The following is a 57671-nucleotide window of genomic DNA, read 5'->3' on the forward strand; positions in this document are numbered from 1 at the left end:
GTTAGCTGCTACAATTACTGTGTACTCTAAGGCTCCTTTGTCTTCTAAGGTTTTAGCAATGTTTGCAGCAGTAGAGGCTTTTTGTCCTACAGCAACATATATACAGAATACAGGCTCACCTGCATCGTAAAATTCTTTTTGGTTTAAGATAGTATCAATACAAACTGTCGTTTTACCAGTCTGACGGTCACCAATTACAAGCTCACGCTGACCTCTACCGATGGGGATCATGGCATCAATTGACTTAATTCCGGTTTGCATTGGCTCATCCACTGGCTGACGGAAAATAACCCCAGGAGCTTTACGCTCTAAAGGCATCTCATAAAGGTCACCACCAATGGGTCCCTTACCGTCTATTGGGTTACCAAGCGTATCAACAACACGTCCAACCATTTCTTCTCCTACTTTAATAGAAGCAATTCTTTCGGTACGCTTAACAGTGGCCCCTTCTTTAATTTCTTTTGAAGGGCCTAACAGTACTACACCTACATTGTCTTCTTCAAGGTTTAATACAATACCTTCAAGACCGTTTTCAAACTCTACTAACTCGCCATATTGCGCATTAGATAATCCATAAACACGTGCAATACCATCACCAACAGTTAACACCGTTCCCACTTCTTCTAATGAAGCGGATGCTTCAAATCCTGCTAGTTGTTGCTTTAAGATTGCTGATACTTCAGCTGGTTTTACTTCTGCCATCTTTTTTATATTTAGATAAAACTATCTTAGTTTAATGAAAATTCTCTTTTTAATCTGTTTAATTTATTAAGGACACTGGCATTGTATTGCTTGTCTCCTATACGTAGAATAAAGCCTCCTATAATATCTTCGTCTACAATATTTTCAACATCTACAGCTTTACTTGTAAGCTCCTTTATTTTAGCCAATACTTTAATCTCAAGATCTTTGGTCATTGGTACCGCGGTAGTAACCTTTGCTACTTCTTTACCATTAAGCTCATCAAATAATACTGTGTATTTCTGAGCAACACTCCCTAAAATATCTATTCTTTTATTAGCTATTAATACGTCAAACAACCCTGTGCTAATTTTATTTAGTTTCGGGAAAATTTTAGATAAAGCTGCACTTTTAACTTCAGTTTTAATTACAGAGCTTTTAAGTACCTGGTCTAATTCCTGGTTCTCGGAAATGGTTTTTGCAATAGCGACCATATCTTTATTTACAGCCTCTGCTGCTTTCTGATCGCTAGCTAAACTAAGTGCTGCTTTTGCGTAACGTATTGCTGCTCTAGTTCCTGCCATATTTTTGTTTTCTACTTAAAAGGAAACCCTTTCGTTTAAATTTGTTTTTAACCTTTACAAAGAAGACACTTCGACAAGCTCAGTGTGACACTATGTGTCAATTTAAAGTTGCTTCACCTAACATAGACTCTACCAACTTCACTTGCTTAGCTTTGTTAGATAATTCATCGCGAACCACTTTTTCTGCAATCTCTATGGACAAGTTTGCTACCTGAGATTTCAATTCGGAAATAGCTGCTTTCTTTTCAGTTTCAATAGTCGCCTGAGCTTGTGCCATTAATTTAGCAGCGGCTTCATTAGCTTCTTCCTTAGCGTCTTCAATCATCTTATTTTTGATGTCTCTGGCTTCTTTTAACATAGCTTCGCGCTCTGCTCTGGCTTCTTTCAATAACTTTTCGTTATCTGCCTGAAGATTTTCCATCTCTTTTTTAGCATTTTCTGCTGCTTCAAGAGCATCTTTAATACCTTCTTCTCTACTGCTTACAGAATCTAAAATTGGTTTCCAGGCAAACTTTCTCAACAAAAAAACCAGTGCTAAAAAAAGTACCGCTTGCCAAAAAAACAATCCTAAAGAAAAGCCTCCAAATAATTCTTCCATGATAATTTATATTTCTACCCTTTGACTCTGCTCAGGGCAAGTTTTTGCTTAATTTTAAAAAGAACAGCTATAACCAACCGTTATAGCTGTTTCTCTGTTTGTTTTACACTGCAAATAAAGCAGCAAATCCAATACCTTCAATTAACGCCGCTGCAATAAGCATAGCCGTTTGAATTTTACCCGTCGCTTCTGGTTGACGTGCAATTGCTTCCATAGCTGAACCACCAATCTTACCGATCCCGATCCCTGCTCCAATTACTACTAAACCTGCTCCTACGATAGCTGGAATTTCCATAATATATATATTTAAAAATTAAACATTCAATTTATAAAAGCCCTTAGTGATGGTCATGGTCTTCAACAGCCATTCCAAAATAAAGTGCCGATAATACTGTAAAAATATATGCTTGTAAAGCTGCAACTAACAACTCCAATATTCCTAAAACAAATGCTAATAAAAATGATAACGAACTACCCAACCAGTTGTTGAAAATAAACATCATACCGATAATACTCATTAACACTACGTGACCCGCAGTAATATTGGCGTACAAACGAATCATTAATGCAAACGGCTTAATGAATGTTCCTAATAACTCAATTGGTGCTAAGATAATTTTCATAGGCACCGGCACCCCAGGCATCCAGAAAATGTGCTTCCAGTAATTTTTATTTCCTGAGAAGGTAGTTATCAAATAGGTGATAAGCGCCAAACATAAAGTTACGGCTATATTATTGGTTACGTTCATTCCTATTGGAGTTAACCCAAACAGGTTTACAATCCAAACAAAGAAAAACACAGTTAACAAATAGCTCATGTATTTTTTGTATTTCTTTTCACCAATATTAGGAATGGCTATTTCATCACGTACATAAAGCACTATAGGCTCCAGAAAACGCCCCATGCCTTTTGGCATACCATTGTTCTTTTTATAAGATTTAGCCATTCTGCTGAACATAAAGAACATGATAGCAAAAACCATAGCGATCAACACTACGTTCTTGGTAATTGAAAAATCTAATGGTTTTTCGTTTGTTGCATGGTGATGGTCGTCTTCAATGATTGCTCCATTAGGTCCGTCAACTTTATAGATCTTTCCGTGATGTTGTTTGTAATAACTCCCGCCAGCTTCAGCAACAGTTTCTCCATGATGGAATTTAGACGAAGAGAACACTTTTAATCCATTATCCCAAAGAATTACCGGCAATGGAAATCCAACATATTTATGTTCACCGGCCTCCGTGGTATATGAATACAATCCGAAGTCGTAAGAATCCAGTAAGTGATGTTGAATATATTCTTTGATTTCACCTCTTAAATCGCCCTCAGGCTCTCCATGTTGTTTGTCTTCTTTTCCGAAAGACACAAAGGTTATTAAAAGCAGTAATAATGTAATTGGCTTAAAAGCTATTTTTTTTCGCATATCACTTTAAATAATAGTGGCTTAAAAATCGGTGCAAAGGTATGCTTTTATATCAAAAACAAAAACTATTTTGCTTTTTATTTCAACAGATGTTTTTCAGGGGGTTAGGAAGTGGTTTCGTCTAATTTATTTAACCATTTGCTAAGGCTAATAGTTTCTATAATTAAGCCTAATAGATAGGGGATAAAAAACGATGCAAATTCCAGCTTTGAAATAACACCATCTTGCTTAAAAAGTGGTTGAAAAACAATAAAGAAAACAGCAAATTTTACAACACTTCCGGCTAAAAACAAAAAACCTAACTGACTTTTGTACTTTTTTCTTAACAAATAAAGTAAGCCAAATACCAAAATTACAAGTACAAGATTTAAACTATATGCCAGTATAATATGGCTTTCAAATAATGGAAGGGTTAATAAATAAAGTATCCCTATGTGTAATCCAAAAGCCATGGTGAATAGAACCAAAGCTTTAATTATAAAACTGAAAAACGGGTTAGTCATTATTTAATCGGTTAAGCTGTTTAACCACAGCATACAGAGAAACAGCAACTCCGGCAAGTGTTGTAATTATTATAAAAAGTTTATCACCATTATTGTATTTAGAGTCTAACCATTTGCCTAAAAGCACAAACAAATAAATAGTAACTCCCATTTGAATGGCCACTCCGGTAAGTACGGCTGCGTTTTTAAGCTGTTTTTTCGGTTTCCGGTTTTCGTTGTTGTCCGCCATTTTTCATTTCTTTAACCGTTCCTTTCATAACACAAGTTACGTTAAAAGTAGCTCCGGGTTCCACAGCCAATTTACCTGCAACCACTTCACCTTCAATATGCGCTGATGATTTTAAGGTTAAAGTACCTGATAAGGCTAATTTACCAGAAAATTTACCTTCAAAATAAGCATCGGTGCCTTGTAAAGTGCCTTTAATTAAACCTGCTTTGCCTACCACCACTTTTCCCGTGGTTTTAACATTACCCTCAACGGTACCGTCTATTCTAAAATCGCCTTCACTGTTAAAATCGCCTACAAATTTAGTGCCTTGAGCAATAAGATTTTGGCTTGATGTATTTTCTACCATTTTATTCTTTTTATTTTCGGAAAACATAAAACGTTATTTAATTATTATATACGTTTAAAAAAGCATCTAAGTTTTTATGTATTTGAATTATTTGATAGTTTGCCGATGCCATGGCAAAATACGGTTCTTTTATTTTTTTCTTGTTTTCTTTAGTTAATAGCTGGTCGAAGGTTTTGGCAACCTGGCCATTTTTAAAACCATGAACAACCACAAATGTAGTGCTTTCATTATACACATCAATTGACGAGGTTAACTCATAATATTTGATACTTTCAAGCACTTCATCCAGAGTTTTTTGAAACTCCGCAATGGCTTCCGCATTTGAAGTTTCAAACTTAAAAATGACTTTATGATACCCTGAAATATCACTGTTTTCATCTTCAAACTCTTTATTTGCTAATTTTGGTAATACGTTGGTCTCTATATTTTGAGCTTGTATGCCTTCATCTGTGTTCGCATAGGTTACCGCAATATAATTTATCGCCTTTTGGTACGCCTCATAACCATGTAATCTACCGGTTGCCGTAGCCTTTAAAAGTTCAAATTTTGGCACCATTGGTTCCCCATCATACAAATTAATATATTCCTCGCATTTTGAAATCACCTCGGCATATTCCTGGTTTTCATGTTGCACATAAAGCCTTTCATATAAATTCTCAGGGCTATTTTCATCTTGCTTTGAAGCTAATTCCGGATTGCTTAAAATTGTAGCATATCTGGATTCCGGGTAGTTCTTAATGATTTCTTCTTTGGCAATGGAAGCCTCATCACGTGCTCCCAACGCTTCATAAATCTTGTATAGATTATATTTTGAAGGGAGTATCAGCCTTTCCTCCGGATTACTATTTAATAAATCCTCAAATTTTTCTTTAGCCAGAGCAAACTCCTTAAACTTCTCCTTATAAATAAGCCCTAATTGATAATAAGCATAGTTTCTTTCTTTAGAAATGCTGTCAATCTCTTTTTCTTCTGTCGGGATTTTTGATATGTAAAATTCCGGATCATACAATTCATCTTCTGATGCTGATGCTAAAATATCAATGGCTCCTGTAGTATCGGTACCTCCAACACTACTTTTATTAGACCATCGCCAGTTATCTTCTAAAGCTCTGTTACCCCAAATTTTCACAAATTCATTTTTACCATAGGCCACCGTGGTGGGGTTATAGAAATAGAACAAGGATGCCTGCCCCGGTAAACCACCCTGTGTGGTTGGTCTGGATAAATTATTATTTACTGTAACTAAACCGCTGTTACGTTCTAAAGCCTCTTGTTTTTCCTTAGCTTCTTTTTCTGCTTCAGCTTTTTGTTTTAGTTTTTCAATAAATGATTCAAAATAAGTAACTCTATCAGGTTCAGGTAAATTAACCAAATGCAAAATACTGTCATTTACCTGAGCTGTCCCTTCATAATAAATGACATCATCCAGATTGTCACGTTTTCGTTTTATAATTCTATAGGGTTTAGAATTTAAAACCAGGCTTGTCATGGTACTGTCATAATATAATCCGGCATCTCTGTAAAGTGACTTATCAAAATTCATGTCACCGAGAATTTCATAATTTCTGGCATTAAGCGTTTTGTCCCTGGATCTTTCACGTAGAGATTTATTAAAATAAGCAGTGGCTAAAGAATCCGATTTATTGTTTAAATAATAAGCCCCTATTTGATGATAGATTTTATCTAAGAATGGTCTGTTCTCCCTGTTTTCTTCAAGTTCCGCAAGTAATTCGGTTACTTCCAACTTATTGCCGTTCTCATGATCGAAATTTTTAACTTTTGCCAGATGTGCGCTAATCATATAAATCCTGGGCGTTTTCCTGTTGAGCTCAATAACTTTATCAAACACCATATTCGCACTGTCTTTGTACCCAAGCTCATTATACAATTGCCCTTGAATAAACCTGTAACGTCCCCGTTCCTCATTACTTTTTGTAGAAGTAGCAGCTATTTCCAATTGTGTAATAGCACTATCTATGGATTTGGTATTAATATAAGCTTGCGCCAGCATAGATGTGGCATCCGCCAAATCCTGATCTCTTAAGTCTTCCTGAAACAATAGGCGTTTTAGATTTTTTATGGCGAGTTCATTATTATCTAAACGAATATTGGTTTTTTCTCTCCAAACCTTCGCCTGATTAATTTTATCACTAGCCGGATATTTATAAAGTATGTAGTTAAAAGCTTCTAAGGCAGGAATAAAACGCTGGTCAAAATATCTTGCTTTACCTAAAAGTAAATAGGCCTCGTCCATTTGAGGATTCTTTTCTTTCTCCTCAAAGTTCATACTGTGTTTTTGGATGGCTTTTACAGCTTTCTCTTCCGCCCTGGTAAAATCTTCATTTTTAGATTGCCCGGGAAATACAATCTCATCTGTTATCTGCATGCGCTCAATGGGCAGGATGTTCCAATAATCATCAAAATAACTTTGATTAAGATTATTTCTGCCTTGTTCCAAAGCATTGTATCCGTTATAAAGTGCATTAAACTCTGCCGTAACGGCGTGATAATTTCTACTGACAAAGTTGTCTTTTTTTCTAGAGCAGCTTACTATTAAAAAAACAGAAAAAATTGAGGCAAATATGGCTTTAATAGATGTGTTCACCGTTGGTATTTTTAGTCTATTAAATAACTATAAACTCCAGTTATTATTATATAGCGTGGTAAAAATACACATCTTTTTTAATTTACTAGTTAAGTGAGAATTAAAAAGCTTGGTGCCTGTAACAAATTAAGACCACTGATCTTATCCCGCGAAGTGTGCTTCAAGCTCTTTCAGTGTAGCTTCGCTGGTAACCATATCTTTAACAATTTCGCCTTTTTCCAATACTACAATACGTTCGCAGACATCTGTTACATGCATCAGATCATGACTGGAGATTAGAACTGTTACGCCCTGTTTTTCGGCTAAATCTTTAACAATTCCTTTTAATCTAATCTGTGTTGTCGGGTCTAAATTGGCAAAGGGTTCATCTAAAATGATCACTTCAGGATTTCCAATTAATGCCGCCACAATACCTGCCTTTTTCTGGTTTCCTTTACTTAAATCTCTCAAGTACTTTTTCTGGCCTAAAATTTCACCATGAAAAAAGTCTTCAAACTGGGATACTAAAGCATCAACATCTGCCTTATTTTGACCGCGTAATTCGCCAATAAAATAAAAATATTCCTCGGCTGTTAAGTAACCTACCAGGAAACTTTCATCAATAAAGGCCGATGTAAATGGTTTCCAGGCTTCACTTTTATTCACCTGGATATCGTTATTTGTTATATACCCCGTTGTAGGTTGTATTAAATCCAGCAACAAACTAAAATAAGTGGTTTTTCCCGCACCATTATTCCCAACAAGACCGAAACTTTGACCTTTTGGGATCTCTAAAGATTCAATATTCAACACTATATTGTCTTTATATTTCTTTGAAAGATTTGACGTGATTATCATGATTTATCTGTATTAATTGTCCTGATTGAAGGCATCAATCATTTTATATTTTGATTCTAAATATTTTGAGGTGATCGCTTTCATTAACCTTTGATGAAAAACAATACCGGATACTCCTAACAGCCCTAAAATAACGCAGGCAATTTCAAAATTGGTTAGGAAGTAAAACAAGGCAAACAAACCCATAGGCAAAAGCATAAGAGGTATTCCAATAAGCCATTGTACGGCACCCGTGCCCTGATAATTAAATGCTGCCTTTTGGTTTAAATCTATTTTCTTCCGGTTAAAAGAACCTCCCCACATAATGACATGTGTATTAACCCCAATATTATAAATGGCTGCTACAAAATGAGCAAGTAGCACTTTCCATCCAAAGTACACATAGGGTATTCCCAATACAAAAAGCACCACTACGCTAAAGGCCATTAAAGTAAACTTCGATTTTAAATATTGTTCGTACTTAATGTTTTGGCTCATCAATAATTTATAATAGCCACTATCCCAGGCCGGAATAAACTGGCCAAAGCTAATTAAGAATATGCCCGTTGAAAAAATGCCGATTAAGGTGAAAAACCAGGGTAAATTTTGATAGGTTGGTTGCGGGTAAAAAAACAAGCCGTAAAGCAAGCCCATTAATAAAATCCAGACGGATGATTTTGTTCGTTTATTTCGCCAAAGCAACTTTAAATCCAATTGCAAAAAAGGCGCGATATCTCCAAAACTTTTAGTCCATTCCAAATTGGCAGTGTTAACCTCTTTTACTTTTTCTTTTAAACCGCTATCCAGGAACAGTTTTTTACGAAGTAGCTTAAAATTGAAACCATACAACAAAGCCAGAATTGCTATTGGAATAATCAAAAATATCGGAGTTTCCGCAATGGCAGAAACTGCATTTGAAAATAGCTCAGACAGGTTAACAATATTAAAATGATTTATTCCAAAAAGGGCACCGGTAAAAATTATTATGGGCAAAAAAGACAATTCTGTTTCTGCCGACAGGCTTTCGATAATAAAATTAAGGAAGTTGTTAATTAAAATAAGTAGTATTAAAGTAAGCCACCAAACCAAAACAGTTGACGTGTTATGATATTCTTTCGTTATTAAAATTATCCCAAAAGGAATAATGGTGAGCAGGGGCAAAAGATTAACAAAAGAAAGTGCCGATTTACCCAATACGTAATTAACTATCTTACTTCTTTTAACCGGAAGCGTGAGCAAAGGTTTTACAGTCATAACCGGTAGCTTTTGAAAGAAAAACCTAAACAGAAGGTCACCGATAACCCAAAAGAATATTAAACTGTTAAAGAATACAAACGGATCTGTATCCGGGCGCTCTTTTTCTAAAATGAAAATCATTGAGATTCCAACAGCTGTAAAAATAGAAGCCAAATACAATAGGAAAAAGCCCATAAGTATTTTAATGGCAATACTTTTTCCCAGTGATGCTGATCTGAAAAAAGATTTCCATTCTAAATTTATAAAGTGCTTAAACATAATGTTGCCTAGTTATATTTTTGAGCAATGGACTGTACCTCCATGCCCCAGGTCTGCCCCAACATCATAGATTTTTGGGCTAAGCCTAATTGTTTTTCAGCTAATTTTTTACCAAGATCCGTATTGTAAAAAGCTTTTAATTCTTTAATCTCATCCCGGGTAAACTCCTGCATATAAAGCTCAGCTATTTTATCATAAATACCTCCTAAAGTAGCTTTGGCTTCTTTCATATAAGCCTCCTTGTTTGATTCAGAAACCATCATGCCTATTTGATCAATAGCGTTTTCAAAAGCGGCACCGGAACCTGTTAGTTTTATAAATTCAATTGTTTCATTTTTAAAATCCTGATTCTCTTGGGCTTGAACAAATAGGGTAAATACAAGGGCAAGTGCCAGTAATAATCTTTTCATAATTCTGTTGGGTTATCGTTAATCAATATAAATAAGTACAAAGGTTAGTAAAGCTTTTATAGTAATTGTTACAATAAAATTAAAATTACAAGTCACTTCATTATTTTTGTCAAAAACATTCGCATGTCATCATTTCATAAACTAAGCATTAAAAATATAAAAAGAGAAACAGATAAAGCTGTTAGTATTAGTTTTAATTTACCTGAAAACCTAAAAGACATTTTCGCTTTTAAAGCGGGGCAGTATATTACACTAAAAGCCAAAGTTAACGGCAATGACTTAAGGCGTGATTATTCATTGTGTGTGTCTCCCAAAAGTGGCGCGTTAAAAGTAGCTGTTAAAGAAGTTATTGACGGGACATTTTCGGCCTATGCCAATAAACAATTACAGGCCGGGGATACTTTGGAAGTAGCGCCACCCAAGGGGCGTTTTATTTTTGAACCCAACGATAACAAAACAAAGAACATTGCGCTTTTTGCTGCCGGAAGTGGCATTACACCCATTTTAAGTATCATTAAATGTGCTTTAGAAGAGGAAGTTTATAGCAAAGTAATTCTTGTTTATGGCAACAAGACTACCGATGACACCATGTTCTTAAACGAGCTTTTGGAATTACAGCATGCCTACAAAGACCGTTTTTCCATTCAATTTGTGTTTAGCCAAAAAGATGAAGAAAATGCTTTGTTTGGTCGCATTGAAAAAAGCACGGTCAACTATGTGATGAAAAACAAGCACAAACATATTGAAGTGGATGCTTTTTATCTTTGTGGCCCCGAAGCTATGATCCATACCGTAAAAGATGTTTTAACCGCTAATGGTATTGCAGAAGATCGCATTCATTTTGAACTTTTCAAAGCTGCTAACCCGTCTGAAATAAATGAGGAGGTTACTACCAGTGGTAAAACAAAAATCACAGTTATAGTTGATGACGAAGAAACGTCATTCGAAATGTCTCAAAAGCAAACCATTCTTGAAGCGGCTCTTGATGAAGATTTGGATGCTCCTTATTCTTGCCAGGGAGGTATTTGCAGTAGTTGTTTGGCCCGAATAAAAGAAGGAGATGCTACCATGAGACAAAACAATATTTTAACTGATAATGAGATAGCCGAAGGCTTAATTCTTACCTGCCAGGCACACCCAACAACTCCAACATTGGTGGTTGATTATGATGATGTTTAGTTTTTCGGAAACGTTTTCGGTTGTTTTAGACTAAATTTCACTTGTTCACTGTATAAGTAGCTATCAGCAACAGCATTCTACTTCAATATTTTATACCGCAATTCTAACAACTGCAAGTATATTAATTGATTTGAAGGTTTTTGTGTAAAAAAACAACAGGATTCTATTCAGCAAATAATTTTAGATGTATAGTTTTTGTATAGTTTGAGCATAGTTTTTGAATAATTCCTACATGATTTATGTCAGGTTTCTGACAAGAATTTTTATTTACTTTCACCCACATTAACAACTCAACTAAAACTAAACAGATGGCAAAAAAACTACAATTCTCTCTTGGAGTTAACCTTTTAGGCAGGTCAGGTCCTTTTTTTCGTAAACACCTCAATTTTTAAATTCAAACGAAGTTTTTGACTGTTAAATCACCTAAACCAAAATAAGGTGAAAGATCAACGTATCACATTTTTAAAATTTTCAGTGCTTTATTCAGTAAAGTGTTGACCATTTATATACATTTTTTAAAACTAAAACTAAACTATTATGAAAAAACAAATTCTCAAGTTTTTTAGGGCTAGTCTATTATTTAGTCTGGTTCTGACATTAATGAGCTTTCAGGAGATTTCGGCTCAAACCATTAGCGGTAACGTTATGGATGAGTCCGGAGTAGGGATTCCTGGAGCCAATGTTGTAGTAAAAGGCACCAATAGGGGTGCTGTTACTGACTTTGATGGAAATTTCAGTATTTCCGCTTCATCAGGCGATATACTAGAAATCTCTTTTTTAGGATATGTAACCCAATCGGTTTCTGTAGGTAATCTAACGTCTATTACCGTAACCTTAGCAGAAGATGCTGCCCAACTGGATGAAGTTGTGGTTATTGGTTATGGTACTGCCAGAAAAAAGGATTTAACAGGGGCTGTTGGTTTAATTTCATCTAAAGATTTGCTTAAGGCTCCCATTACTAAAATTGGGGCAGGTTTACAGGGTAAAGTTACTGGTGTTAACATCCAGCAAACTACCGGTGCTCCGGGACAAGCCATGAAAATTAGAATTCGTGGCGGTAGTTCTATTAACTATTCTAACAATCCACTATATGTAATTGATGGATTTATTGGAGCAGACATATCCACTATTAACCCAAATGATATTGCAACGATCAACTTCCTAAAGGATGCTTCGGCAACTGCTATCTACGGATCCAGGGGTGCTAATGGTGTTGTATTGATTACTACTAATGCTCCAAAAGCAGGCAAATTAACTGTTTCTTTTGAAAGTAACGTTGGCTTCAGTAATATGATCAATAAATATGACATATTAGAAGCCCATGAGCAAGCAGAATTAATGAACGAACAAAGAGCCTCATTGGGTGAAACACCTTTCTTTTCGCAAGGAGACATAGATGCTTTAAGAGCTGTAGGTGGAACCGATTGGCAAGATTTGATTACACGTTCCGGTCTTAGACACAATCACACCTTAAACGTAACAGGAGGTAATGATAACCTTAAATATTTCTTCTCTGCAAACCATTTGGATGAAGAAGGCGTTATCAAACATACATTCTATAAGAGAACGTCTTTACGTTCAAACATTTCCGGTAAAATAGGGGATAGAATTAGCTTTAAATTTAACACCTACGGAGTACATACAGATTCTCAAGGTAATGGAAGAGGAACCGGAGGTACTAACAATGCTATAGGTAATGCGGTTATATTTCCTCAAATGTGGGCTTCAAGAGATGCTGACGGTAACTTTATAGATGGCAATACCTATAACAGTTACAATGGAGCCTTTCTTGTAGGTAGGTTGGTTAACCCGGAAATGCAAGTGCGTCAAAATCAAGAAACCTTGAACGACAGAATTCTTTCTAACATTGATTTAGATGTTAAAATAACTGATAAATTAACCCTTGTTTTAGGTGCGGCCGGAAGTTTAACAAACGCGTTCCGCGGTCAAAGAACCTTACCTGATTTTATCAACGTAACCAGAAGCAATGTTACGGCCCAACAAAATTATGGTAGAAATAATAGCTGGTTAGTAAACGGTAGATTAACTTACGAAAACGTTTTTGGAGATCATAATCTTAAGGTATCCGGAGTTTATGAGTTTAATAAATCCATTAACCGAGGATTAACTGCATCTGTAGGAGATCTTTCATCACTAGGTAATGAGTGGTATTTGTTACAAAACGGCTCACCGGCCTCTACTATTTCCAGTTACGGTACCGGGAAAATACGTTCTTATATGGGACGTCTTAATTATAGCTTTAAAGACAAATACCTGGTAACTGCTTCTATACGTGCCGATGGTTCGTCAAGATTCAACCCAGACCAACGTTGGGGATATTTCCCTTCAGCAGCATTAGCCTGGAGAGTTTCTGAAGAAGACTTTATTCAAGATGTGGATTGGATTGACAACTTAAAATTAAGAGCTGGATATGGTGAAGTAGGTAACCAGGCGGTTCCTTACGGTGCAACCCAATTAACGTTTGCCGGAGACCCGACAGCTCGTAACTTTGGTTGGTATCCACTTGACAATGGGGTGCCTGTTCAAGGTGTGGTACCGGATGTTACTATTACTAACCCTGCTTTAAAATGGGAAACTACCACTTCCTATAATGCCGGTTTAGATTTTAGCATCTTAGGAAGTAAATTATCCGGTACAGTTGATGTATATTCTAAAAAAGCAACCGATGTAATCATTGAAAGATCTATTCCCAGATATACAGGAGCAACCGGTATCAGAGATAACTTTGCCGATATTGATAATAATGGTGTAGAAGTAGGACTTAATTGGACTATTAAGAGTACCGAAGATTTTAACTGGACAGCCTATGCTAACTTTACCAGAAATAAAAACATCATCCAAAACTTAGGTGAAGGTGTTGATGAAATTTTTGTGGAAACTGAAGAACCCATTGGAATTTGGAGTTTAGTAGGTGGAAATAAAAAATTCGTTGTAAGACAAGGGGAATCTTTGGGTGCTCTGTTTGGATTAAAAGCCATTGGTATTTGGCAAGCTGATGAAGCCGCAGAAGCTTCTTCATTTAATTCAGGGCCAGGTGAGGTTAAATACGAAGACCTTAATGGTGATGGTGCTATTTCAGCAGAAGACAGACAAATAGTTGGGAATACACAACCGGATTTCACCTATGGCTTCGGGACCAGCGTAAATTATAAAAATTGGGATTTATCAGTGCAATGTATTGGTTCTGTGGGTAATGACATCTATAATTGGACTGATAATAGGTTAAATTATGGTATCTTAGATACCGATTATAGAAACAGATGGTCTCCAACTAATACCAGCTCTACGCAGCAAGTTATGCCATATGGTACCGACTACTCATTAACTTATGTGGTTAGCCAGTATATTGAAGACGGTTCGTTCTTTAAAATTAGTAACGTAACGCTTGGGTATAATTTACCACAGTCCGTTATTGATGCTTTAAAAATATCTAACTTTAGATTATATGCCAGTATAGATAACGTATTAACAATTACTAATTATTCTGGATTAGACCCTGAAGCTTCTTCTACTCCGGTTAATAGTGACGCACAAGCGGGAGTTGATGCATTTTCTTATCCGTTGACAAGAACTATTTCTGCCGGACTTAAAGTAACATTTTAAATAAAAAATTAATTGATTATGAAACGAATTATTTTAACAAGTAAACTTCTTTTCATGGCTGCACTAATGGTGTTTGTTAGTGGTTGTGAAACTTTAGACGAAGGATCAGACGGTTTAGTGTCTGCAGGATCATTCTATTCAGATGAGAATACATTGGATGCCGGGTTATTGGGTATTTTTGGTACATTACGTAGAGGTGTTTGGGGGTTGGATAACTATGCCCACTATTGCGGTGCTGATGATTTAACATCCAGATTAGGAAGTAACAAATGGGTGGTTTTAGAGTCTGATCAGTTTGCAAGAACGGCGGGTAACTCTTGGGCCACAAATGATTATAACAGTAACTATAGCACCATACTGGCGGCCAACAGTTTTATAGCTAATGCACATCCCGATGGTGTTGATGAAGCGGTTATCAATGCAGCTCATGCTAACGCCTATTTTTTAAGAGCATATTGTTACTTTAGGCTAGCTACTACTTTTGGTGATGTGCCTATGCCACTCGAGGCTGAACCAGACTTAGAAATAGCCTTAACGCCTAAAAGACAGGTAATAGACCAGGTTATTTCAGATTTAGAGTTTGCTCTTCAATGGGCTGACAATGCCAGAGATACAGATCCTACAGTTAGTAACGGACGTGTTACTAAAACAGCGGCCAGAGCATATTTGGCTAAAGCATATATGCAATTAACCGGTTATCCATACAACGAAACGGATAAATGGGCACAAGTAAAAACTTATACAAGTGAAATCATTAACGCTGGTGTTTATTCTTTAATGGATAATTTTTCTCATAACTTCCAGGACCCTCATCAAGTTAACAAGGAAGTGATTTTTGCGCACATCATGTCCAGGGAAAGCTGGCCAATTATTACTCAAAACAGGGTTTATGGTTTTAGATGGGCTAACTGGATGGACGCCTATATGGAATGGACTTACTTTAATAATTTCCCTGAAGGCTTTAGAAAGGAGTTCTGTACTGCTACAGATGGCAATCCATTCTTTGCAGAATTTGGAAACCCGATTGTAACTAAATTCACATATGCTACCGGAGCCCCTAATTCAACAGACGTAGGGGAAGCCAGAGAGCACACCTGGCAAACCTCTAACGATAGAATTGCTATGCGTTATGCGGAAGTATTGTTAATGTACGCTGAGGCTTCTGCTAACACAGGTGACCCTACCGAAGCTATTGATAAACTGAACATGGTAAAACGTAGAGCTTTTGCAAATGGATCTACTAAACAAGCAGAAGTAGATGCTTTACCGGCTGGTTTCTGGATGGATGCGGACGCTGCTGTGGATTACACGGCTGCTGAACTTGACACAACTGAAAAACTTGTTGATGCCATTGTAAATGAAAGAGCCTATGAGTTCTTAGGTGAAATTGGTGGTAATAGATGGCTAGACCTTGTACGTCTTGATATGGTAGCCGAAGTAAATGCTAATAGAGACCCAAGAGAGGTTCCGTTAATTGGAAGCCCATCAGATAAAGCTAACTGGTGGTCACCAATACCCGCAGGAGATACGGTATTAAATCCAAATTTAAATGGAGGCAATTAAATAGTAGTTTTAGTTAATTGTTTTAAAAACCCAGGGTGTTTTACATCCTGGGTTTTTTTATTTTAGGCTAAACATATAAATAATACTTTCATCGTTCATTTTAACAAATAATTACCTGCTTACTTTAATAATAGTGGCTTTTATCTTACAAAACAAAAACACTGGGTTAAAATAGTATATGTTAGGGGTAAAATTGAATAACTTATCGCTTCACTAATCTTATAATTTCAGCACAGGAACTATTTCTTTGATCTTATATATAAAGTAATGATTCAAATATTTAATTTCATTCTTGAAACCAGTTTCAACTTTGAATGTATTTTGTTTTAAAGCTAACAATTAAGAAGCAATATCAATGTTTTTTTTATAAAAAAATAAATTTTTATTGCATTTTAAAATCACATTGCTATATTTACATCGTATTAATTGATTTTTTATCACTATTGTACTACAAATATTGCATAATTGATAATTGATAACTTAAACTAAAAACTAAAACTAAACTATTATGAAACATCAACTACTAATTCTTTACAGGATTAGCTTTTTAAACAAAGGTGACACCAGATAATCCGGAACTCTTAACCTTTTAGAATTCAATATTCAAATTGTCAAAATAATAGAAGAATAAGTAATTCTTGTTCCTTAATTATTATTATTATTGAATTTTTTATAAGAACCTTACCAATATTTCATTTTATAAATTGAAATGGATGCTTTTAGTAAGAGATTACTACTCTTAAGTTTAATCAATTTATTTGTTTTTATTGATTTTTAACCTGTTAGCCTCTTATTTAATTCTGCTTAATAACCTGCTTTTTTGACAGTTTTACTATTTTGAAATTAGTTGAAAAAAATAATATCAGATTAGAAATTTATAAAAAGTTATTTGATACTTTTTATGCTTCGCTTTGTCTGTTTTCAAGTAAATACACTAATAACCTGGAATCTTCTAAAGATATTGTTCAAGAAGTCTTTATCAAGATATGGAACGAACAAATAGAACTCACTGAAAATGAAAACACCAAGGCTTTTCTGTATACAGCTGTTCGAAATAAATCCTTAGATTTTATAAAAAAGAAAGAGTTTAGATCTAAAACGCGATTAGATCCGAATTCCCTAAATATGTTAGTATCTCAGACCTACTTTGAAAAGCAAGTTTTAATTGAAGAAACTTCAAGACTGGTTAGTCAGGCAATTAACACGCTTCCTTATAAATGTAAACGAATTATTAATTTAAGCTTGAAAGGTTTAGGAAATAAGCAAATATCTGAAGAATTATGCATTTCATTAAATACTGTAAAGACACAAAAACGAATTGCATATCAAAAACTGAGACCACTTTTAAAAGGAGCTTGTGCCTTAATTTTTAGTGTATTGTCCTAAAAATTCCAAATCATTTAATCCAATTTCGAAATGATAATTAAGATTATCAAATTCTTGTTTTTTTAAGAATAATTTTATCATTTTAAAAAAAATGTACTGTGTTTTTTCACCCCTTTGCAGTTTTTTATCGTTATAACTATGTGCTTTAAAATAAAAGCAACTCTTTTTTTATTCTATGGATCGTATAAAAAGAATACTAAAATTATCTAAAGGTATAGCTTTAAGAATTCTTAAAGATGAAACCATTAATACCACTTATATTGAGAACGAGTTCTCAAATACTGACACCAAAGACATTGTAGATAATTTAACAAGTGAAGGATTCAAAAAAGAACGCGACCAACAAATCAAGCATATTAATAAAAATAAACACCAGGACTGGATAAAAATAAAACCTACTGACAATACAGAAAACAAAGGATTATTTATTTTTTTCTTTAGAGCGGCTGCGGTATTAATTATTTGTGCAGGATTAGGCTACTACTACTTTGAAAATAACAGTGATCTTAATTCGTCTTCTAAAGAACCTAATAATATAACCCAGGAATCCACAGATGCCAATAGTATTATTTTAGAACTTGACAATGGCGAAAAAGAAATAATTACTACAAACGGAACCAAAACGATCTTAAATAAAGAAGGCAAAGTAGTAGGCACTCAGAAAGGTACCAACTTAAATTATACGAATCCTTCTGTGGAAAAGTTACCTGAGGAATTAATTTATAATAAACTCACTATTCCTTACGGAAAAGTTTTTCAAATTACCTTATCTGATGGCACAAAAGTACACCTTAATGCCGGTAGTTCGATTCGTTATCCGGTGTACTTTATCAAAGATAAAAACCGTATAGTTTATTTAGAAGGCGAGGCGTATTTTGATGTAGTTAAAAATTCTGAACAGCCATTTATTGTCAAAACTGATAATATGAATATTGAGGTTTTAGGAACCAAGTTCAACGTTTCCTCCTATCCTGAAGATCCTTCAATAAATACTGTTTTAGTTGAAGGTTCTGTTTCCATTAATTCTGATAAAAATAAAAACAATACTATCCTCAAACCAGGGCATAAAGCCGATTGGAAAAAACAAAGTGGAAAGGTGTTAGTTAATAATGTTGATACTTCTATTTATACGGCATGGATAGAAGGCAGGATTGTATTTGAACATATGCCATTTGAAAATATCCTTGTGAAACTGGAACGCCACTATGACATTTCTATTACAAACAACAACTTAGACCTGGCTAAAGAAACGTTCACAGCTAGTTTTGATATTGAAAGCATAGAGCAAGTATTAAAGGCATTCAGCAAAAACTACCATTTTACTTATACAATAAACCAAGATCAAATAACCATTGACTAAAGCCAAATAATAACTAAAACAACAACGGACTATGACATGAAAAACAACTTTATTTAAACAAAAAAATCGGAAAATGCTGCCACATTTCCCGATTAACTACTAGTAATTTAAAATATTTATTAAACCACTAAACTATTAACAAAAGTATGAAAATTCTATTTATGCTTGGGAAGACAATTCCCAATTTTAAGTTTGATTTAAAAATGAAACTTACCGTTTATCTATTTTTGATATCGCTTTTTCAGATTCATGCTAATTCATATTCGCAGAACACTAAAATTTCTCTGGAATTGAATAATGTGAGTATTGAAAATGTGCTACGTTCCATTGAAAGCAAATCTGAATTCAAATTTTTGTATAACAGCAAAGAAGTTGATTATAAAAAATTGGTTTCAGTAAGGTTCAAAAAAACGAAAATCAATAAGATTTTAGAAAACTTGTTTTCTAATACTAACATCAACTATGAGGTATTAGACAAACAAATCATTTTGGTATTAGATACTACCAAACATCAAGCGGCAATAAAAAAATCGCCTCCTCAACAGACCATTTCCGGAACAGTAGTAGATGAAGCCGGTGTTCCAGTAGCTGGAGCCAATGTTGTTGTTAAAGGTACTACCAAAGGTACGGTAACAGATTTTGATGGAAACTTTAGCATATCTGCTTCCTCAGGAGATGTATTGGAAGTTTCTTATCTTGGTTATATAACACAGTCTATATCTGTGGGTGACCAAACCTCCATTTCTGTGACTCTGGCTGAGGACGCTGCCAAACTGGATGAAGTAGTGGTTATTGGATATGGTACTGCTAAAAAGAGTGATTTAACAGGTTCCGTTTCCAGGGTATCCTCTAAATCATTTGAAGACCAACCTATGTCCAGAGTAGAAGACGCCTTACAGGGTAGAGCTGCAGGGGTTACCGTAGCAAGAAATTCCGGTGCTCCGGGTGCTCCCGTAAAAATTCGTATTCGTGGTACAAACTCCATTACGGGTAACAATGACCCTTTAGTTGTTATTGACGGTATTATTGGCGGCGACTTAAGAACTTTAAACCCTAATGATATTGCTACCATGGACGTTTTAAAAGATGCTTCTGCCACGGCAATTTACGGGTCTCGAGGTGCGAACGGGGTAATTTTAATTACTACTAAAAAAGGTTCCGGTAAAGGGAAATTGGATGTAGACATGTTTACGTCTTTCTCTGAAGTTCCTAAAAGGTTACCTACACTTCAGGGTAGCAGGGCTGCAGATTTTGCAAGAATTGAAAATATCAGAAGAGGGAATGAATTTATACCTCAATCTGAAATTGATGCCTTAGACATAACAGGAGGGGTAGATTACCAGGATGAAATTTTCCAAACCGGTCTGTCAAACAACCTTCAATTATCATACAGTGGCGGTTCTGAAGATGTTAACTATTTTATTTCAGGTAACTACGCTAACACAGAAGGTACAGTAATTACTACCAATTACGAAAGATACTCCATAAGAGCCAATGTAAATTCTAATATTACCGATAAGCTTAAAATTGGTGTTAATATTTTTGCAAGTAGAGCGACTTCAACTAACGATATAAACAACTTTAGCCGTTTTCAGGGTAGTTTGGTTGCACATGCAGTTAACTGGGATCCGCTTACACCGCTTAGAGATGAAAATGGCAACTGGAATGAAGGGTCTACGCGTTCATTAGCATCGTTAAATTACAATCCTATTGCCAGATTGAATCAAAGTGATATTCAAGACACACAAGACAGGTTAAATGTAACGGCTAATGTTAGTTATGATATTCTTGACAACTTGAACTACACCTTAGTTGCTGGTGCCAGTACGTTCAACAGAACTCAGGAAAGAACCACCAGAGATTATGGTGAAACTGATGCTGCTTATAACGGTAACCAGTCAAGAAATCATCAGGTCAGTAATATTTTAACTTATAACAGATCTTTCGGAAATCATAATTTCAAATTAACAGGGCTTTATGAGTTTCAGGAAGGTATAGGAAAAGTACTTAATCTTAATGTTGACAATTTACAAGGTCCTTTGAGTTATTATTTGGCTGAACTTAATGCCGGGTTTAACTTTAACAATAATAAAACCGAAAGCTCTATAGAATCTGTAATGGGTCGTTTAGAATATAATTTAAATGAAGAATTGTTTTTAACCGGTACGATTCGTCGTGATGGGTCTTCAAGATTCCAGGGTGATAATAAATGGGGTACTTTCTACTCATTTGCAGGTTCTTATAACTTCACTAATATGGATTTCATACAGGATAGTAACCTGTTTAGCGCCTTAAAGCTTAGAGCCGGTTGGGGGCAAGTAGGTAACCAAAATATTGGTATCTATAGTACCTTCGATTCTGTAAGTTTAGGTAGTGTGTTCGCTTTTGATGGGGCTACCAGAGAAGTTGGTTCTACTGTTGGAACTATTGGAAATGCTGACACCACATGGGAAACTACAACCCAAACTAATGTAGGGGTAGATTTTGGTATACTTGATGGGAGATTAAACTTTAGTGTAGACTGGTACAAGAAGAATACTACCGATTTGTTATTAGCAGTGCCAATCCCTGCCACTTTAGTAGGACCGGGAAAATCACAAATTCAAAACGTTGGTGAAACAGAAAATACAGGGGTGGATTTAACTATAGGAGCCACGATTATCAATAACGATGACTTTACATGGGACTCTAACTTTACTGTCTCTTTTATAAAAAACAAAATTGTTGATCTTGGGACGGACACCAATGGAAATATTATCACATCGCTTGAGGGTACTTTTAACAGTATTGACGGGCAAAGCAGAACATGGAACGTATTTAATTTAAATGAACCATTAGGACAAATGCAAGGAACCGTATTTTTAGGTACCTGGAAAACGTCCGAAGCAGCCGAAGCGGCATTATACGACCGTGTTCCCGGTGATGCCAAATACTTAAGAGATGCAGATGGAAACCGTGTTATTCAAGTGATTGGTAATGGTACTCCAACAACCGTTTGGGGGTTAAATAATACGCTATCTTATAAAAAATGGGATTTGAACTTCTTCTTCCAGGGGTCTCATGGCAATGAAGTATTAAATGCCTTAAAAGGTCAAATTGTTGGAGCCACCGGTAACCAAAGAAGTTTTAATCATCCCATGCAATTAAACCAATGGACAGCACAAAATGAAACTGACATTCCAGCAGGTGGAGCTAATGACTTTGGCTCTACAAGATACATTGAAAATGGTGGGTTTGTAAGATTAGCGAATCTTAACCTGGCCTATACATTTGATAATGTTAAAGGTTTTGATTATATTAAGGTTTATGGCGGTGGTCAAAATTTATTTGTAATTAGTGACTATGAAGGCTATGATCCTGAAATAACTTCCAGAGCGGCCAACAACGGTGGAACTATAGATGATGCACCAAGTATTGACACAGGTGCATATCCTAACCCTCGTGTTTACACTGTAGGAGTTAAATTTGGTTTAAAGTAAAAAAATAAAAAGATTAGATTATGAAAAAATTCACGAATTTAAAAAACCTTAAAGGCCTATTTTCTTTAGTAGTTGCCGGATTGGTTTTGGCATTAGGCTTTCAAAGCTGTGTGCCTTTAGAAGAAAATCCTGGTGAAGTGCAATTGGCACCGGGAGCTTATACTGATATCTCTGAGCTTAGTTTAGGGGTAACAGGTATCTATGCTAGTTTAAGAAATGCCTCGCAATGGTCTACTTTTTACGTAAATGGTTGGTCCGGTGATGATATTACTACACACAAAGCCAGTAACAAAGCGGATTTTAGAGAGCATGACCAAAGAGCCATTACCAATGAAAATGCCAGAACAGTTGGTAACTGGAGAAATATTTACGGGATGATCTTTAATGCCAATACGGTGCTTAAAAATATAGGCGAAACCGTATTTGTTGGCCAGGAAGCTGAGCAAAACAGGCTTTTAGGTGAAATTTATTTCCTAAGAGGTGCTATGTTCTTCCATTTATACCGTGTACATGGAAAAATCCCGGTGCTTACCACACCTGATATTGATTTTAACATCACATTAAATTCAGAGTTGGAGGTACTTCAACAGATAGAATCCGATTTCTTGAATGCGGCGAATTTATTACCGGACATCTACCCAGGTGTTCAAGATGGCGCGCCCAGGCCAAATTCAGGTTCTGCTAACGCTATGCTTGCCAGGTTATATATGGATTGGGCCGGTTTCCCGGTAAAAGATAATTCTAAATACGCCTTAGCTGCCAGTACGGCTAAACAGGTTATCGATAATGCTGCTGCTCATGGATTTGAAATAGAAGAAGACCCAGGAAGAATCTGGAGTCTTGCCGGTAGATTTACTAAAGAAGCTGTTTGGACGATTCCTTACTGCGTATCCTGTGGTACACGTAATGGTAAATTTGCCAGATTAGGATGGCCATCAGACAACAGAGGATGGGGTGAAACCTTTGCTGAAATTAGATATTTTGAAGACTTCCCGGAGGGTGCAAGAAAGAACGCTACTTATAGAATGGATGCCGATTGGATTAACTTTAGTGATCAGGTAACACCGGTATTTAGAAAAATCGTAGGACCTGCTGATGAGGATGATGTGGCTGTAGGATTCCACTTTACTGATAGAAGCGATTATTACATGAGATATCCTGAAGTACTGTTAATTTATGCTGAGGCTTCTGCACGTTCTGGAAACTCATCTGCTGATGCCTGGGAAGCGCTTAACATAGTTAGAAGAAGGGCTGCTGGTTTAGACTACATGACGTCTTATGGCTCTGCTGTAGCACAGCGTGTAAGAAATGCCGATAATAACGGTTGGGAAGATCATCCAACCTTAACGTATCAAGATATCACTAGTGGTGATCTGGCTGATTTAGCTGTTACAGAACGTAAATGGGAATTAGCCGGTGAATGGATCCGTTGGAATGACCTGGTTCGTTTAGAACTGGTTGCTGACGCTTTTGCCAACAGAGACCCACAGGTAACCCCGGATGTTGTTAATGGTGGTATTATAGCCGTTCAAAATGACGTGATTGGTTCCACCGGAACTGACAACTACTTTGCTCCGATACCAATTGCTGAAGTAGAATTACTTCCTGGTTTAGGTAACTAATATAGAATAGTTATTTATATAAAAAAGAGGCTAAATTTGTTAAAAAAATATAGCCTCTTTTTATTTTATAAAACCCCAATTTTACTGCTATATTATTACCCTTAGCACTCACAATTTTGTAAATTAGCACAAATGATTTCCCAACCCAGCATCTTTAATTTATGTTGTCAAAATCTATTCTCTTTCTAAGATCAAAACCGTACTCTATAGCATTAGGGATTACGCTTCTATTTAGCTTGAATTCCTGCAAAAAAGATTCCAAAGAACCGACTAAAGATATTGTACCCGAAGAAGATGTAATAAAACTATTTACAACAATCTCATCCGCAGATTCTGGAATAGAGTTTATAAACACTTTAGAAGAAACCTTAGAGTCCAATTACTACCAATATTTATACACTTACATTGGCGGCGGTGTTGCTGCAGGCGATATAAATAACGATGGGTTAACAGATCTGTATTTCACTTCAAATCAATCGGATGACAAATTGTATCTCAATAAGGGCGATTTTAAGTTTGAAGACATCACAGAAACAGCCGGTATAAAAAACATGAAAGGGTTCAACACTGGAGTCACTATGGCTGATGTTAATAGTGACGGCTTGCTTGATATTTATGTATCTCGTGGTGGGTGGCTAGACGATAATAATAAGTTTGCAAACTTACTTTACATTAATAACGGTGATAATACGTTTACCGAAAAGGCCAAAGAACTTGGTTTAGATGATAATAACAGAACCATTCACGCCGTTTTTTTTGATTACGATAATGACAATGACCTGGATGTATATATTTCTAATACACCCGATATTAGTGGGAAAGGTAAAATCCAAGATTTAAGGACCACTTATAACGACGAAAAAAACCTGGCATTAAAAGGCTGTGACAGGCTCTACAATAATGACGGCACCGGACACTTTACCGATGTTTCTAAACAAGCAAAACTGCAATTAGATTTAGGCTTTGGATTAAACCCTCAGGTAGGTGATCTAAACAACGATGGCTGGTTAGATGTTTACGTATGTAATGACTTCGATTATCCGGACCTGGTGTATATCAACAACGGTAACGGCACCTTTACTGAATCCAGAAACAGTATGTTTAAGCATATTTCCTACAATAGCATGGGAAGTGATTTTACAGATATAAACAATGATGGATTCTTTGATCTGACTACGCTTGACATGAATCCTGAAGACTATATCAGGTCAAAAACAACCATGTCTATGACATCGGTAAGCACATTTGAGCAAATGGTTGCAAATGATTACCATTATCAGTATATGCATAATATGTTGCAACTAAACAATGGTAATGGCACTTTTAGTGAAATATCAAAAATGTCGGGAATCGCGGATACCGATTGGAGTTGGTCTGTATTATCTGCCGATTTTGATTTGGATGGCTTCAATGATGTTTATATAACTAATGGTGTATTTAGAGATGTTTTAGACAGAGATGTGCACAACGAAACGCTTAAAATATTAAGAGAAAACAAAAGAAAGCCAACTGATGAGGACTTCCTGAAGTTTTCTAAAATGATGCCTCAGCAAAAACTCAACAACTATTTTTATAAAAACAATGGGGATTTAACCTTTGAAAACACGTCTTTTAAATGGGCAGATTCCATAGCTACGTTCTCAAATGGTGCTGCTTATGCCGACTTAGATAATGATGGCGATTTAGATGTTGTGGTTAATAATATAAATGACGAAGTAACCCTTTTAAAAAACAACGCTTCAGACACTAAAAGCGGGAAATACCTGAAAATGGCATTTAACGGCCCTGAAAAAAATAGGTTTGGAGTAGGTGCTATCGCTGAAATCAACTTGGAAAATGGTTCTAAATTAAAACGCCAGCTTATTAATAGCAGGGGGTTCTTGTCATCTGTCCCTAATGTGCTTCATTTTGGTTTGAACCATGACGATGCCATTGAAAAAATAACCATTACCTGGCCGGATGGGAAACAACAGGTTATGTCTGCTACAAAGCCTAATCAATTATTAAAAATAGACTATAAAGATGCTAATCTCCCGGAAAACACAGGAGATCAGTTGAACAAGAAACAGCCAATATTTACAAAACTTGATTCCAACTTTAGCCATACGGACCCTTATTTTAATGATTATGACCTTCAAATATTATTACCTCACAAGCTTTCTCAATTAGGGCCAGCCCTTGCAACATCTGATGTAAATAATGATGGTATTGAAGATATTTTTATTGGTGGAGCTAATGGTCGTCCTGCACAGTTATTATTGGGGAATCCCTCAGGTTCATTTTCAAAGAAACAAAATGATGCTTTCATAGCTGATAAAAAATATGAAGACGTAGGCGCGGCTTTTTTCGACGCTGATAATGATGGCGACCAGGACTTATATGTTGTTCATGGTAGTTATGAGTTTTTTGGCTATCCAAATGCCCTACAGGACATTCTTTATTTGAATGACGGTACAGGAGTATTTACAAAATCTGAAGATGCCCTTCCAACGATTAAATCGGCCGGGGCCAAAGTAGCCCCATTTGATTATGATAACGATGGTGATATAGATCTGTTTGTAGGTGGAAGAGTGATCCCGGGAAAATACCCTTATGCCCCCGAAAGTTTTCTTCTACAGAATAACAAGGGCATATTTACTAACGTAACAAAAGAATTTGCACCTGAATTAGAACGCATTGGTATGGTTACAGATGCTATTTGGACTGATATAAATAACGATGACCACATTGACCTGATTGTAACAGGAGAATGGATGGGTATTGAGGTTTTTATAAACGATAATGGCTCACTTACCAAAAGCACTAACCATGAAAGTCTTGCAAACACTAAAGGCTGGTGGAACAGATTGCTAGTTGCCGATGTTGACAGTGACGGAGATAATGATATTATTGCCGGTAATCTTGGGTTGAATTATAAATTTCACGCCACACCGGAAAAACCTTTCCTTATCTACACCAATGATTTTAATTTTGACAATGTTGAAGATATCGTTCTTGCTAAGGATTACAAAGGGGAGGAAGTTCCTATCAGGGGAAAGACCTGTATGACCCAACAAATGCCTCATTTAGCTCAAAAAATACCTGATTATAACGATTTTGCAAGCAGAAACCTTGAAGGTATTTTAGGGAAACGATTAAGTAGTTCTTTACACTATAAAGCCACGGAATTCCGTTCTGGAATTTTTATAAATAATGGAGATAACGAATTTTCATTTTCTGCATTCTCAAATGATGTGCAGCAATCCCCTATAAACAGTATTGTTCTTGAAGATATAAATAATGATGGCAATAAAGATTTAATTCTGGCTGGTAATAATCATCAATCAGAAGTAGAAACTACCAGGGCAGATGCCGGAATTGGTAATGTTTTGTTAGGAAATGGCAAAGGCAACTTTACTATGTTGAGCCATTTAGATTCTGGTTTTTTTGCAAATAGAGATGTTAGAAATATGGTGCTCGTAAAAGGAACAAAGGGTAAATTACTGTTTGTTGCCAATAACAATGGGCCACATGATCTCTATAAACTAAAAGCTAACTAATCTGTTATATAAGTTCCTAAAGGCCCTCGTTTAGGTATACTTACTAAACTGGGTTTTTTCATTAAGGTAATTATAGACTTTAATTCTTCATCGTTAAGACTATGAAGATCTTTTACATAATAATATCTGGCAATATTGTCCACACCTTTAAATTCCGGTGTAAATTGGTAATTTTTTAATGCCCAATTTAAACATTGCTTCTGATCAGCTACTTCCTCGAGTTTCCATGCCAAAACGTAAGCTTTTCTTCTGGAAATTCGCGTACTATCACCGTCAACTCTACTAAGCTTAGAAATGGTTGAAGCTAAAAGGCTCGGGCTCTTAATAACATCATTAGAAAAGACGCTTTTCATCATTTGTTTGTTCAAAGTAGTTGTCATAACCCCGGGATACGCTTCTTCATATAACTCAAAAAATCTTTCAGGTAAATCATCGGCAAATTCTATTCTTGCTACTAACTCATCCAGTTCCTCTTCAGACAAAACATCCCTCCAGGTACTTTTTAAATAAAAATATGTTGAACATAAGCCAAAAACACCTACAACGATAAACCAAATGGCAAATTTTAAAAGTTTTTTTCTAAGTCTCATCTTCAATGTTTTTAATTTATTAGAATAAAGGCTATTATAATAAGCTCTTAATCCTGTCTATCACTTCTTTAGGTTGAATACTTCTACAAGCTTCCTCATAGCCTTCAGGGTACTTATTTCCATAAACCGATGTTGGAATTTTGGGAAATTGATTCCTATCAGATAACAACATATGGTCCTCGGGTTGATTAAACGGTGTAAATCCTGCATACGGATGGGTAACTCCCCAAATGGTTACAACCTTTACACCCAACATGGCAGCCATATGTCCATTACCTGAATCCATAGAAAGCATAGCATCTAAATTAGAAATTACATCCAATTCTTCATCCAAAGAGAGCTTTCCTGCAACATTTATAACATTCTCAAACTTGCTTTCAAATTCGTTTAAAGTTTCAATCTCTTGTTTCCCGCCGCCAAATAAAATGATTTGATGTTCTTTAGAAAGTACTTCAATAACATGTTCCATTAAATCCAACGGATACATTTTACCTTCATGAGCCGCAAAAGGTGCAATACCAATCTTTTTATCGGAAACCCCTAAAAGGCCCTGAACCTTATCTCTTAAAACTCGCCTTTTAGGAAACTTTGGATTTGATAGACCTAGCTTGAACCCCAGTGTTCTAAAAACATCTGCATAACGCTCATGCGTCGTTTTTAACTGCTTAAAAAAGTCTCCTGAAGTTAATGCTTCCTTTTCTTTTCGCCCTTTATCTATCTGTACAAACGGCTTTCCGTTTAAAAATGCCTTTAAAATATTACTCCTTAAAACATTATGTAAATCGGCCACTGCATCAATTTCTAACTTTTTCAATGCCTTTGAAAGTTTGTACAATCCAAAAACGCCTTTGTGCTTTCCTCTAACCTCGGCAGGAAAAACATTGACATTATCTAAATCTTTAAAAAAGGGAGTAAAAAAGGCTCTGGTTAGAACGGTAACCTTAACGTCCGGATATTGTTGAGTAAAGGCTCTTAAAACAGGCACAGTCATAGCCACATCACCCATGGCCGAAAGGCGAATCACTAAAATATGTTTGGGTAATTTTGGCATCATCCATACGTATGATGAGATCCTGAATCCCGATAACTATCGGGACAGGATAACAAGCGGCTATTTTTGAGAACGTAAAACCGGATTTAGTTCGTCATCGTTGTACATCTTCATTTGCTTGTACACTTTCATATACTTATCGCCTTTTTCAATATCGCTTAGAAGTGTATCTATAGCTGTAGATAAATCTACTCGTTGCTCTAAGAGTACATCTAATTTTTTTTGACAGGCGTCTCTATGAGCATCAGAAGCATCAGTACGCGTAGCTTCTTCATTCATGTGATAGATTTTAAGTGCTAAAATTGAAAGTCTGTCTACACCCCAGGCTGGACTTTCGGTATTAATGGTAGCATCTGCCTTAGCCGTTACATCTTTATACTTTTCTAAAAAATAGCTGTCAATATACTCTACCATATCGGTTCTATCCTGGTTTGAAGCATCAATTTGTCGCTTCAATGTTAAAGCTGCCACAGGGTCTATCTGCGGATCTCTTATAATGTCTTCGTAATGCCATTGAACCGTGTCAATCCAACATTTTCTGTATAATAAATGCTCTAATAGATCGCTTTTATCATATGGGTTGTTAAAAGGTTGATCTACCGAATCTATCTTATGGTATTCCTCAATAACTTCCTGGAATATTTTATTGGCTTTACTTGTAAACATAGTGCGTTCATTTTAACTGCAAATATACTTTAATTTAATAACTTTACTCTTGAAATAATACTTCGTTTTTATGCAAATTCATAACGTTTCCCAGCAAAATTCCATATTAAATACTTTCCTTTCTGAAATTAGAGATATCAATATACAAAAAGACCCGATGCGCTTTAGAAGAAACATTGAACGCATAGGAGAAATTCTTGGATATGAACTGAGCAAATCTTTAAATTATAAATCATCTTCTGTTGAAACACCGTTAGGAAATTGCGACATTAATTTATTAGAGAACGACATCGTTTTATGCTCAGTTTTAAGAGCAGGCGTACCCTTACACAATGGCCTGTTAAATTATTTTGACAAAGCTGAGAATGCTTTTATTTCGGCTTACAGGCACCATAAAGATAACCCTGAAAGTTTTGAAATTATTGTTGAATATTTGGCATGCCCAAACTTAGAAGGAAAAACACTTATTTTAGCTGACCCCATGTTAGCCACCGGCCAATCCATGGTAGCCACATTTGAGGCCTTAAAACCTTTTGGAATGCCTAAAGAAATTCATTTGGTAAGTGTTATCGGCGCCGGACAAGGTGCTGATTTTGTCGGAAATCAATTTGGCGATAATACGCATTTATGGATTGCTGCCATTGATGAAAAACTAAACAGCAAAGGTTATATTATTCCGGGGCTTGGAGATGCCGGTGATTTAGCTTTTGGTGAAAAATTGCAACACTAAAAGTACTATTGGAGCTACTGCCAAGACAGATAAAAAAGTCTCTTTGAACCATTTTTCCTTAATGGTTTCTATATAATTGGTCACTATTATTGACAAAGGAGCAAATAAAAACAAAAACTCACTGCCGTTTTTATCAGGCGCTTGAAATACTATAAAAAAAGCAATAACTCCTGCCAGAATGATTATTTTAAAAGAGGCTCTGTAGGCTTTTTTCTGTTTTTTTATGTTCTGCAAATAAAAAACTGAAGACCATGACCCAAAGGACAACAGCAATGTAATTGCAACGATAAATCTTATAGAGTTATAGCTACTAAAGTCATAACTAAATACCGGTGATATGTTTAAAACATCAAAATAATTACTATGGAGTACTATTGAACATCCAACTGATATAACAAAAACAGTGGCTATTCCAATAAACGGTATGATCCAATGCCTTATGTTATTATCTGTGTACAGTAATAATGCTAAAAGGATTAATACAAAAAACAAAATGGCCCAAAAGTAAAACAAGGAGGCAATAGCAATCCAAAATGCAGCATCAAAGAGCTTCTTTTTTTCACTTCTTTGAGAGCGTAAACTCATAATTCGTCTTAAACCCAAAAGAATGAAAAAATTGGAAAACAGGATATTCGCATTCAACGTAGTTGAAGGAATGAGTAATAAAAACAAGCTAAACAACAGAATTTCGTAATTATTCAACTTAGTTAAACTATTCTTACTAACAATAAAGTTTAAGAGGAGCATTGAAAAATAACAGATAAAAAGTAAGATAAGCTGCTCTATAATAAAGAGCACGGTTATTGGTTCCTTTGTTACTCCTGTTCTAGCCACTAAAAAAGCTAACAACATAACAAAAAAAACAATGATAAAATTTATTGGTTTAGATTTACTAAAAATACTTGTTATCATTAACTGTTTTTGTATTTTTGCCCTGTAAATATACTAACTATCAACCTGGTTAGAAAACAATAACTAATACACATGAAAGATTTCTTTTACGCCATACAGGATTTATTTGTTGATGTTCTTTTTACTCCATTTGATGCCTTAAGGGCTTTAGAACTTGATAACTGGTGGCTAGCCAATATAATATCCTGGATTTTCCTTATAATAGGGTTTGTTGCCATGGTATACTGGATGAAGCAACTTAAAATCTTTAATGACAATAACGAAGAGGATAAAAGCGTTTCTTCTCATTCTTTTTTATAAGTCGAAACCGATATCTTTACGATAATACATCTTATCAAAATGTAGTTTTTCTATACTTTGGTAAGATTTTTTTATGGCTTCCTGGTACGTATCACCATAAGATGTAATGGAAATTACACGCCCTCCTGAAGTGACTACTTTACCATTTTTTAATTGAGCTCCGGCATGAAACGGAACAGAATCTTTAATGGATTCAATACCTGTAATTTCTTTTCCTTTTTCGTATGCCTCGGGGTAGCCTCCTGATACAACCATTATAGTTGTAGCCGCGCGTTCATCAATTTCAAGATTAACAGTATCTAATGTGCCATTTGCCATAGCCTGAAGCACTTCAACCAAATCGTTTTTAAGTCTGGGAAAAACTACTTCGGTTTCTGGATCACCCATTCTAACATTGTATTCAATAACCTTGGGGTTATCTCCAACTTTAATAAGCCCTATAAAAACAAAACCTACATATGGCAGATTATCCTTTTTAAAACCCTCAATAGTAGGCTTTACAATACGCTCTTCAATTTTATTCAAAAAGGAATCGGTCGCAAAAGGCACCGGAGACACAGCTCCCATACCACCGGTATTTAAACCGGTATCTCCTTCCCCAATACGTTTATAATCCTTAGCTGTTGGAAGAATTTTATAGTTTTCACCATCGGTTAGAACAAAACAACTTAACTCAATACCATCTAAAAATTCTTCAATAACCACCTTAGTACTGGCCTCACCAAACTTAGAATCAACCAACATGCTCTTAAGTTCCGCTTTGGCTTCTTCCAAATCATTTAAAATAACAACGCCTTTTCCCGCTGCTAATCCGTCGGCTTTTAAAACATAGGGGGGGTTTAAAGTTTCTAAAAAGGTATATCCTTGGTCAACGGTATCTTTAGTAAAACTTTCATAAGCTGCTGTTGGAATATTATGTCTATACATAAATTCCTTAGCAAACTCTTTACTGCCTTCCAGCTCTGCCGCTTCTTTCTGTGGGCCAATAACCGGTATATTTTTTAACTGATCATCATTCAAAAAATAATCATGAACCCCTTTTACCAAGGGGTCTTCTGGTCCCACAACAACCAAATCGATTTGTTTGTCCAAAACAAGTGTTTTAATAGCATCAAAATCGGTTACTCCAATATTTACATTAGTTGCAATTTCAGCCGTTCCGGAATTCCCCGGAGCAACATATAATTCATTACATAACGGACTTTGAGCTATTTTCCAGGCAAAGGTATGTTCTCTTCCCCCTGACCCCAAAACTAAGATATTCATTGTATTACTTTTTAAGTTTCCCGTTTTTATGTGGGAATGACAAATTATTGTCTTTTAATGCAAGCATTAAAAAAGCTTTTTCGAGTGCAAAAATAGAATTAATGGCACTAATTCACGAATATTTTTTAGTTACTTTACAAATATTTTTTCTGTAAAAAACTAAATTTTATGCCTAAAAATATAAAATTTAGTTTCACTTCAATAACCACTTAGTTAATACATGAATTTTTTCAATTTGTTTTTATAAATTTCCAAATGAAAAAACTCATATATTTTTGTCATTACCAGTGAACTTATTTAATTTTTCATTAAAACTCAAAGGCTTTCCTATTGAAAAAGCAAAGCAACAGTTAATTGATATTCAAAATATTGATGAAAAAAGTTACCGGACTTACATTGAAAAAAAGAGAAAAGACATTGTTTCTCATCATTTAAAACACAATAAATTCTACAAAGAGTTTGCTAAAGGTGCTAATCCTGACGATTGGAACTCAATCCCCATATTAGCTAAGAGTGATTTTCAAAGGCCGTTGGATGAAAGATTATCAGAAGGGTTTAACATTAAAAACAGTCATATCCATAAAACTTCCGGGTCTTCAGGAACACCATTAATTTTTGCAAAAGATAAATTTAGTCATGCTCTTACCTGGGCTAATTTTATCGATCGGTATAGTTGGTTCAGCATTGATGTCACCACATCAAAGCAAGCCAGGTTTTATGGTATCCCTTTGAACAAATATGGATATTATAAAGAACGATTAAAAGATTTTTTAGGAAATCGGTTTCGGTTTTCAGTTTTTGATATGAGTGACAATGAACTTGAAAAAAACCTGAAAAAGTTTAAAAACACAAAATTTCTTTATATAAACGGGTATACCAGTGCCATTGTTCAGTTTGCTAAATTTCTAGAACAAAAAGATATCATCTTAAAAGAAGTATGTCCAACATTGAACGTATGTATTGTAACAGCCGAAGTCCTCTTTAAAAATGATGAAGTGCTTTTAAGGAAACAGTTTGGAATTCCGGTGGTTAATGAATATGGTTCGGCTGAATTGGGATTGATTGCATTCAATAATCAAAAGGGTGAATGGGTTGTAAACACACAAGATTTGTTTGTTGAAATCTTAGACAAAAACAACCAGCCTCTTCCTTTAGGAGAAGAAGGGCGCATTGTTATAACGTCCCTTTATAATAAAGCACATCCTTTTATCCGATATGAAATAGGGGATATTGGTTCTCTCTCAAAAGGGAGTACCATTAAAAAACCCATCCTTGAAAATCTAACAGGAAGAACAAATGACTTTGCCATACTGCCTAGTGGGAAAAAGGCTGCGGGATTAACTTTTTATTATGTTACTAAAACAGTAATTGAAGATAAGGGCAATGTAAAAGAATTCATTATTGAGCAGCTAAAATTAGACACATTTAAAATTAGTTATACAAGCTCTTTGGAACTTAATGAGGTTAAAATGGAAGCTATTAATAAAGCCATTGAAAAATACCTGGAACCCGGTTTAAATGTATTATTTGAAAGAAAAAATGAGTTAGAAAGAACAAAAGCTGGTAAGTTAAAACAATTCACTTCTCTTTTGAAGTAACCGTCTGTTTTGGTTTTATAAAGAAATACTCAAAAAGAAAAACTGTAAAACAATAAATAGATTTAATTAACGAAAAACCCAAACCTTTTCTGTAAACCAGAAAATTATATTTTACAAGGTTAAGTTTATTTGATGAAATAGAATGCTTCCTAACCCTGTATATAGCTAATGATTCCTCCATCCCCAATGCAGGTTTATTACTTCGCTTAACGGCCTCTAACCACATTAACCAATCTTGTCTTTTACGCAAATCAGGTGCATATATTTTTCCTAAGCTTTTAGCATGATAAATACCTGTTAGATTACCTATATAGTTACATTTTAAAAACTTCTTATAAGACAGCTTCGTTAGCGCAGTTACTGTTTCATTTAATAATGTTCCCTCTTCACTCATTAAATCGTAGCTACAAAAACATACATCGGCATTATTACTTTTTATGAATTCAATTTGCTTTTCTAATTTGTCCGATTTCCATAGATCATCTGCGTCAAGAAAAGCAATATAATCTCCTTGAGCTGCTTCAATCCCATTATTTCTGGAAATAGCTGCGCCTTCATTTTTATCATTTTGAAGAAGCTTAATATTAGAATGATTTACTATAAACTCCTCGACTATTGCCACTGTACTATCAAATGAAGCATCATCCACAACAATTAATTCCCAGTTTTTATATGATTGGCTAATAATACTTTCAATGGTTTGCTTAATGAACTTTTCCGAGTTATATGTTGGAGTAATGATTGAAACAATATGATTCATATGGGACATTTAATAAGCTTTTTCATCTCCTTTAAAAATATTAATAACTGTCTGTATTATAATTTTTAAATCTAAAAGTATGGACCAATTTTCAATATAAAAAATATCATACTTCACCCTGTTAATAATATCATTATCTGTCTCTATCTCTCCTCTGTATCCTTTTATTTGAGCCAACCCCGTTATACCAGGTTTTACATGATGCCTAAAAATAAAATTATATTTGTTAATTTTTTTTGAATACTCTTCAGTATAAGATAGCATGTGTGGTCTGGGACCTACAACACTCATGTCTCCTTTTAAAACATTTATAAATTGCGGTAGCTCATCAATACTTGTTTTGCGTAAAAATTTCCCAATTTTAGTAACCCTTGAGTCATTCTGCCTTACATAAGACCCCTTTACTTCTTTAGTAATAAATAAAGACCGATACTTGTAGCAATTAAATTCTTTATAATTAATACCGTTTCTTTTATGCCTGTATATTAACGGCCCTTTTGATTCTATTTTAATCAAAATAAACAATATAATAGAAAGCCATGAGAGTATAAATACTATAATAAAAAGTGAAAACAACACATCAAAGCTTCTTTTTAAGAGCTTATTGACTTCATTATTTAAAGCCGCTTCCTGAATGGACAAAATTGGAAGATAATCATAAAAATCTGCTTGCAATCGCTTTGTGAAAAATTTAAAATTATTAGGAATGAATTTAATATTACATTGATTCATGTTAGCATATTTAACATACTCGTTTACCTGCTTTTCGCTTAGTTCATCTATGGCACAATAAATCTCATCAATATTCGGGTTGTTTCTTAAAAAGTCAAAGCTGTCATCTATTGCCGTGTCAAGGTCAACACTATCATTATTCTTAAATATGCCCTGTATCCTATATCCAAGTTCTTTTTTCTGAGCAAAAAACTTTAAAAGCTCGTTTATACTTTCGCCTCCTCCTACTATAACTATATTTCTTAAATTTCCCTTTAAATAAGACCGGAAGGCCTTTAAACTATAAAAGCTAATTATTTTCAAAAACCCTATAGCCAAAAATGAATAAAGTAAATAATTAAAGATAACAAATGCGGATAAACTAATACTTCTAAAAGCCCCAACAAAAGCATAAACAATTATTGTGAAAACTAAAAATTGTTTAATCAAAAGAGCGCATATATTTAAAATAGAAGTGTACCTATATACTTTATAAAAATTCAATAAAAATGCAGAAACTAACCAAAAAAATATTGAATATAAAGCATACAATAAATACTTATTATTCAAAAAGTCGAGTGAAAAAAAGTGCAAACTTTCATCATTAAAATTCAACATATAATATGCCAAAACATTAATAATAAAAATATCATATACTATTAATACCGGTCTGAGCAACCAAGAATATCTACCACGAGAATACCCCATGAACGACTATTTGTTTATATAAGAAGAAAAATCTTTATGTTCACTTTTATAAAGTTCTTCCCGGGTTAAGCCTTTAAAGTAATTAAATGTTTTTCTCATACCTTCTGCCCTGTCTACTTTTGGCTCCCAATTCAACAGTTTTTTTGCCAAAGTTATATCAGGCTGCCTTTGCATAGGATCATCAATTGGTAAATCTTCATATACAACTTTTTGAGAAGTTTCTGTTAGTTTGATAATTTCATCAGCAAAATCTCTAATTGATATTTCATGTGGGTTACCAATATTTACAGGGTATTGATAATCACTTAGAAGCAGCCTGTAAATACCCTCAATTTGATCATCAACATAACAAAATGAGCGTGTTTGAGAACCATCTCCAAAAACGGTTAAATCTTCGCCTCTTAATGCTTGCCCCATAAAAGCCGGAATTACCCTTCCGTCATTCAACCGCATTCTTGGGCCATAAGTGTTAAATATTCTAACGATTCTAGTCTCAAGTCCATGAAACCTGTGATATGCCATGGTAATTGACTCCTGAAAACGTTTTGCCTCATCATATACCCCTCTTGGTCCTATAGTATTTACGTTACCATAATAATCCTCACTTTGAGGGTGCACTAATGGATCACCATATACTTCAGACGTTGAAGCAATCAATATTCTGGCTTTCTTTGCCTTTGCTAAACCTAATAAATTGTGGGTACCTAGGGATCCCACTTTTAATGTTTGTATTGGAATCTTCAAATAGTCTATTGGACTGGCAGGAGAAGCAAAATGGAGTATATAATCTAAATCTCCTTCTATTTTAACAAACTCTGTTACATCATGTTCTATAAACTGAAAATTTGAATTATCAAACAGATGATTAATGTTTTTTCTATCACCTGTAATGAAATTATCCATTCCAATAACATAACACCCCACATTAATAAATCTGTCACACAAGTGTGATCCTAAAAACCCAGCTGCTCCGGTTATTAAAACTCGTTTCATTAAAAATGGTTTATTCTCCTACTCCTATTTTATAATATATAAAACCTACTTTTTCTAAATTCTTTTTATCAAGAATTCCCCTGCCATCAAAAAGAAAAGCCGGTTTATTCATTGAATCATAAATTTTTTCCCAATCGTAGTTTTTGAATTCATCCCATTCTGTTAAAATGGCTATGGCATGTGCTCCGTGACAGGCCTTGTAAGGGTCATTTTTGACTTCAAGCTGTTCCTTGTTTTCCTCATTGGAACGTGTATTCAAATACTCTAAGTCTGAATAAACTCTTTCCTTGGCAACTTTAGGATCAAATACGGCGATATTAGCTTGTTCATTTAAAAGATTATCAGCCACCTTAATTGCTGCTGATTCTCTTGTATCATTGGTATCTTTCTTAAATGCCCATCCTAAAAAAGTTATTTTTTTCCCTGATACGGTATTATAAAGCGTATTTACAATCTTATCAGAGAATCTATTCTTCTGATGCTCATTCATTAAAATTACCTGTTCCCAATAATCAGCTACTTCATTTAATCCATAGCTTTTAGCAATATAAACAAGATTTAAAATATCTTTTTGAAAGCAAGACCCCCCAAAACCAACAGATGCTTTTAAAAATTTCGAGCCGATCCTGCTATCCATTCCTATGGCCTTGGCAACTTCATTAACATCTGCTCCAGTTTTTTCACATAATTCCGATATGGCATTTATAGAAGATACGCGTTGTGCCAAAAAAGCATTCGCCGTTAGTTTAGATAATTCAGAAGACCAAACATTTGTGGTTAATACTTTATCTCTGGGAACCCAATTAGCGTATATGTCCACTAACGCCTGCATTGCTCTTTTTCCTTCTTCAGATGAACGATCTCCCCCTATTAAGACACGATCAGGGTTTAATAAGTCTTGAACTGCTGTTCCCTCAGCTAAAAACTCCGGATTAGATAATATTTGAAACTCTACGCCATTGCCTGTGTGATCAAGAATACTCTTTATTGCTGAAGCTGTTCTTACCGGAAGTGTAGACTTTTCAACAACAATTTTATTTTGCTTAGCCACTTTAGCTATTTGACGGGCACATAACTCAATATATTTTAAATCGGCTGCCATGCCTTTTCCCTTTCCATATGTTTTAGTGGGAGTATTTACTGAAATAAAGATCATTTCAGCTTCATTAATAGCAGTATCAATATCAGTTGAAAAAAAAAGATTCTTCCCTCTGGTTTCTTCCACTATAGCTGCTAATCCTGGTTCAAAAACCGGTAGATTATCTAAATTATTATCATTCCAAGCATTTATCCGTTCTTGATTAACATCAACAACTGTTACTTTTATTTGCGGGCATTGTTTAGCTATAACCGTCATGGTTGGTCCTCCTACATAGCCAGCTCCGATACAACAAATGCTTTCTATTTTCATGTGTTTTTTTAATCTATTTCTTTTTCTTATGAACAAAACGTCTCCCCTTTTCTTTAACATTATTCATTTTCCTCTTAAAACGAATTCTTCTTTTAATGTTTGAGAAACTATAATCAAATCGATAAAATATATATCCTAATACAATAACTGTCATGACTAAAACAGTAGCAAGCCAAAAATTATATGATGCGCTTCCTAGTATTATAAAAAAGTAAACAAAAACTAGATTAAACCCTCCAATAATAAAACTGGCTTTCTTATGCGAAAACTTAAAGTAGTCAATTAAAATATGATGAGTATGGTTTCTATCAGGTGAAAATGGGCTTTTCTTATTAGCAAGTCTTATCGTAAAAACTCTGGCCGTATCAAATAATGGTACAATTAATATACTAATGGCAATAAGAGGAATATTCTCTATTAAAAAAGGTAAACTATCATATTTTTCAGGAGATAAAGCTAAAAATTTCAAGGTAAGTATGCTTATTATAAACCCCACAATTAAGGATCCGGTATCTCCCATAAATATCTTTTCTTTAGATTCACTGGAAGCTAAATTAAACTTAAGAAATGCGATTAAGCATCCATTTAAAGTCAAACTCAGTAAAAGGAAAAAATATTCCTGGGTCATATAGAATATTGCAGAATAAATAATTAAAATAACTATTCCTACTATTGCGGCTAATCCATCTATTCCATCAATTAAATTATACGCGTTTATAATTGTTAGCATAATAAATCCAGATACAATATAATAAGCATATATTGGAATATCATCAACTCCTAAAAAACCATTAAGAGATTCAATAGTAAAGCTATCATTACTAATAATAAAAAGTATAGCTATAAGCTGAGCTATGAGTTTTGTATAAGGGGAAAGAACTACTAAATCATCTTTTAAACCTATAATAAAGAGTATGGTTAATCCTGGTATAAAGTAAATAGCTTCATCATACTCACCCCACCCACGTAAAAAGAATAACGCAAAGACTAGTGTATAAAAAAAAGAAACGCCTCCTAACGTTGGGGTTTTTTTTAAATGCGAACTTCTATTATTTGGATTATCCATTAAATTTTTATACTCTACTAAACCAATAATTTTTGGTATAGTAAAGTATGTTAGGACATAAGCCCCTAAAAAAAATATAAGTGAATAAAATATCACAGTTTTTTATTATGATTTTAACAATAAATAGACGAAGTTTATTCAAATTATTAAATCGATATTTCAATCCCAAAATAATTTATTATAAGAACCAAACTTGATTATGTAAAAATATAGTTTTAATAATTAAGTCAAAAAATTATCTTTATTAAGATATAAAATAATAGTTACGTGTTACTTAAAATAGATAATAAATCTTTCTCCACTTTTCTAATGGAAAAATGTTTATTAATATAATTATAAGCATTTAAACCTATTTTATTTCTCTTGCTCTTATTCTCTAATAAATCTAACAAACTGGAAGTAAAATCATAAGTCGATTTAGATATTTCAATTGGCTTACTTTCCATATCTAAGTCAACAAGTCCTTCTGCTCCAATTTTAGTCGTGATCACACATTTTTTTTGGGCCATAGCCATTAAAATTTTATTCTGTATGCCCGCTCCAGATACCATGGGAGCAACCATTAGCTTAGATCTCAAAATAACATCATTTAAATCTTCTACATATCCAATTACTTCAACATTCTGATGCTTTGCTAATACTTTCACTTTTTTTATTGGATTGGCACCGACTATATAAAACCTTAAATCAGGAAACTTTTCTAAAATTTTTGGAAATATCTTTAAACAAAAATATTTAACTGCATTTACATTGGGCTCATAATCCATCTTCCCAACAAAAATAATATAATCTTCTTCTGCTGACGAATTTGAAAAGTTTGTTTCAACGAAATTTTGTACAATATGTATTTTGGCATTCGAATTAGACTTGTTTAAAATATAATTTTTATCGATTTCAGAGATAATTATCCTTTCATCAAATAATTCCAACAAACTTGATTCATATTTTAAAACTCTTTTCTTATCTATTTTGTACAAGAGTTTCCACAATCCAAAGTTACTTTTCTTTGCTGCTTTTTCATAATTCATTGAAATAGCATCAACAAAATCTATTATCTTGAATATGGACTTATTTTTAACGTATTCGGCGGTTCTAATTGTATGGCAAAAGACAGAATCATAATTACTGATGTTTTTATCTATCCATTTTTGTACCGATTTGAAATAATAATAATTAACCTGAAGAGGGTTTTTATTCATTAAAAACCCAAAAAGAGTTGATAAATAAAATCTATACTTTTTAAACTCGAACACAAAAATATTAGTTGCTAATTTTAAAATACTATTATTATGTGCTTTATCTGTTTTTATATCATTTACAAATAATACATCCACATCATAATGTTTAGATAAAATTTTTAAATTCTGGTACATTCTAATTTTATCTCCCCCAATCAAAGGAAATGGTGGTCTGTGAAATATCATTAATAACTTAGACTTTATTTTATCTGACATGCTTGAATGTTTTTACATTATGTTTTAAAATTGACCAATATAATATGACTTATTAAAATAATCGCAGGTTATTTCAACTTCATACTATCTATGATTTTGACCTTAAGCCAAAGTTACAGGTATAAAAAATTAACAATAAAAAAGGTATAAAAAAAAGAACTCCATTTTGAAGATTAAAAAGATGTTCAACCAAACCAAAAAATAAAATCATAACTATGAGTGTTACCCCTAAAATTGATTGTACTTTTAAAAAAAACCTAATAAAAATATAGAATAATACGCATAATATTATTATACCTAATACTCCATTGGACAAGAACTCCTGCAAAAAAATATTATGTGTGTTTTTCAATCCCAAATCACTGTTGCAGTTTGCGATATAATTTTTCACATTATCATTACCTATGCCTAAGAACAAATTTGAATTTATTCCTTCAATAGAACATTTAAATAAATCTTTTCTCTCATTAATACTAACGCTCAAAGTTCTGAATAAATCAGTTTTTATGTATAGTGTCAATATTAGTAAAAAAGAAAGAACCAAAGTCGCAATCAATAAGGTCCGTTTTAAGAATGTCCATTTTAAATCAATCAAAAAATATGTAAAAAACAGTATCACAAAAAAGATTATAGTTAATTTACTAGCAATTATGAGAACTGAAGCAAATAGTATAAAATTTAAAAGTAATTTTACATATAGGTTTATTTTTGTTTTAAATAAAATAATAGCACTTGTAAAACAAAGGTAAATTCCTATATAGGTGTGATGAATAGAATAAGGTAAATAATGGTAAGTAACATACTTGAGGAAATAATCAAAAGCTAAAGTCTCAACTGAATTTGTGTAAAAATAAATTATAAAAAACACAGTGAATACAATATAGCCAAATGTGCCAAAAACAAACACCATTAAAATCTTATCTTTGTATTTATTCAGTAACCCTGCATTTAGCATAAATATTGTAGGAGCAATTAAAAAGGATAACCTTAAATCTCTTAAATAGAATTCGTTTCCCCTTATAATAGACAGTATAGGGTCTAAAGAATAAAGTATAAGAAATAAAACTACTATTTTATTGGAGAGTATTTTTTTAAAATCTACAGATTTCACAGAAATATTTAAAAGTAAGGTTGTTAAAAAAATAATAAAACAAATACTTTTAATATTTAAAGGAGTGGGGAGTGGTAATACAAAAGGGAAGACTAATATTCCAATATGAATTAATACTTCTTTTGTTTTTAAGTATTTATGACTGTAAGTCTCCATTTCTATTTTTGATATTAAGTTTTGAATTGAATAGTTACCAACGACATTGACCTTATGAAAAAACACTTAAAACATAATCACATGCAAAAGAACAAGTAACTAATAATTACAATTAATTTGAATATCACTTTTTTAAGGTTCTAATATTGTAATACTTGCTTGTAGAAGTTTTTTACTTTTAAAAGTTCAGATGATTCCCAACTATACTTCTCAATAGCTCTTCTATAACCATTTTCTCCCATAAGTATTCTTTCCATGTGGTTATTTTTCATTCGTAAAATACTATTAGTTATTCCTTTTATGGAGGAGGGCTCAACCACTATTCCACATTCAGCATCATCTATAATACTTTTATATAATGGGAAATTAGATGTAATTATTGGAAGTTTTAATAACATATATTCAAATAGCTTAGTAGGGTATGAGTCAATAAAATTTGGAGAATCTTGGAGTACCGCCATGCCTATGTGACATTTAGCCATATAATTCCAGCCTTCTTTAGGTTTCAATCTGCCTTTAAAAATGCCCCATCCTTCTTCAATTGCTTTTTTATATATAGAAAAACTCTCCAAAGTATCGTCAATAGGGCCAACAAAAAGGATATCAATATCTTCACCTTTTTTTCTTAATTCTGCAACCGCTTCTAGCATAACTAAGGCACCTCTTTCTACTGCAACACTTCCCATATAACCTAAAGTAAAACATGAGTTTTTACGCTGAGTAATATCTCTAAACTCTGTTTTTAAAGGGTAATTTAATATAGTTTCTCTATGCTTTACTTTAGCGAAATATTTAGAGTATGAAAATTCGGCAAAAATAACTGGAATAAATCGAAAAGAAATATTTTGAAAAAAATTAACGCATTTGCTTAAAATTATTCTAAGAACTTTAGGCATATAGGTTTTTGTAAGAATTTGTAAAGGCAAATTCTCATGCATATCGAAAATAAGTTTTCTTCCAATTAACCTTAAAATAATTATTGAAGGCAATAGCTCAGGGTCATGAAAGTGCATTAAATCTCTTTTGCATTTCAAAGCATATGTTAAAACTTTAAAATTACCAATAATGACTCTTCCTATTCTTCCAAATTTTAATTTTCCTATATCCAGTACTTTTAAATCATTTATTTGCTCAGTTCCATTACCGTCAGTAACAACTAGAAGAACCTCTAAATCTTTCTCTTTCGATAATGTTTTACAGTATTTATAATGAATTCTAACATCATACCTATAATGAACCGTTGTTATATGAACTACTTTTATTGCCATTTGCCTAATGTAATTATCTATAGGTCTCGTAGGATTCTTTATTAAAAAACAAGATTGCAAATAAAATAAATAAATTCCTATCTGTAGAAAAACTTAAAGTTTTCATCGCATTGAAAAAAGCAAAGAGAGCCAGTGCTAAAAAAATTTGTTTTCTCTTTAAATGAAAAAAAGGTAAGACAAAAAAAGCCACTAATAAACACATTGCAAAAAAACCTAATTCATACCATGCTTCTAAAAAAATATTGTGAGGGTGAGATAAACCGAAGTGATTGGAATAATTTAATCCAAAACTGCCAAGACCAAACCCCACCGATAAACCTTGAAAAGATAAACCCTCCTGAAAAACATAACTATATTGATCAATTCTACCTAAAAGAGATTCATCTTCTGAAGCATTAATTAAAGATGTGAAACGAATTAACCCATAATCAAACAATACTTTTATTTTTTCATGATAGAAAAATAGCACACCAATGATTGGAATAAAAGAAAAAACAACAATCTGTAATATGGTTTTCTTAATCCTAAGGTTTTTAAAAAAAAAATAAATCTGTTTGAAGTAAACAATAAAACAGCTTAAAATCAAAAAAACAAATGCTCCTCTTGAACCCAGGCCTAGAATAATAGAAGTAGCAAACAAAAAGACAAAAAAAGGGATTTTTGAATATTTTAATGATAAAATAGATAAGATGCCCATCAGATAGCCAAAACTAAGATAAGAATTTCTTAAAGGGTTAAAACGTACAGCATCCGTTCGGAAATCAAAATGCGGTGAATTATTCCATAAAAAATATTTAAGTATAATAAACCAAACAGCTAAGGGTATAGCCATATAAACTAATATTTTATATAAAACCCTTAAATCTAAAATCTTAATTACTCTCACATAGAAAAACCCAATTAAAGGAATTAACATTAAACAAATCTTTTTTATCCCTAAAAAAAATGAAGGAGTAAATGCTAAACTAATAACTGCAATCAAGTAAAAAAGGAGAATAGTAAAAATGTAAAATACAGAATTTTTATTTAAGCTTAACGACGCTTTTTTGGTAAACAATACATAAAAAAAATCTATAAGAACTAAACCTAAAATTAACACTGTAATATCTATTGGAAACTCATAGTATGTTAAAAACACTTTTAAACTTCCGGAAATTATCAATAAGCTCAGTAAGACATTTTGATATTTTGAATGAGATAATACTAAATTCATTTATTGCACAAGTTAAAACATTAGTTTGAACTCTTATATTCCTAATAAAAAAACTTCTTTTTCAGCTCTTTCTTTCCAAGTCAAAAGTTGCTTGTGAGAAAATTTAATGGCTTTATCTGACTTCAAAGACAATTCTTCTGTGTTTTCAAATATATGTTCTATAATATTGGCGGTCTCTTTATAATCAGATGGTATCACGTTATAATATAATTCTTTATCTATTAATGCTAGTGAATTATTAATATTTTCCGACAGCATTACCGTTCCTAAGCTTAATGATTCCAAAAACACATTCCCGAGATTAGAATAATCATAAAAAGAGACACTTATATCAGAAGCTTTTATAACGCTTATTGTTTCTTCTTTAGTAAGACCAGGAATTATTTTAACAAACTCTGAAAGCCTATAATTGGATAGTTTATTTTCCAAATCCTGATAATATTTTTTGTTTATTACTGGACCAGCTATTAGGGTTTTAAACTTGTTACCTCTCTTATCTAATATCTTTAATATTTCTAAAAGTAAATGTTGTCTTTTCCAAATATCAATTCTTGCAATATAACATATTTGGGGTTTAAAATTAATTTTATATTTGCTAGCTACCTGAGCATATGGAAGTAAATTATAATCCGTTTTATCAATTCCGTTGAGCCAAAAATAAAAAGGGGTACTTTTATGCCCAATTTTATCAAAAACCAAATCTCCTTTAGTTCCATCATTTGTACAAATAATTGCTTTGGCCGGCAATGAAAATGTTAGATATTCTAAAGGATGTCTGAAAAATATGCTTATTTTCGACCTATTCAGTTCATCACATAAAAATGTTCCATAAACTCTCCTTATGTTAGGAGTTTTAGTAAATAAAGAAATAATTCCTGCAACTCCACCGACTGAACCATGTCCATATAAAACCGAACTTTTATTTTTCTTTATTATTTTAATTACTTTAACAAAAAGGGAAAGTATTGTCTTGACGGCAAACAGTTTGTTTGAAAAACTGAATCCGTAAACTTTTATCTTCTCTTCATATTTCTCGCTTATTTTGAAATTAGTTTCAATTCTGTTCCCTAAGAATATTACAAATATCTTTTCTATATTTCCGTTATTTACCAGACTAAAGAAAGTATTAGTAAATGCCGGCATACCTTTAAATTTATCTTCTCCTTCTAAAAAAAAACTTTTGATTCCAGTCCAAAAAGGAGTAATTAAAATAACATTTTTCTTACTTCCCATAAAAACCCTTCCCTTTTAGTTTAAAATGAATTTTTAATGCCTTTTCTTGTAATTTTGAATAAATTGGGTGATTAAAATAGCCTTTATAATCTTTATAAGATTTAACCGGAGCATTCATTATTTTTTCAAATTCTGAATCAGAGAAGTTCATTTTCTTTTTAAAATATTCTAAATCGTCCATTTTCATCTCCTCATTGGGGTAAGCATCTTTTTTCAATGCTGATAAAGCCTCTTCTCGTGTCATTTCACCCATACATATTACATTTGAATAATGGGCTTTCCGCTTATCAATACTAAATTTCAACGGCTGGATATATGCTTGGGTAAATCTTGTATATATAGATTCATAATGCTTACCACCGTAATATACCCAACCCAATTTATCCTGAATTATTTTCATTGCCTTTTCTTTAGAAAAATCAATGTAATCCAGTATATTTATCACTGTATGTTTTTTTACAAACCTAGTGTAATAAACATCTTTTCTAGTCATTCTTGGAAATGTTTTCAAGGCTACTTTTCCAAATTGTTTATGAACATTTTTGATTAACAACCAATCCATTTGACCGATAAACTCTGACCAATCCGGATCCATTATATATTCCATTCTAAAATTAGATCCGTTTATTATGTACCTAACTCCGTATTTAAGAGCTACTTTATTAAGAATAGCAAAAATAGCATGGTCAGAAGGAATCTCCATTCCTGGTATAGAGGCTTTTAGAAAAGACAATTGTAAATCTTTAAATTCATTCCAATTTATTACATGGGTATATAAATCTATATCTAACTTTTTTAAAGTTTTTTCAATATTCGCCACAGCTAATTCAGAATCCCAACCGTTATCCAGGTGAATAGCCAAAGGATTTAACCCAAGTTGTTTTACATAATAGGCTACATAAGTACTATCTACGCCACCACTCACGCCAATTACACAATCATATTTTTTATTCTTTCCTTCTTCTTTAATTTTAGCAATAATTGGTTTTAATAGCTCTTCATTCTTTAAAACTTTATGTTGCTCTTTAAAATAATTGGTACAGTAATTACAAATACCTGTTGCATCAAACGAAATGTTCTTAGCTGTAGTGTCCATAACGCAGCGTTTACAAACTATCGTTTCATTTTTATTATTATTCATTCTTTTTCAAAGTTTTTTATAGTTGTTTGAATTTCTTCCCAATTAGGGTAATTAATTAAAACAGCTCTATTGGTATTTTGGTAAACAAACATGCTTCCTGCTGCAACTGCTGAAGCCTTACCTTCTACTATAGCCTTAGCTAAATCTTCATTAGTCCTAGCTCCTCCACAGGCAATAACAGGAACATTAACTACTTCTGAAACTTGTTTAATAATCTCCAGATTAAAACCTTTAAAAGTTCCATCATGCTCTATAACATTTAAAAATATTTCTCCTGCTCCCAAATTTTCCATTTTTTTAGCAAACTCAATAACATCCAACTTTGTGTTCTTTCTTCCATTTTCAGAGAACACCCTTGGTTTCCCCATTAGATTCCTCCCAACATCAATAGATACAACTGTGCTGGAGCTACCAAACCTATGCGCAGTCTCACTAATTAATTCAGGGGTTAGAATTGCGCTGGTGTTAAACACAACTTTTTCAACTCCCTGATATAATATATCTTTTACTTGTTCTATTGTCGTGATACCACCTCCATACGACAATGGCATAAAAGCTTCACTGGCTATTTCATTAATCATATCAATATTAGGAGAACGCTTCTCTCTGGAAGCACTAATGTCTAAAATAATTATTTCATCTACCTCTTTTTCATTAAATATTTTAACTGTATTTATTGGATCACCAACGTAATTATGTTTCTTAAATTTAACAGATTTGACAAGACCTCCATCTCGTATTAACAATACTGGAATTACTCTCTTCATTAATAGTTCTTTAAGTAATTGCTATAGAGCTGCATTCCAAACTTATGGCTTTTTTCCGGATGAAATTGAACACCTAAAACATTTTCTTTTTCAACCCCAGAAACAAATGGATACCCATAACTGGTTTCTAACAAATTGGCCTCTTTTTCCTTACACTCAAAATGATAACTATGTACAAAATAAAACCTAGATTTTTCATCAAGCCCCTCCAAAAGCTTACTATATTTTAGAGGCTTGACATAATTCCATCCCATGTGTGGAATTTTTAAATTGTAATTTTTATCTGAATGCTTAAATTTTTTAATAGATCCTTTAATCCAACCCAGTCCATCAACAGGGGAACCTTCTTCACTTGCTTCAAAAAGTAATTGTGCTCCCAAGCAAACACCTAAAACTGGGGTTTTTTCCTCTAATATCTTCTTCTCTAAAACTGAAAAATATGACATGCTCCTTAACTTATTTATTCCATATTCAAATGAGCCTACTCCTGGCAAAACAAACTTTGTGCCCTTACTAATTTGATCAATATTTGAGGTAATTTCTGCTTTAAAACCAACCTTTTTAATCATATTCTTGATTGAATTTAAATTTCCTACGCCATAATCAATTATTATAATCATAATTACACATTTAAATTTCTTTTCCGAAATAATTCAAAATCTTTATTTCTTATATAACCATTATACTCAAACTTATTTTTAAATGGAATACATTTTTCTTTTTCTAAATTCTTAATAATCTTAGCTGGATTACCTCCAATCACACAATGTCCTTTGGGAAACGACTTGGTTACTATGGATCCCGCTGCTACAATAGTAAAGTCTCCTATTGTAATGTCAGGAAGAATCATTGCATTCATACCTATCCAACAATATTTCCCAATTTTTACCTCTCCAACAACTTTTTTCCTAGAATCGTGAAGGTCATGGTTAGAACTTATTATACCTACATTTGGAGCAATCTGGGTATAATCTCCAACATAAACTATACCTCCCCCTTGTATATAACACCCAGGGGAATACCCTGGAGAAGTATCGATTCCAACATAAATATTTTTATAATTAGAAACAATACTTGTAAAATGAACAGGCCAATAGGCTTTTCTGTTAAATCCTAAAATTTTTTGAAAAAACCACATTCTAAATCGAATAGGCGTCTGTGTGTGTCTTGTTTCATAAAAAAATCTTAAACTGGGTATAGATTTAATAATAAACCAGATAAACTTTTTCATTTTTTTAAATAATTATTAATTTCTTTACCACATGCTAACCTATATGAAAAAATAAAATAAAAGCTATAGACAATAACATAGTTAATACTATAAATCCAAAGAGTATTTGCTTCGTTTAAATCAAAAAACCTTGGTAAATTAAGTATTAAAATAACAGAACAGAAAATATATAAATGTAATATAAAGTCTATTTTCTGTTTTTCTGCAATATAAAACATATAAGTAAGAGGGCTTGAAACAAATTTGAAGTAATAATACATCGAAAATATTCTGGAATATTCACCGGCAATTTCCCACTCCGACCCAAATATAAATGCAAACAATTGTGGAGCAAATAAAAAAATAAGTGTAAATGGAATTACCGAAATTATTCCTAAACTTTTCGCTGTTTTTACAAATAAATATTTACAGTTTCCTTGTTCCATGTACTGCGCTGCGGCTTTTTGCCTGAACACTTCTAAAACAGAAGTAGATAAAAGGCCCACAGGTGCATCTAAAACTCTTTTCATTAGAGAATAAAAACCTGTAACACCAGCACCAAAATATGTGGTTAAGAAAAAAGCAGGCATTTGACTAGATGTCATATTCATAAAATCCGAGGGAATATTGAACCTGGGAAAGTCTTTATATCTAACTGCAATTTCTTTTATTTCCTTTACCCCTATAGTATTAAAAACCAGGTTATTTTTATTGGAACAATATACAAATAGCATTGATAAAGTATATCCTGAAAACTCACCTAAAATAAGACCTCTTGCATCCTTTAAAAAAAAAATACATGCTAAACTTACAGAAATACTTGATATTGTTTTTACAATTTTAGCTGTAGACAATGCCTTAAACTTTTTTTGATAGTTTAATACCATAGAAAAAACCACATACAATGAATAAACTATTAAAAGAATTGGCAAAGTATAAAGCCAGTTATACAAAGATAATTCAAACGATAAATAATTAACTATCAGATTACTACAAGTTAGTAATGCTATAAATAAAACAAAACTTACGCCAAGACTTATAAAAAAACATAAAAAAACTATTTTACTAATATCCTTTTCAGTTTTGGTTAGCAAAATCGCTCGTTCATACTTGCCTGTTGAAATTGTACCTACAATAGTTAGAATACTCATATAAACTAAAAGAACTCCAAAGTGTTCAGGGGAATAATTTCTGGTTAAAATTGGAGTCATTATAAGTCCAATTCCTTGAGAAATCGCAGTGCCTGTCATCACTAATAATACATTCCTGACAAATTCAGATTTTAATAACTTTATTTTTTCAAGAATTCTATTCAAAGTTTATTCTTTAAGGAAATTTTTAATTGAAGCCACTATTTTATTAGCACTATTTCCATTACCATATAAGGTTTCATCCCAGTTCAATGGCTCTTTGTTTAGTTCTTCCTGTATTTCTGAAAGATTATAAAAAACTAACTTATTTGCATTAAAATTTAAAGTTTCAACCCATTCTGTTTCTTTACGAATAGTTACACACTTTTTTTTCAACCAATATGCTTCTTTTTGCATCCCCCCACTGTCTGTTATTAATCCTTTAGAATAAAACAAATAGTTTAAATTATCAAAATAGGATTGAGGCTCTATAAACTTTATATTAAGAAAAGATGCTAAATCAATAGCATATTTTTTAGATAAATTCTTTGTTCGGGGGTGTAATGTCATGATAATTTTTTTATCTAACCCGTTAAGACTATCCAATATATTATTCAATCTATGCTTCTCATCAGTATTGTAAGGTCTATGAATGGTAACATAATAATAATCTTCTTCGTTTGTCTTTTTATTATTTAAAATTCCGTCATTGATTACTATATCCACCAAATCTTTCATTATGTCTCCCACATTCTGAATACCTTTACTTATGCCTTCCTGAGACAAGTTCTTAGACGCAACCTCACTAGGAATGAATAAAAGATCTGAAACGTGGTCTGTTAAAACTCTATTTATTTCCTCAGGCATTTCTTTATTGTAGCTTCTTAGACCAGACTCTATATGAAACAACGGAATATGTAATTTAGAGGCTACCAATGCTCCTGCTAAAGTAGAATTAGTATCTCCAAAAACAACTATTCCTTTAGGCTTTTCTTTTTCAACAATTTTTTCTATCTCAATCATCATTCCTCCTGTCTGAGCACCATGATTACCACTTCCTATATTTAGCATATAATCTGGCTTCGCCATTTTTAACTGTTGAAAAAATATGCTACTCATATTTTTATCGTAATGCTGACCTGTATGTATTGTTTTTAAATCTAATATTCCAGAAGCAGCTTTTTCGAATGGAAAATGCTTTATGAATTGAGGGCGTGCGCCAATTATAACTATAATTTTAGGTTTCATACAAAACTTACTTCTAAACTATTTTTTCTCCGCAAATGGATGATAAGTCCCTTTTAAACCAACAGGATTAATATTTCTTATATCATGAACAATTTTAATAGCTGTTCTGGCGGCATCTAATCCATATCCTTTACCTTCTAAAATATCTCTATATACCATTGTATGTAAATCGGTAAACCCTCCACTAAACTCTAACTCTTCACCATCAATAGTGATAGACCTAAACGTTGTCTGGCCCTTTTTCTTTATATTGTCAGGTAAATATTTTGCATTAATTGACAAAAACCAACGAACACGAGCATTTTTAAATTCTAAATATCCTGCAGCTCTGTCTTTTTCATGAACATGAACAATATTCTCTTGAATATCACCAAAAATCCATGACAACATATCGTAAAAATGTACTCCAATATTCGTAGCAATTCCTCCTGATTTACTTATGTCTCCTTTCCATGATGTCTCATACCAATTACCCCTGGATGTTAAATAAGTCAAATCCACTTCAAATTTGGTGCCTTTATTAGAGTTTTTAACTTTTTCTTTTAATGCAATTATAGAGGGGTGTACTCTAAGTTGAAGGATATTATATACTTTTTTTCCTGTTTTTTCTTCAACCTTTTGTAATTTATCTATATTCCACGGGTTCAGTACAAGTGGTTTTTCACAGATCGCGTCAGCACCACTTCTTAGAGCAAATCTAATATGCGCATCATGCAAATAATTAGGGGAACAAATACTTACATAATCAAGATATAGGTCTTGTTCATATTTTAATTTCTCAATATGTCTGTCAAATCTTTCAAATTCTACAAAAAAATCTGCTTTAGGAAAGTGCGAATCAATAATTCCTACGCTATCATTTTTATCATAAGCTGCTACCAAATTATTGTCAGTGTCTTTTATAGCTTTCATGTGTCTGGGAGCGATATAACCTGCAGCACCTATTAGGGCAAAGTTTTTCATGATGATTCTTTAATCTTTAGTTATTTAATTCTTTCTACCTTATTTTCTTTTAAGATATATTCTTGACAGCTTTCCGGGCAAACAGCAATATTATCTTTGTTAAAATTTAAACGATGTCCATATTCACTTACCCATCCTATTTGTTTTGCGGGATTACCAACTAAAAGAGCATACGGTTTAACTTCCTTGGTAACTACCGCTCCCGCCCCTATTAATGCATATTCGCCAATATTATTTCCGCAAACGATTGTAGCATTTGCCCCAATTGAAGCTCCTTTTTTTACAATAGTTTTCTCATACAACCCCCGTCTGTTAACTGCACTTCTTGGGTTAATGACATTGGTAAATACCATAGAAGGGCCTAGAAAAACATCATCTTCACAGATCACCCCAGTATATAAAGAGACGTTATTTTGAACTTTTACATTCTTTCCCATTTTCACATTAGGTGAGACCACTACGTTTTGACCAATGTTACAAGCTTCCCCTATAGAACAATTAGACATAATGTGAGAAAAATGCCAAATTTTTGTGTTTTTACCAATCTCACAATTTTCATCAATAACAGCTGTTTCGTGTGCAAAATACCCCTTGTCTTTCATTTCAAGTATTTATTAGAGTCTGTCTGTAATTATTTCTTTAGGTAAAAAGCTTTTGATATCATATACAACAGCATTAGTGTTACTTAATCTATTTATATCTATACCTTTAAATTCCTCATGTCCTACGGCCAATATTATAGTATCGTAAAGCCCTTTAGGTTTTTCTATTAAATTTATCCCATATTCGTGTAAAACTTCAACACTATCGGCTAAAGGATCAAATACATCCACTTCGATTCCAAATTCCTTAAGTTCATCTACAACATCTATAACTTTGGAGTTTCTTATATCCGGGCAGTTTTCTTTAAATGTAAACCCTAAAACTAATGCTCTGGCATCTTTTACTTTATGCCCTTCTTTAACCATTAGTTTTACTATTTTATTTGCAATATGCACTCCCATCTCATCATTAATCTTTCTACCCGCTAATATCACCTGCGGGTGATAACCTAAGCTCTCAGCTTTATGAGTTAGGTAAAATGGGTCTACGCCAATGCAGTGTCCTCCAACCAGTCCAGGCCGAAATGGTAAGAAATTCCATTTTGTCCCGGCAGCTTCCAAAACCTCTAAAGTATCAATATCCATTTCATCAAAAATCAAAGCTAATTCATTTACAAACGAAATATTTAAATCTCTTTGAGTGTTTTCAATTATTTTAGCAGCTTCTGCAACTTTAATTGAAGACGCTTTATGCGTCCCCGCTGAAACAATTGATGCATAAAGCTCATCAACCAATTCTGCTACCTCTTCGGTGCTACCCGAAGTTACCTTTACAATATTATGAACTCTTCTTATTTTATCTCCGGGGTTAATTCTTTCGGGTGAATATCCACAGAAAAAATCTCTATTAAACGTCATATTGCTCGATTCTTCCAATATGGGCACACAAATTTCCTCGGTACACCCAGGAAAAACAGTAGATTCGTATATAACCAAGTCTCCTTTGGAAATATATTTACCAACTAATTCGCTTGCATTCTTAATCGGTTTTAAATCTGGTTGTTTGAAAGAATCTATTGGAGTTGGAACCGTTATAATATATATATTTGCGGTTATTAAATCTTTCTCGCTTGAAGTATAATTAACTTTATTTGACTTTAAATCTTCACTGGATACTTCATTTGTATGATCAATTCCATCATTTAGTTCTTTAACCCGATTAAAATCGATATCATATCCTAATACATTAAAGGTTTTTTTACTAAATTCTATTGCTAAGGGTAAGCCGACATATCCTAATCCTATAATGGCAATTATGTCTTTTTTCTTGTCCATTTATTTTATAAGTTCTATAATTCATTTTTAAGTATTATTCATACTTAAAATACTAGATTTAGGTCTTTCGGCAAAAGTACGATAATTCTCTACCTCAACAAGCTTTATTTTATTCAAAAGTTTGTGCTCTATTAAAATCTTTTTTGCAAAATCATACCAAGACATCGATTCATTATCTGTAAAATGATAAATACCAAATTTGCGATTTTTATCAATGATAACTTTAATAATAAACTTAGATAAATTGATCATATTTGTAGGGCACCCTATTTGGCCTTTAGTTATAGAAAGCTGTGATCCTTTTTTCCTTTTTTCAACAATAGTCCTATAAAAATTATGACCATACTTTTTACTATATAACCCAAACCAATCATTACTACACTAGGTGTATTCCCAGTATTTAATTTTTTGAAATATATTCTACAATACGTTCACAAGCTTTGCCATCCCCATAAGGATTATGCAACTTGCTCATATCTTGATAAGACTCTTTATCTTTTAAGAGTTTTTCTGTTTCCGAAATTATTCTATCTTTATTTGTTCCTACTAAAATCACTGTACCTGCATCCACAGCCTCTGGTCTTTCTGTAGTATTTCGCATTACCAAAACAGGTTTACCTAAACTTGGAGCCTCTTCTTGAACACCTCCGCTATCTGTGATTATTAAATAAGATTCATTCATAAGCCATACAAAGGCAGGGTAAGAAAGAGGAGCTATTAAATCAATATTTTCTACGTTATTTAATAAATTATAAACGGGTTCCTGTACATTTGGGTTTAAATGTACAGGATATATAATCTGGGTATCCGGGTTATTTGATGCTATTTGTTTTAAGGCTGCACAAATATTTATAAACCCCTGACCATGATTTTCACGTCTATGACCAGTGACTAAAATTAACTTTTTGTTTGTATTTATAAAGTTTTTCAACTTCTCTACTTCATTATCGTGAAAATTATCAGAATTAACCTTTTCTACACTAAATTTAAGAGCGTCTATAACTGTATTCCCGGTAATTAATATTGATTCAGGTGTCTTATTTTCATTTATTAAATTTTGTTTAGAAGTTTCAGTAGGTGAAAAGTGAATATTTGAAACAACTCCAGTCACACATCTATTCATTTCTTCAGGGAAAGGAGATTTCAGGTTAAAAGTACGTAAGCCAGCCTCTACATGACAAACTTTTGCTCCGGAATAAAAAGCTGCTATACTTGAAGCCATTGTAGTGGTTGTGTCTCCGTGAACATATACATAGTCAGGATTAAAATCTTCTAACGTTTCTTTCAGCCCTAAAAAGATATCGGCAGTAAGGCTATACAGGTTTTGGTTTGGTTTCATTAAATTTAGATCATAATCTGGTATAATCTCAAAAAAATCAAGAACCTGATCTAACATTTCACGGTGCTGTGCGGTAATGCAAACTTTTGTATCAAAAGAGTCTTCGTATTTTAAAAACTCTTTTACTAAAGGTGCCATTTTTATGGCTTCTGGCCTGGTGCCAAAAACAATTAAATTTTTTTTTTTCATTATTCATTAATAGCTAAAACACTATATAAAGGCCTTTTGGCAAAAGTACGATAATTCTCTACCTCAACAAGCTTTATTTTATTCAAAAGCTTGTGCTCCATTAAAATTTTTTTTGCAAAATCATACCAAGACATCGATTCATTATCTGTAAAATGATAAATACCAAATTTGCGATTTTTATCAATAATAACTTTAATAATAAACTTAGATAAATTGATCGTATTTGTAGGGCAACCTATTTGGTCTTTAGTTATAGAAAGTTGTAGCCCTTTTTTCCCTTTTTCAACAATGGTCCTGTAAAAATTATGCCCATACTTTTTACTATACAACCAAGATGTTCTAATAATGAAGTATTGGTTTAATATATCTTTAATATACTTTTCTCCTAAAAGTTTAGATTTTCCATATTCGTTTATTGGATTAGGAACATCTTGAACCGTATATGGCTCTTGTTTTTCTCCATCAAACACATAATCTGTAGAAATATGAATTAAAGCTACATGGTAAGTTTTACACATTTCAGCCAAATTTTTAACCCCTTCAGCATTTATCTTATAAGCAATTTCGGGAGTTTTCTCTGCTTGTTCTACATTGGTGTATGCCGCACAATTGATGCAATAATCAAATTTATTCTTACCAAAAAAAGAATTTAAGTCATGGCGTTTTATAATATTTAATTTACTCTTTGAAACAAAAGTAAAATCCAACCCTAATGTGTTACTAGAATATAACTCTTGAATTGTTTTCCCTAACTGCCCTTTTGCTCCCGTAACTAATATTCTTTTGTTCATGGACCTTGAAAAAACTCTTCAAATGTTGGTAAATTTTTATCTTTATCTGATAAAATAAGCTGAGTAGAAATATTCCAATCAATGTCTAGTTGCTTATCATTATACAATATACCAGCTTCTGATTCCTTACAATAATAATTATCACACTTATACGAAAAAATAGTGTTATTTTCTAAAACGTGAAAACCATGAGCAAATCCTTTTGGAATATAAAGCTGTTTGTGGCTTTTATCATCTAAAATAATAGAAAAGTGCCTCCCAAAAGTCATGGAGTTTTCTCTTATATCAACGCATACATCCAATACTTTTCCTTTGATGACATGCACTAATTTAGCCTGTGCAAATTCTCCTCTTTG

At 33.3% G+C, this 57671-nt stretch carries 49 protein-coding genes and 2 pseudogenes (1 of these 51 running past the window's edge); 11 read left to right on the top strand and 40 right to left on the bottom strand.

The features are described 5' to 3' along the window. The 12 genes and pseudogenes from Q0983_RS03345 to Q0983_RS03400 form a co-directional block, all read right to left on the bottom strand. Positions 1 to 702: pseudogene (locus tag Q0983_RS03345) on the bottom strand (F0F1 ATP synthase subunit alpha); the annotation flags it as partial. A gap of 26 nt (positions 703 to 728) precedes the next feature. After that, entirely contained in the window at positions 729 to 1265 is a 537-nt protein-coding gene (gene atpH / locus Q0983_RS03350; RefSeq protein WP_299548697.1) for an ATP synthase F1 subunit delta, read from the bottom strand. A gap of 97 nt (positions 1266 to 1362) precedes the next feature. Continuing rightward, positions 1363 to 1863 (bottom strand): F0F1 ATP synthase subunit B, encoded by a 501-nt coding sequence (locus tag Q0983_RS03355; protein WP_299548700.1) that lies wholly within the window; start codon positions 1861 to 1863, stop codon positions 1363 to 1365. A gap of 103 nt (positions 1864 to 1966) precedes the next feature. Then, positions 1967 to 2158 (bottom strand): ATP synthase F0 subunit C, encoded by a 192-nt coding sequence (gene atpE, locus Q0983_RS03360; RefSeq protein WP_076698954.1) that lies wholly within the window; start codon positions 2156 to 2158, stop codon positions 1967 to 1969. Positions 2159 to 2201: 43 nt separating this feature from the next. Further along, the gene (gene atpB / locus Q0983_RS03365) at positions 2202 to 3287 is read right to left on the bottom strand and encodes a F0F1 ATP synthase subunit A (protein WP_299548722.1); all 1086 of its coding nucleotides are present in this window, start codon (positions 3285 to 3287) and stop codon (positions 2202 to 2204) included. A 104-nt stretch (positions 3288 to 3391) separates the two neighbouring features. Then, positions 3392 to 3790, bottom strand: coding sequence for a hypothetical protein (locus Q0983_RS03370; RefSeq protein ID WP_299548725.1), 399 nt, complete (start codon positions 3788 to 3790; stop codon positions 3392 to 3394). Next, complete coding sequence (locus Q0983_RS03375) at positions 3783 to 4019, bottom strand: AtpZ/AtpI family protein (protein WP_299548728.1); 237 nt, start codon at positions 4017 to 4019, stop codon at positions 3783 to 3785. The genes Q0983_RS03370 and Q0983_RS03375 overlap by 8 nt, the downstream gene beginning before the upstream one ends. Further along, positions 3976 to 4392, bottom strand: a complete 417-nt coding sequence (locus tag Q0983_RS03380) for a polymer-forming cytoskeletal protein (protein ID WP_299548731.1) — start codon at positions 4390 to 4392, stop codon at positions 3976 to 3978. The genes Q0983_RS03375 and Q0983_RS03380 overlap by 44 nt, the downstream gene beginning before the upstream one ends. Before the next feature lie 10 nt (positions 4393 to 4402). Then, positions 4403 to 6970 carry a hypothetical protein gene (locus Q0983_RS03385; RefSeq protein ID WP_299548734.1) on the bottom strand — a complete coding sequence of 856 codons (2568 nt, stop codon included), beginning with the start codon at positions 6968 to 6970 and terminating at the stop codon, positions 4403 to 4405. Positions 6971 to 7111: 141 nt separating this feature from the next. Further along, positions 7112 to 7807, bottom strand: a complete 696-nt coding sequence (locus Q0983_RS03390; protein WP_299548736.1) for an ABC transporter ATP-binding protein — start codon at positions 7805 to 7807, stop codon at positions 7112 to 7114. Between the two features lie 12 nt (positions 7808 to 7819). Further along, on the bottom strand, positions 7820 to 9301 hold the full coding sequence (locus tag Q0983_RS03395) for a DUF5687 family protein (RefSeq protein ID WP_299548739.1): 1482 nt from the start codon (positions 9299 to 9301) through the stop codon (positions 7820 to 7822). A gap of 8 nt (positions 9302 to 9309) precedes the next feature. Then, a complete protein-coding gene (locus tag Q0983_RS03400; RefSeq protein WP_299548742.1) occupies positions 9310 to 9711 on the bottom strand; it encodes a DUF2059 domain-containing protein in 402 nt (133 codons plus the stop codon). A 123-nt stretch (positions 9712 to 9834) separates the two neighbouring features. Between Q0983_RS03400 and Q0983_RS03405 the strand changes: the two genes are divergently transcribed. The 8 genes from Q0983_RS03405 (at position 9835) to Q0983_RS03440 (ending at position 27463) form a co-directional block, all read left to right on the top strand. After that, a complete protein-coding gene (locus tag Q0983_RS03405) occupies positions 9835 to 10890 on the top strand; it encodes a ferredoxin--NADP reductase (RefSeq protein WP_299548745.1) in 1056 nt (351 codons plus the stop codon). Between the two features lie 537 nt (positions 10891 to 11427). Continuing rightward, positions 11428 to 14514 (top strand): TonB-dependent receptor, encoded by a 3087-nt coding sequence (locus Q0983_RS03410; protein WP_299548748.1) that lies wholly within the window; start codon positions 11428 to 11430, stop codon positions 14512 to 14514. Between the two features lie 18 nt (positions 14515 to 14532). Then, positions 14533 to 16077 carry a RagB/SusD family nutrient uptake outer membrane protein gene (locus Q0983_RS03415; RefSeq protein ID WP_299548751.1) on the top strand — a complete coding sequence of 515 codons (1545 nt, stop codon included), beginning with the start codon at positions 14533 to 14535 and terminating at the stop codon, positions 16075 to 16077. 837 nt (positions 16078 to 16914) lie between these two features. Beyond that, positions 16915 to 17463 (top strand): RNA polymerase sigma-70 factor, encoded by a 549-nt coding sequence (locus tag Q0983_RS03420; protein WP_299548754.1) that lies wholly within the window; start codon positions 16915 to 16917, stop codon positions 17461 to 17463. A 175-nt stretch (positions 17464 to 17638) separates the two neighbouring features. Beyond that, positions 17639 to 18823 (top strand): FecR domain-containing protein, encoded by a 1185-nt coding sequence (locus Q0983_RS03425; RefSeq protein WP_299548757.1) that lies wholly within the window; start codon positions 17639 to 17641, stop codon positions 18821 to 18823. A gap of 146 nt (positions 18824 to 18969) precedes the next feature. Continuing rightward, complete coding sequence (locus Q0983_RS03430) at positions 18970 to 22302, top strand: TonB-dependent receptor (protein WP_299548760.1); 3333 nt, start codon at positions 18970 to 18972, stop codon at positions 22300 to 22302. Positions 22303 to 22322: 20 nt separating this feature from the next. Then, positions 22323 to 23924, top strand: coding sequence for a RagB/SusD family nutrient uptake outer membrane protein (locus Q0983_RS03435; protein WP_299548763.1), 1602 nt, complete (start codon positions 22323 to 22325; stop codon positions 23922 to 23924). A gap of 161 nt (positions 23925 to 24085) precedes the next feature. Beyond that, positions 24086 to 27463 carry a VCBS repeat-containing protein gene (locus tag Q0983_RS03440; RefSeq protein ID WP_299548766.1) on the top strand — a complete coding sequence of 1126 codons (3378 nt, stop codon included), beginning with the start codon at positions 24086 to 24088 and terminating at the stop codon, positions 27461 to 27463. Here Q0983_RS03440 and Q0983_RS03445 read toward each other — a convergent pair. The 3 genes from Q0983_RS03445 to Q0983_RS03455 are packed head-to-tail and all read right to left on the bottom strand — an operon-like array spanning position 27460 to position 29770. Continuing rightward, a complete protein-coding gene (locus Q0983_RS03445; RefSeq protein WP_299548769.1) occupies positions 27460 to 28053 on the bottom strand; it encodes a transglycosylase domain-containing protein in 594 nt (197 codons plus the stop codon). The two genes, Q0983_RS03440 and Q0983_RS03445, sit on opposite strands and share 4 nt — an antisense overlap. A 34-nt stretch (positions 28054 to 28087) precedes the next feature. Next, positions 28088 to 29104 (bottom strand): glycosyltransferase family 9 protein, encoded by a 1017-nt coding sequence (locus Q0983_RS03450; RefSeq protein WP_299549092.1) that lies wholly within the window; start codon positions 29102 to 29104, stop codon positions 28088 to 28090. 60 nt (positions 29105 to 29164) lie between these two features. Next, entirely contained in the window at positions 29165 to 29770 is a 606-nt protein-coding gene (locus tag Q0983_RS03455) for a DUF4254 domain-containing protein (RefSeq protein ID WP_299548772.1), read from the bottom strand. A gap of 70 nt (positions 29771 to 29840) precedes the next feature. Here Q0983_RS03455 and upp point away from each other — a divergent pair, with 70 nt between their 5' ends. Beyond that, entirely contained in the window at positions 29841 to 30500 is a 660-nt protein-coding gene (gene upp / locus Q0983_RS03460; protein ID WP_299548775.1) for a uracil phosphoribosyltransferase, read from the top strand. On the opposite strand, the gene Q0983_RS03465 is transcribed toward upp, so the two are convergent. Further along, positions 30471 to 31412, bottom strand: coding sequence for a DUF6427 family protein (locus Q0983_RS03465; protein WP_299548778.1), 942 nt, complete (start codon positions 31410 to 31412; stop codon positions 30471 to 30473). The two genes, upp and Q0983_RS03465, sit on opposite strands and share 30 nt — an antisense overlap. Before the next feature lie 72 nt (positions 31413 to 31484). Here Q0983_RS03465 and Q0983_RS03470 point away from each other — a divergent pair, with 72 nt between their 5' ends. After that, a complete protein-coding gene (locus tag Q0983_RS03470) occupies positions 31485 to 31712 on the top strand; it encodes a uracil phosphoribosyltransferase (protein ID WP_299548781.1) in 228 nt (75 codons plus the stop codon). On the opposite strand, the gene purD is transcribed toward Q0983_RS03470, so the two are convergent. Continuing rightward, positions 31707 to 32978, bottom strand: coding sequence for a phosphoribosylamine--glycine ligase (gene purD, locus Q0983_RS03475; RefSeq protein ID WP_299548784.1), 1272 nt, complete (start codon positions 32976 to 32978; stop codon positions 31707 to 31709). The genes Q0983_RS03470 and purD overlap by 6 nt on opposite strands. A 275-nt stretch (positions 32979 to 33253) precedes the next feature. On the opposite strand from purD, the gene Q0983_RS03480 reads away from it, so the two are divergent. Further along, complete coding sequence (locus tag Q0983_RS03480; protein ID WP_299548786.1) at positions 33254 to 34576, top strand: phenylacetate--CoA ligase family protein; 1323 nt, start codon at positions 33254 to 33256, stop codon at positions 34574 to 34576. Here the strand turns inward: Q0983_RS03480 and Q0983_RS03485 are convergent. From Q0983_RS03485 to rfbC, 23 genes and pseudogenes are all read right to left on the bottom strand, one after another. Then, the gene (locus Q0983_RS03485) at positions 34557 to 35336 is read right to left on the bottom strand and encodes a glycosyltransferase family 2 protein (RefSeq protein ID WP_299548789.1); all 780 of its coding nucleotides are present in this window, start codon (positions 35334 to 35336) and stop codon (positions 34557 to 34559) included. The two genes, Q0983_RS03480 and Q0983_RS03485, sit on opposite strands and share 20 nt — an antisense overlap. 9 nt (positions 35337 to 35345) lie before the next feature. Beyond that, positions 35346 to 36755 carry an exopolysaccharide biosynthesis polyprenyl glycosylphosphotransferase gene (locus Q0983_RS03490; protein ID WP_299548792.1) on the bottom strand — a complete coding sequence of 470 codons (1410 nt, stop codon included), beginning with the start codon at positions 36753 to 36755 and terminating at the stop codon, positions 35346 to 35348. A gap of 6 nt (positions 36756 to 36761) precedes the next feature. After that, positions 36762 to 37748, bottom strand: coding sequence for a UDP-glucuronic acid decarboxylase family protein (locus Q0983_RS03495; RefSeq protein ID WP_299548795.1), 987 nt, complete (start codon positions 37746 to 37748; stop codon positions 36762 to 36764). A gap of 10 nt (positions 37749 to 37758) precedes the next feature. Continuing rightward, positions 37759 to 39159, bottom strand: a complete 1401-nt coding sequence (locus Q0983_RS03500; protein WP_299548798.1) for a nucleotide sugar dehydrogenase — start codon at positions 39157 to 39159, stop codon at positions 37759 to 37761. Between the two features lie 13 nt (positions 39160 to 39172). Next, on the bottom strand, positions 39173 to 40225 hold the full coding sequence (locus Q0983_RS03505) for an MraY family glycosyltransferase (RefSeq protein WP_299548803.1): 1053 nt from the start codon (positions 40223 to 40225) through the stop codon (positions 39173 to 39175). Positions 40226 to 40488: 263 nt separating this feature from the next. Next, positions 40489 to 41679, bottom strand: coding sequence for a glycosyltransferase (locus tag Q0983_RS03510; protein WP_299548805.1), 1191 nt, complete (start codon positions 41677 to 41679; stop codon positions 40489 to 40491). Positions 41680 to 41767: 88 nt separating this feature from the next. Then, positions 41768 to 42946 (bottom strand): O-antigen ligase family protein, encoded by a 1179-nt coding sequence (locus tag Q0983_RS03515; RefSeq protein ID WP_299548807.1) that lies wholly within the window; start codon positions 42944 to 42946, stop codon positions 41768 to 41770. Positions 42947 to 43086: 140 nt separating this feature from the next. After that, positions 43087 to 44214, bottom strand: coding sequence for a glycosyltransferase (locus Q0983_RS03520; RefSeq protein WP_299548810.1), 1128 nt, complete (start codon positions 44212 to 44214; stop codon positions 43087 to 43089). A gap of 13 nt (positions 44215 to 44227) precedes the next feature. Beyond that, the gene (locus tag Q0983_RS03525) at positions 44228 to 45427 is read right to left on the bottom strand and encodes an O-antigen ligase family protein (RefSeq protein ID WP_299548813.1); all 1200 of its coding nucleotides are present in this window, start codon (positions 45425 to 45427) and stop codon (positions 44228 to 44230) included. A 33-nt stretch (positions 45428 to 45460) separates the two neighbouring features. Continuing rightward, the gene (locus Q0983_RS03530) at positions 45461 to 46660 is read right to left on the bottom strand and encodes a glycosyltransferase (protein ID WP_299548816.1); all 1200 of its coding nucleotides are present in this window, start codon (positions 46658 to 46660) and stop codon (positions 45461 to 45463) included. Further along, positions 46650 to 47801: an N-acetyl sugar amidotransferase gene (locus Q0983_RS03535; protein ID WP_299548819.1), complete on the bottom strand. Its 1152-nt coding sequence runs from the start codon at positions 47799 to 47801 to the stop codon at positions 46650 to 46652. The genes Q0983_RS03530 and Q0983_RS03535 overlap by 11 nt, the downstream gene beginning before the upstream one ends. Next, a complete protein-coding gene (locus Q0983_RS03540; protein WP_299548822.1) occupies positions 47798 to 48568 on the bottom strand; it encodes an AglZ/HisF2 family acetamidino modification protein in 771 nt (256 codons plus the stop codon). The genes Q0983_RS03535 and Q0983_RS03540 overlap by 4 nt, the downstream gene beginning before the upstream one ends. After that, positions 48568 to 49188 (bottom strand): imidazole glycerol phosphate synthase subunit HisH, encoded by a 621-nt coding sequence (gene hisH, locus Q0983_RS03545; protein WP_299548825.1) that lies wholly within the window; start codon positions 49186 to 49188, stop codon positions 48568 to 48570. Before hisH ends, Q0983_RS03540 begins: the two co-directional genes overlap by 1 nt. A 2-nt stretch (positions 49189 to 49190) precedes the next feature. Then, complete coding sequence (locus Q0983_RS03550; protein WP_299548828.1) at positions 49191 to 49799, bottom strand: acyltransferase; 609 nt, start codon at positions 49797 to 49799, stop codon at positions 49191 to 49193. After that, entirely contained in the window at positions 49796 to 51094 is a 1299-nt protein-coding gene (locus tag Q0983_RS03555; protein ID WP_299548832.1) for an oligosaccharide flippase family protein, read from the bottom strand. Before Q0983_RS03555 ends, Q0983_RS03550 begins: the two co-directional genes overlap by 4 nt. A 3-nt stretch (positions 51095 to 51097) precedes the next feature. Then, positions 51098 to 52156: a UDP-N-acetylglucosamine 2-epimerase (non-hydrolyzing) gene (gene wecB / locus Q0983_RS03560; protein ID WP_299548835.1), complete on the bottom strand. Its 1059-nt coding sequence runs from the start codon at positions 52154 to 52156 to the stop codon at positions 51098 to 51100. A gap of 18 nt (positions 52157 to 52174) precedes the next feature. Beyond that, entirely contained in the window at positions 52175 to 53119 is a 945-nt protein-coding gene (locus tag Q0983_RS03565; protein WP_299548837.1) for a Gfo/Idh/MocA family oxidoreductase, read from the bottom strand. Positions 53120 to 53139: 20 nt separating this feature from the next. Next, entirely contained in the window at positions 53140 to 53721 is a 582-nt protein-coding gene (locus Q0983_RS03570; protein ID WP_299548840.1) for an acyltransferase, read from the bottom strand. Between the two features lie 12 nt (positions 53722 to 53733). Continuing rightward, complete coding sequence (locus tag Q0983_RS03575) at positions 53734 to 54996, bottom strand: nucleotide sugar dehydrogenase (RefSeq protein WP_299548843.1); 1263 nt, start codon at positions 54994 to 54996, stop codon at positions 53734 to 53736. 27 nt (positions 54997 to 55023) lie between these two features. Continuing rightward, positions 55024 to 55344: pseudogene (locus Q0983_RS21365) on the bottom strand (sugar nucleotide-binding protein); the annotation flags it as partial. A gap of 52 nt (positions 55345 to 55396) precedes the next feature. After that, complete coding sequence (wecB, locus tag Q0983_RS03580) at positions 55397 to 56524, bottom strand: UDP-N-acetylglucosamine 2-epimerase (non-hydrolyzing) (protein WP_299548846.1); 1128 nt, start codon at positions 56522 to 56524, stop codon at positions 55397 to 55399. Then, entirely contained in the window at positions 56524 to 57315 is a 792-nt protein-coding gene (rfbD, locus tag Q0983_RS03585; RefSeq protein ID WP_299548849.1) for a dTDP-4-dehydrorhamnose reductase, read from the bottom strand. The genes wecB (Q0983_RS03580) and rfbD overlap by 1 nt, the downstream gene beginning before the upstream one ends. Next, positions 57312 to 57671, bottom strand: the 3' portion of a protein-coding gene (gene rfbC, locus Q0983_RS03590) for a dTDP-4-dehydrorhamnose 3,5-epimerase (RefSeq protein ID WP_299548852.1). Its footprint extends 189 nt past the window's final position; only the last 360 of its 549 coding nucleotides appear in the window; its start codon lies off the right edge, out of view; it ends in the stop codon at positions 57312 to 57314. Before rfbC ends, rfbD begins: the two co-directional genes overlap by 4 nt.

This window comes from Seonamhaeicola sp., from assembly GCF_028281565.1.
Taxonomy (GTDB): domain Bacteria; phylum Bacteroidota; class Bacteroidia; order Flavobacteriales; family Flavobacteriaceae; genus Seonamhaeicola.

Coding starts and splice junctions, on each gene's coding strand:
- atpH (WP_299548697.1), bottom strand. CDS start 1,265: ATGGCAGGAACTAGAGCAGCAATACGTTACGCAAAAGCAGCACTTAGT.
- Q0983_RS03355 (WP_299548700.1), bottom strand. CDS start 1,863: ATGGAAGAATTATTTGGAGGCTTTTCTTTAGGATTGTTTTTTTGGCAA.
- atpE (WP_076698954.1), bottom strand. CDS start 2,158: ATGGAAATTCCAGCTATCGTAGGAGCAGGTTTAGTAGTAATTGGAGCA.
- atpB (WP_299548722.1), bottom strand. CDS start 3,287: ATGCGAAAAAAAATAGCTTTTAAGCCAATTACATTATTACTGCTTTTA.
- Q0983_RS03370 (WP_299548725.1), bottom strand. CDS start 3,790: ATGACTAACCCGTTTTTCAGTTTTATAATTAAAGCTTTGGTTCTATTC.
- Q0983_RS03375 (WP_299548728.1), bottom strand. CDS start 4,019: ATGGCGGACAACAACGAAAACCGGAAACCGAAAAAACAGCTTAAAAAC.
- Q0983_RS03380 (WP_299548731.1), bottom strand. CDS start 4,392: ATGTTTTCCGAAAATAAAAAGAATAAAATGGTAGAAAATACATCAAGC.
- Q0983_RS03390 (WP_299548736.1), bottom strand. CDS start 7,807: ATGATAATCACGTCAAATCTTTCAAAGAAATATAAAGACAATATAGTG.
- Q0983_RS03395 (WP_299548739.1), bottom strand. CDS start 9,301: ATGTTTAAGCACTTTATAAATTTAGAATGGAAATCTTTTTTCAGATCA.
- Q0983_RS03400 (WP_299548742.1), bottom strand. CDS start 9,711: ATGAAAAGATTATTACTGGCACTTGCCCTTGTATTTACCCTATTTGTT.
- Q0983_RS03405 (WP_299548745.1), top strand. CDS start 9,835: ATGTCATCATTTCATAAACTAAGCATTAAAAATATAAAAAGAGAAACA.
- Q0983_RS03410 (WP_299548748.1), top strand. CDS start 11,428: ATGAAAAAACAAATTCTCAAGTTTTTTAGGGCTAGTCTATTATTTAGT.
- Q0983_RS03415 (WP_299548751.1), top strand. CDS start 14,533: ATGAAACGAATTATTTTAACAAGTAAACTTCTTTTCATGGCTGCACTA.
- Q0983_RS03425 (WP_299548757.1), top strand. CDS start 17,639: ATGGATCGTATAAAAAGAATACTAAAATTATCTAAAGGTATAGCTTTA.
- Q0983_RS03430 (WP_299548760.1), top strand. CDS start 18,970: ATGAAAATTCTATTTATGCTTGGGAAGACAATTCCCAATTTTAAGTTT.
- Q0983_RS03435 (WP_299548763.1), top strand. CDS start 22,323: ATGAAAAAATTCACGAATTTAAAAAACCTTAAAGGCCTATTTTCTTTA.
- Q0983_RS03440 (WP_299548766.1), top strand. CDS start 24,086: ATGTTGTCAAAATCTATTCTCTTTCTAAGATCAAAACCGTACTCTATA.
- Q0983_RS03445 (WP_299548769.1), bottom strand. CDS start 28,053: ATGAGACTTAGAAAAAAACTTTTAAAATTTGCCATTTGGTTTATCGTT.
- Q0983_RS03450 (WP_299549092.1), bottom strand. CDS start 29,104: ATGCCAAAATTACCCAAACATATTTTAGTGATTCGCCTTTCGGCCATG.
- Q0983_RS03455 (WP_299548772.1), bottom strand. CDS start 29,770: ATGTTTACAAGTAAAGCCAATAAAATATTCCAGGAAGTTATTGAGGAA.
- upp (WP_299548775.1), top strand. CDS start 29,841: ATGCAAATTCATAACGTTTCCCAGCAAAATTCCATATTAAATACTTTC.
- Q0983_RS03465 (WP_299548778.1), bottom strand. CDS start 31,412: ATGATAACAAGTATTTTTAGTAAATCTAAACCAATAAATTTTATCATT.
- Q0983_RS03470 (WP_299548781.1), top strand. CDS start 31,485: ATGAAAGATTTCTTTTACGCCATACAGGATTTATTTGTTGATGTTCTT.
- purD (WP_299548784.1), bottom strand. CDS start 32,978: ATGAATATCTTAGTTTTGGGGTCAGGGGGAAGAGAACATACCTTTGCC.
- Q0983_RS03485 (WP_299548789.1), bottom strand. CDS start 35,336: ATGAATCATATTGTTTCAATCATTACTCCAACATATAACTCGGAAAAG.
- Q0983_RS03490 (WP_299548792.1), bottom strand. CDS start 36,755: ATGGGGTATTCTCGTGGTAGATATTCTTGGTTGCTCAGACCGGTATTA.
- Q0983_RS03495 (WP_299548795.1), bottom strand. CDS start 37,748: ATGAAACGAGTTTTAATAACCGGAGCAGCTGGGTTTTTAGGATCACAC.
- Q0983_RS03500 (WP_299548798.1), bottom strand. CDS start 39,159: ATGAAAATAGAAAGCATTTGTTGTATCGGAGCTGGCTATGTAGGAGGA.
- Q0983_RS03505 (WP_299548803.1), bottom strand. CDS start 40,225: ATGGATAATCCAAATAATAGAAGTTCGCATTTAAAAAAAACCCCAACG.
- Q0983_RS03510 (WP_299548805.1), bottom strand. CDS start 41,679: ATGTCAGATAAAATAAAGTCTAAGTTATTAATGATATTTCACAGACCA.
- Q0983_RS03515 (WP_299548807.1), bottom strand. CDS start 42,946: ATGGAGACTTACAGTCATAAATACTTAAAAACAAAAGAAGTATTAATT.
- Q0983_RS03520 (WP_299548810.1), bottom strand. CDS start 44,214: ATGGCAATAAAAGTAGTTCATATAACAACGGTTCATTATAGGTATGAT.
- Q0983_RS03525 (WP_299548813.1), bottom strand. CDS start 45,427: ATGAATTTAGTATTATCTCATTCAAAATATCAAAATGTCTTACTGAGC.
- Q0983_RS03530 (WP_299548816.1), bottom strand. CDS start 46,660: ATGGGAAGTAAGAAAAATGTTATTTTAATTACTCCTTTTTGGACTGGA.
- Q0983_RS03535 (WP_299548819.1), bottom strand. CDS start 47,801: ATGAATAATAATAAAAATGAAACGATAGTTTGTAAACGCTGCGTTATG.
- Q0983_RS03540 (WP_299548822.1), bottom strand. CDS start 48,568: ATGAAGAGAGTAATTCCAGTATTGTTAATACGAGATGGAGGTCTTGTC.
- hisH (WP_299548825.1), bottom strand. CDS start 49,188: ATGATTATAATAATTGATTATGGCGTAGGAAATTTAAATTCAATCAAG.
- Q0983_RS03550 (WP_299548828.1), bottom strand. CDS start 49,799: ATGAAAAAGTTTATCTGGTTTATTATTAAATCTATACCCAGTTTAAGA.
- wecB (WP_299548835.1), bottom strand. CDS start 52,156: ATGAAACCTAAAATTATAGTTATAATTGGCGCACGCCCTCAATTCATA.
- Q0983_RS03565 (WP_299548837.1), bottom strand. CDS start 53,119: ATGAAAAACTTTGCCCTAATAGGTGCTGCAGGTTATATCGCTCCCAGA.
- Q0983_RS03570 (WP_299548840.1), bottom strand. CDS start 53,721: ATGAAAGACAAGGGGTATTTTGCACACGAAACAGCTGTTATTGATGAA.
- Q0983_RS03575 (WP_299548843.1), bottom strand. CDS start 54,996: ATGGACAAGAAAAAAGACATAATTGCCATTATAGGATTAGGATATGTC.
- wecB (WP_299548846.1), bottom strand. CDS start 56,524: ATGAAAAAAAAAAATTTAATTGTTTTTGGCACCAGGCCAGAAGCCATA.
- rfbD (WP_299548849.1), bottom strand. CDS start 57,315: ATGAACAAAAGAATATTAGTTACGGGAGCAAAAGGGCAGTTAGGGAAA.